The 57,441-nt window shown below is 44.8% G+C and carries 60 protein-coding genes and 1 pseudogene (1 of these 61 only partly in view); 48 read left to right on the top strand and 13 right to left on the bottom strand.

Annotation, left to right across the window (positions count from 1 at the left end):
- From nirJ2 to BLR65_RS02495, 4 genes are all read left to right on the top strand, one after another.
- Positions 1-35 carry the 3' end of a putative heme d1 biosynthesis radical SAM protein NirJ2 gene (gene nirJ2, locus BLR65_RS02515; RefSeq protein WP_093792163.1) on the top strand. Its footprint begins 949 nt before the window's first position, so only the last 35 of its 984 coding nucleotides appear in the window; its start codon lies beyond the left edge, outside the window; its stop codon occupies positions 33-35.
- A gap of 125 nt (positions 36-160) precedes the next feature.
- Positions 161-634: a cytochrome c3 family protein gene (locus BLR65_RS02510; protein WP_093792161.1), complete on the top strand. Its 474-nt coding sequence runs from the start codon at positions 161-163 to the stop codon at positions 632-634.
- Entirely contained in the window at positions 627-1,916 is a 1,290-nt protein-coding gene (locus BLR65_RS02505) for an ammonia-forming cytochrome c nitrite reductase subunit c552 (protein WP_093792159.1), read from the top strand. Before BLR65_RS02510 ends, BLR65_RS02505 begins: the two co-directional genes overlap by 8 nt.
- A 496-nt stretch (positions 1,917-2,412) precedes the next feature.
- The gene (locus BLR65_RS02495) at positions 2,413-3,180 is read left to right on the top strand and encodes a GNAT family N-acetyltransferase (protein WP_093792155.1); all 768 of its coding nucleotides are present in this window, start codon (positions 2,413-2,415) and stop codon (positions 3,178-3,180) included.
- A gap of 79 nt (positions 3,181-3,259) precedes the next feature.
- On the opposite strand, the gene BLR65_RS02490 is transcribed toward BLR65_RS02495, so the two are convergent.
- Positions 3,260-4,207 carry a DMT family transporter gene (locus BLR65_RS02490; protein ID WP_093792153.1) on the bottom strand — a complete coding sequence of 316 codons (948 nt, stop codon included), beginning with the start codon at positions 4,205-4,207 and terminating at the stop codon, positions 3,260-3,262.
- A gap of 120 nt (positions 4,208-4,327) precedes the next feature.
- Here BLR65_RS02490 and pdxR point away from each other — a divergent pair, with 120 nt between their 5' ends.
- On the top strand, positions 4,328-5,713 hold the full coding sequence (gene pdxR, locus BLR65_RS02485; protein WP_093792151.1) for a MocR-like pyridoxine biosynthesis transcription factor PdxR: 1,386 nt from the start codon (positions 4,328-4,330) through the stop codon (positions 5,711-5,713).
- Between the two features lie 55 nt (positions 5,714-5,768).
- On the opposite strand, the gene BLR65_RS02480 is transcribed toward pdxR, so the two are convergent.
- Entirely contained in the window at positions 5,769-6,245 is a 477-nt protein-coding gene (locus BLR65_RS02480) for a GlcG/HbpS family heme-binding protein (protein ID WP_093792149.1), read from the bottom strand.
- Positions 6,246-6,788: 543 nt separating this feature from the next.
- Here BLR65_RS02480 and BLR65_RS02470 point away from each other — a divergent pair.
- From BLR65_RS02470 to BLR65_RS30350, 4 genes are all read left to right on the top strand, one after another.
- Positions 6,789-6,980, top strand: a complete 192-nt coding sequence (locus tag BLR65_RS02470; RefSeq protein ID WP_093792145.1) for a hypothetical protein — start codon at positions 6,789-6,791, stop codon at positions 6,978-6,980.
- Between the two features lie 118 nt (positions 6,981-7,098).
- Positions 7,099-7,542 (top strand): hypothetical protein, encoded by a 444-nt coding sequence (locus BLR65_RS02465; protein ID WP_143122474.1) that lies wholly within the window; start codon positions 7,099-7,101, stop codon positions 7,540-7,542.
- A gap of 292 nt (positions 7,543-7,834) precedes the next feature.
- Positions 7,835-8,776 carry a methyl-accepting chemotaxis protein gene (locus tag BLR65_RS28895; protein ID WP_281241482.1) on the top strand — a complete coding sequence of 314 codons (942 nt, stop codon included), beginning with the start codon at positions 7,835-7,837 and terminating at the stop codon, positions 8,774-8,776.
- Positions 8,773-9,129: a methyl-accepting chemotaxis protein gene (locus BLR65_RS30350; RefSeq protein ID WP_211285110.1), complete on the top strand. Its 357-nt coding sequence runs from the start codon at positions 8,773-8,775 to the stop codon at positions 9,127-9,129. Before BLR65_RS28895 ends, BLR65_RS30350 begins: the two co-directional genes overlap by 4 nt.
- On the opposite strand, the gene BLR65_RS02450 is transcribed toward BLR65_RS30350, so the two are convergent.
- A complete protein-coding gene (locus tag BLR65_RS02450; RefSeq protein ID WP_093792141.1) occupies positions 9,114-9,755 on the bottom strand; it encodes a DUF3786 domain-containing protein in 642 nt (213 codons plus the stop codon). The two genes, BLR65_RS30350 and BLR65_RS02450, sit on opposite strands and share 16 nt — an antisense overlap.
- A gap of 390 nt (positions 9,756-10,145) precedes the next feature.
- On the opposite strand from BLR65_RS02450, the gene BLR65_RS02445 reads away from it, so the two are divergent.
- Positions 10,146-10,424, top strand: coding sequence for a hypothetical protein (locus BLR65_RS02445; protein WP_093792139.1), 279 nt, complete (start codon positions 10,146-10,148; stop codon positions 10,422-10,424).
- Here the strand turns inward: BLR65_RS02445 and BLR65_RS02440 are convergent.
- From BLR65_RS02440 to BLR65_RS02430, 3 genes are all read right to left on the bottom strand, one after another.
- The gene (locus BLR65_RS02440) at positions 10,414-10,653 is read right to left on the bottom strand and encodes a hypothetical protein (protein ID WP_093792137.1); all 240 of its coding nucleotides are present in this window, start codon (positions 10,651-10,653) and stop codon (positions 10,414-10,416) included. The genes BLR65_RS02445 and BLR65_RS02440 overlap by 11 nt on opposite strands.
- A gap of 175 nt (positions 10,654-10,828) precedes the next feature.
- Positions 10,829-11,347, bottom strand: a complete 519-nt coding sequence (locus tag BLR65_RS02435) for an outer membrane protein (protein WP_093792135.1) — start codon at positions 11,345-11,347, stop codon at positions 10,829-10,831.
- A 662-nt stretch (positions 11,348-12,009) separates the two neighbouring features.
- Entirely contained in the window at positions 12,010-12,294 is a 285-nt protein-coding gene (locus BLR65_RS02430) for an SH3 domain-containing protein (RefSeq protein ID WP_093792133.1), read from the bottom strand.
- A gap of 177 nt (positions 12,295-12,471) precedes the next feature.
- Between BLR65_RS02430 and BLR65_RS02425 the strand changes: the two genes are divergently transcribed.
- The 4 genes from BLR65_RS02425 (at position 12,472) to BLR65_RS02410 (ending at position 14,389) form a co-directional block, all read left to right on the top strand.
- Positions 12,472-12,945 (top strand): hypothetical protein, encoded by a 474-nt coding sequence (locus tag BLR65_RS02425; RefSeq protein ID WP_093792131.1) that lies wholly within the window; start codon positions 12,472-12,474, stop codon positions 12,943-12,945.
- Positions 12,946-13,207: 262 nt separating this feature from the next.
- Positions 13,208-13,498: a hypothetical protein gene (locus BLR65_RS02420; protein WP_093792129.1), complete on the top strand. Its 291-nt coding sequence runs from the start codon at positions 13,208-13,210 to the stop codon at positions 13,496-13,498.
- A 56-nt stretch (positions 13,499-13,554) separates the two neighbouring features.
- Complete coding sequence (locus tag BLR65_RS02415; RefSeq protein ID WP_245692327.1) at positions 13,555-14,133, top strand: ECF transporter S component; 579 nt, start codon at positions 13,555-13,557, stop codon at positions 14,131-14,133.
- Between the two features lie 16 nt (positions 14,134-14,149).
- Positions 14,150-14,389, top strand: coding sequence for a DUF1653 domain-containing protein (locus BLR65_RS02410; RefSeq protein ID WP_093792125.1), 240 nt, complete (start codon positions 14,150-14,152; stop codon positions 14,387-14,389).
- A gap of 79 nt (positions 14,390-14,468) precedes the next feature.
- Here the strand turns inward: BLR65_RS02410 and BLR65_RS02405 are convergent, their stop codons facing one another.
- Both BLR65_RS02405 and BLR65_RS02400 read right to left on the bottom strand, forming a co-directional pair.
- Entirely contained in the window at positions 14,469-15,083 is a 615-nt protein-coding gene (locus BLR65_RS02405) for a guanylate kinase (RefSeq protein WP_093792123.1), read from the bottom strand.
- Between the two features lie 69 nt (positions 15,084-15,152).
- The gene (locus BLR65_RS02400; protein WP_093792121.1) at positions 15,153-15,341 is read right to left on the bottom strand and encodes a YjfB family protein; all 189 of its coding nucleotides are present in this window, start codon (positions 15,339-15,341) and stop codon (positions 15,153-15,155) included.
- A 540-nt stretch (positions 15,342-15,881) separates the two neighbouring features.
- On the opposite strand from BLR65_RS02400, the gene BLR65_RS02395 reads away from it, so the two are divergent.
- Positions 15,882-16,643, top strand: a complete 762-nt coding sequence (locus BLR65_RS02395; protein ID WP_093792119.1) for a tRNA threonylcarbamoyladenosine dehydratase — start codon at positions 15,882-15,884, stop codon at positions 16,641-16,643.
- 83 nt (positions 16,644-16,726) lie between these two features.
- Here BLR65_RS02395 and BLR65_RS02390 read toward each other — a convergent pair whose 3' ends face one another.
- Positions 16,727-16,918 (bottom strand): hypothetical protein, encoded by a 192-nt coding sequence (locus tag BLR65_RS02390; protein ID WP_093792117.1) that lies wholly within the window; start codon positions 16,916-16,918, stop codon positions 16,727-16,729.
- A gap of 555 nt (positions 16,919-17,473) precedes the next feature.
- Here BLR65_RS02390 and nifH point away from each other — a divergent pair.
- The 11 genes from nifH to BLR65_RS02335 are packed head-to-tail and all read left to right on the top strand — an operon-like array spanning position 17,474 to position 28,651.
- Positions 17,474-18,301, top strand: a complete 828-nt coding sequence (gene nifH / locus BLR65_RS02385; RefSeq protein ID WP_093792115.1) for a nitrogenase iron protein — start codon at positions 17,474-17,476, stop codon at positions 18,299-18,301.
- Positions 18,302-18,333: 32 nt separating this feature from the next.
- Positions 18,334-18,660 (top strand): P-II family nitrogen regulator, encoded by a 327-nt coding sequence (locus tag BLR65_RS02380; RefSeq protein ID WP_093792113.1) that lies wholly within the window; start codon positions 18,334-18,336, stop codon positions 18,658-18,660.
- A gap of 13 nt (positions 18,661-18,673) precedes the next feature.
- Positions 18,674-19,081: a P-II family nitrogen regulator gene (locus BLR65_RS02375; protein WP_093792111.1), complete on the top strand. Its 408-nt coding sequence runs from the start codon at positions 18,674-18,676 to the stop codon at positions 19,079-19,081.
- A 33-nt stretch (positions 19,082-19,114) separates the two neighbouring features.
- Positions 19,115-20,728: a nitrogenase molybdenum-iron protein alpha chain gene (gene nifD / locus BLR65_RS02370; protein WP_093792109.1), complete on the top strand. Its 1,614-nt coding sequence runs from the start codon at positions 19,115-19,117 to the stop codon at positions 20,726-20,728.
- Between the two features lies 1 nt (position 20,729).
- The gene (gene nifK / locus BLR65_RS02365) at positions 20,730-22,118 is read left to right on the top strand and encodes a nitrogenase molybdenum-iron protein subunit beta (RefSeq protein ID WP_093792107.1); all 1,389 of its coding nucleotides are present in this window, start codon (positions 20,730-20,732) and stop codon (positions 22,116-22,118) included.
- Between the two features lie 22 nt (positions 22,119-22,140).
- Positions 22,141-23,496, top strand: a complete 1,356-nt coding sequence (gene nifE, locus BLR65_RS02360; RefSeq protein ID WP_093792105.1) for a nitrogenase iron-molybdenum cofactor biosynthesis protein NifE — start codon at positions 22,141-22,143, stop codon at positions 23,494-23,496.
- Between the two features lies 1 nt (position 23,497).
- A complete protein-coding gene (locus tag BLR65_RS02355) occupies positions 23,498-24,826 on the top strand; it encodes a nitrogenase component 1 (RefSeq protein ID WP_093792103.1) in 1,329 nt (442 codons plus the stop codon).
- A 30-nt stretch (positions 24,827-24,856) separates the two neighbouring features.
- Positions 24,857-26,104 carry a nitrogenase cofactor biosynthesis protein NifB gene (gene nifB, locus BLR65_RS02350; protein ID WP_093792101.1) on the top strand — a complete coding sequence of 416 codons (1,248 nt, stop codon included), beginning with the start codon at positions 24,857-24,859 and terminating at the stop codon, positions 26,102-26,104.
- Positions 26,105-26,122: 18 nt separating this feature from the next.
- Positions 26,123-26,740 carry a Fe-only nitrogenase accessory AnfO family protein gene (locus BLR65_RS02345; protein ID WP_093792099.1) on the top strand — a complete coding sequence of 206 codons (618 nt, stop codon included), beginning with the start codon at positions 26,123-26,125 and terminating at the stop codon, positions 26,738-26,740.
- A 5-nt stretch (positions 26,741-26,745) separates the two neighbouring features.
- Positions 26,746-27,789: a homocitrate synthase/isopropylmalate synthase family protein gene (locus tag BLR65_RS02340; protein ID WP_093792097.1), complete on the top strand. Its 1,044-nt coding sequence runs from the start codon at positions 26,746-26,748 to the stop codon at positions 27,787-27,789.
- Positions 27,790-27,802: 13 nt separating this feature from the next.
- Entirely contained in the window at positions 27,803-28,651 is an 849-nt protein-coding gene (locus tag BLR65_RS02335; protein WP_093792491.1) for a beta/alpha barrel domain-containing protein, read from the top strand.
- Here the strand turns inward: BLR65_RS02335 and BLR65_RS29405 are convergent.
- Both BLR65_RS29405 and BLR65_RS29400 read right to left on the bottom strand, forming a co-directional pair.
- Positions 28,648-28,809 (bottom strand): hypothetical protein, encoded by a 162-nt coding sequence (locus tag BLR65_RS29405; protein ID WP_169716817.1) that lies wholly within the window; start codon positions 28,807-28,809, stop codon positions 28,648-28,650. The genes BLR65_RS02335 and BLR65_RS29405 overlap by 4 nt on opposite strands.
- A 21-nt stretch (positions 28,810-28,830) precedes the next feature.
- Positions 28,831-29,001, bottom strand: a complete 171-nt coding sequence (locus BLR65_RS29400) for a hypothetical protein (protein WP_169716818.1) — start codon at positions 28,999-29,001, stop codon at positions 28,831-28,833.
- 576 nt (positions 29,002-29,577) lie between these two features.
- On the opposite strand from BLR65_RS29400, the gene BLR65_RS02330 reads away from it, so the two are divergent.
- The 18 genes from BLR65_RS02330 to BLR65_RS02250 all read left to right on the top strand — a co-directional run bounded on the left by BLR65_RS02330 (position 29,578) and on the right by BLR65_RS02250 (position 50,653).
- Positions 29,578-30,924, top strand: coding sequence for an S-layer homology domain-containing protein (locus BLR65_RS02330; RefSeq protein ID WP_093792095.1), 1,347 nt, complete (start codon positions 29,578-29,580; stop codon positions 30,922-30,924).
- A 235-nt stretch (positions 30,925-31,159) separates the two neighbouring features.
- Entirely contained in the window at positions 31,160-32,404 is a 1,245-nt protein-coding gene (locus BLR65_RS02325) for an MFS transporter (protein WP_093792093.1), read from the top strand.
- A 36-nt stretch (positions 32,405-32,440) separates the two neighbouring features.
- Positions 32,441-33,268, top strand: a complete 828-nt coding sequence (locus BLR65_RS31290; RefSeq protein ID WP_093792091.1) for a methyl-accepting chemotaxis protein — start codon at positions 32,441-32,443, stop codon at positions 33,266-33,268.
- A 486-nt stretch (positions 33,269-33,754) separates the two neighbouring features.
- On the top strand, positions 33,755-36,451 hold the full coding sequence (locus tag BLR65_RS02315) for a molybdopterin-containing oxidoreductase family protein (protein ID WP_093792089.1): 2,697 nt from the start codon (positions 33,755-33,757) through the stop codon (positions 36,449-36,451).
- Positions 36,452-36,453: 2 nt separating this feature from the next.
- The gene (locus BLR65_RS02310; protein ID WP_093792087.1) at positions 36,454-37,029 is read left to right on the top strand and encodes a 4Fe-4S dicluster domain-containing protein; all 576 of its coding nucleotides are present in this window, start codon (positions 36,454-36,456) and stop codon (positions 37,027-37,029) included.
- A gap of 4 nt (positions 37,030-37,033) precedes the next feature.
- Positions 37,034-37,927, top strand: a complete 894-nt coding sequence (locus tag BLR65_RS02305; protein ID WP_169716819.1) for a DmsC/YnfH family molybdoenzyme membrane anchor subunit — start codon at positions 37,034-37,036, stop codon at positions 37,925-37,927.
- A gap of 170 nt (positions 37,928-38,097) precedes the next feature.
- A complete protein-coding gene (locus BLR65_RS02300; RefSeq protein WP_211285111.1) occupies positions 38,098-38,784 on the top strand; it encodes a TorD/DmsD family molecular chaperone in 687 nt (228 codons plus the stop codon).
- Positions 38,785-39,378 (top strand): 4Fe-4S dicluster domain-containing protein, encoded by a 594-nt coding sequence (locus tag BLR65_RS02295; RefSeq protein WP_093792083.1) that lies wholly within the window; start codon positions 38,785-38,787, stop codon positions 39,376-39,378. It begins immediately after the preceding gene.
- The gene (locus BLR65_RS02290; RefSeq protein ID WP_093792081.1) at positions 39,375-40,259 is read left to right on the top strand and encodes a 4Fe-4S binding protein; all 885 of its coding nucleotides are present in this window, start codon (positions 39,375-39,377) and stop codon (positions 40,257-40,259) included. The genes BLR65_RS02295 and BLR65_RS02290 overlap by 4 nt, the downstream gene beginning before the upstream one ends.
- Positions 40,260-40,267: 8 nt before the next feature.
- Positions 40,268-41,434, top strand: a complete 1,167-nt coding sequence (locus BLR65_RS02285) for a 4Fe-4S binding protein (protein WP_093792079.1) — start codon at positions 40,268-40,270, stop codon at positions 41,432-41,434.
- 34 nt (positions 41,435-41,468) lie between these two features.
- Positions 41,469-41,669 carry a Sec-independent protein translocase subunit TatA/TatB gene (locus tag BLR65_RS02280; RefSeq protein WP_093792077.1) on the top strand — a complete coding sequence of 67 codons (201 nt, stop codon included), beginning with the start codon at positions 41,469-41,471 and terminating at the stop codon, positions 41,667-41,669.
- Positions 41,669-41,800, top strand: coding sequence for a hypothetical protein (locus BLR65_RS31285; RefSeq protein WP_281241477.1), 132 nt, complete (start codon positions 41,669-41,671; stop codon positions 41,798-41,800). Before BLR65_RS02280 ends, BLR65_RS31285 begins: the two co-directional genes overlap by 1 nt.
- A gap of 516 nt (positions 41,801-42,316) precedes the next feature.
- Positions 42,317-42,502 (top strand): hypothetical protein, encoded by a 186-nt coding sequence (locus BLR65_RS02275; protein WP_143122471.1) that lies wholly within the window; start codon positions 42,317-42,319, stop codon positions 42,500-42,502.
- The gene (locus tag BLR65_RS02270) at positions 42,502-45,081 is read left to right on the top strand and encodes a molybdopterin-dependent oxidoreductase (RefSeq protein WP_093792073.1); all 2,580 of its coding nucleotides are present in this window, start codon (positions 42,502-42,504) and stop codon (positions 45,079-45,081) included. The genes BLR65_RS02275 and BLR65_RS02270 overlap by 1 nt, the downstream gene beginning before the upstream one ends.
- 12 nt (positions 45,082-45,093) lie before the next feature.
- On the top strand, positions 45,094-45,894 hold the full coding sequence (locus BLR65_RS02265; RefSeq protein WP_093792072.1) for a 4Fe-4S dicluster domain-containing protein: 801 nt from the start codon (positions 45,094-45,096) through the stop codon (positions 45,892-45,894).
- 53 nt (positions 45,895-45,947) lie between these two features.
- Positions 45,948-47,969: an oxidoreductase gene (locus tag BLR65_RS02260; protein ID WP_093792070.1), complete on the top strand. Its 2,022-nt coding sequence runs from the start codon at positions 45,948-45,950 to the stop codon at positions 47,967-47,969.
- Positions 47,970-48,009: 40 nt separating this feature from the next.
- Positions 48,010-49,122, top strand: a complete 1,113-nt coding sequence (locus tag BLR65_RS02255) for a uroporphyrinogen decarboxylase family protein (protein WP_093792068.1) — start codon at positions 48,010-48,012, stop codon at positions 49,120-49,122.
- Between the two features lie 295 nt (positions 49,123-49,417).
- A complete protein-coding gene (locus tag BLR65_RS02250) occupies positions 49,418-50,653 on the top strand; it encodes an MFS transporter (RefSeq protein WP_093792066.1) in 1,236 nt (411 codons plus the stop codon).
- A gap of 113 nt (positions 50,654-50,766) precedes the next feature.
- On the opposite strand, the gene BLR65_RS02245 is transcribed toward BLR65_RS02250, so the two are convergent.
- Positions 50,767-52,812 (bottom strand): sigma-54 interaction domain-containing protein, encoded by a 2,046-nt coding sequence (locus BLR65_RS02245; protein ID WP_093792064.1) that lies wholly within the window; start codon positions 52,810-52,812, stop codon positions 50,767-50,769.
- 247 nt (positions 52,813-53,059) lie between these two features.
- Here BLR65_RS02245 and BLR65_RS02240 point away from each other — a divergent pair, with 247 nt between their 5' ends.
- From BLR65_RS02240 to BLR65_RS02220, 4 genes are all read left to right on the top strand, one after another.
- Complete coding sequence (locus BLR65_RS02240) at positions 53,060-53,647, top strand: GNAT family N-acetyltransferase (RefSeq protein ID WP_093792062.1); 588 nt, start codon at positions 53,060-53,062, stop codon at positions 53,645-53,647.
- A gap of 1,046 nt (positions 53,648-54,693) precedes the next feature.
- Positions 54,694-55,023 carry a hypothetical protein gene (locus BLR65_RS02230; RefSeq protein ID WP_093792060.1) on the top strand — a complete coding sequence of 110 codons (330 nt, stop codon included), beginning with the start codon at positions 54,694-54,696 and terminating at the stop codon, positions 55,021-55,023.
- A 726-nt stretch (positions 55,024-55,749) separates the two neighbouring features.
- Positions 55,750-56,298 carry a hypothetical protein gene (locus tag BLR65_RS02225; RefSeq protein WP_093792058.1) on the top strand — a complete coding sequence of 183 codons (549 nt, stop codon included), beginning with the start codon at positions 55,750-55,752 and terminating at the stop codon, positions 56,296-56,298.
- Positions 56,299-56,359: 61 nt separating this feature from the next.
- On the top strand, positions 56,360-57,001 hold the full coding sequence (locus BLR65_RS02220; protein WP_093792056.1) for a lactate utilization protein: 642 nt from the start codon (positions 56,360-56,362) through the stop codon (positions 56,999-57,001).
- A 201-nt stretch (positions 57,002-57,202) separates the two neighbouring features.
- On the opposite strand, the pseudogene BLR65_RS30345 reads toward BLR65_RS02220, so the two are convergent.
- Positions 57,203-57,441 (bottom strand): annotated as a pseudogene (locus BLR65_RS30345) (IS1634 family transposase); the annotation flags it as partial.

The raw sequence follows: 57,441 nt of genomic DNA, 5'->3' as shown, positions 1-57,441 counted from the left end.
TAGCAGAGGAGCCGTGGTGCAGCTGTGGGCGATGACGCTTAGAAATTAAGAAAAAGTTAGTATGCGCTATTTTGAATAAGCGCTGCGACACTGTCATGGGGTCAATGTCCTTCTGCCGGGACTTATCATTATGACCAAAAAGAGGAGAGGAGGGATATTGTTGGATACCAGTCAGTACTTGAACCGTAACGCGCTAAAGCTGATGGCTATTGGTTGCGCTGTCACAGTGGCGGGGATTTTGTTTGGAGTTTTTGGTTATGCTTATGCCGAAACCCCCCAGTTTTGTGGAAGCTGCCATTCCATGGAACAGGCGTATACGTCCTGGCAGGCGTCAAACCACAAACAGATTGAATGCGCTGAATGTCATCTGCCGAATGACAATATCGTGGTAAAATTGGCCGCTAAGACCCAGACCGGCATGAATGATGTTTATCATGAAGTACTGAGAGATTATCCGGCAACAATCCAGGTATCAACAAAGGGAAAAAGCTATATAGCAGATAACTGCCTGCGCTGTCACCAGTCTACGGTTGAAAAAACCGGCATGGGGGCCGGTGGGCAGGATTGCACCCAGTGCCATCGCGGTTTGGTCCATGGCATGAACAAAAGCAAAGGAGGGATAAAGGTTGAATAAATCACAGAAATTGTTGATTGCTTTGCTAGGTGTGCTGCTAATTTTCTTTGGCTTTGTTATCACCAGGATTGGCATTGCCAAGCCCGCATCTACCGTCAAAATAGCAAAAATTCCGGCAGGGGAATATGATCCGGCGGTATGGGGGAAATATTATCCATTGCAGTATGAAAGTTATATGAAAAACTCCATTATGGAGCCATCGCCGACAGGCTATGGCGGTAGTATGAAAGTCCAGAAATCCGATATGATGCCAGAAATTAAAACTAATTTTAAAGGTAATCCTTTTAGTGTGGACTATACCGAGGATCGAGGACATGTCTACGCTATGGAGGATATTAAAGAAACCAAACGGATTGGACCCAAATCGCCGGGAGCCTGCATAACCTGTAAGACTCCTTACCTGGAAAAATTTTATCAGGAATCAGGCTGGGGCTATGCCAAGATGCCTTTTGCGCAACTGGCGGATCAGGTGCCGTCCCACGGCTCGATTAGCTGCGCCAATTGCCATGATCCTGAAACCATGAATTTACGGGTTATCAACCCGGCATTCATCGAGGCAATGGAGCGCAAAGGCATTAATGTAACCAAGGCGAGCCGCCAGGACATGAGAAGCTATGTCTGCGGCCAATGCCATGCCGAATACTTTTTTGAGCCTAACACAATTCGCGTAGTATTCCCCTGGGATAAAGGCATGAAGGCTGGTGATATGTACGCCTATTATGCCGATAAACCTGGTGGGTTTGTTCAGGACTGGCAGCATCCCGATTCCAAAGCGGCGATGCTGAAAGCACAGCATCCCGATTTCGAAACCTGGTCAACCGGCACACACGGCAAAGCCGGCGTAGCCTGTGCCGACTGCCATATGCCTTATATGCGCCAGGACGGCCAGAAATACAGTTCGCACGTAATGACCAGCCCACTCAAAAACCTGGATGCGGCGTGCGGCACTTGCCATACGCAAGGCAGCGACTGGCTGATGGATCAAGTCAAGACCACGCAGGACTATACCTTTGAGGTCTTGCATACTGCCGGTCAAAATGTGACCCGCGCCCATGAGGCTATCAAAAAAGCTTCCGAGGTACCTAATGCCAATCAGGAAGAACTGGCGAATGCCAGGGAACTGGTGCGCAAAGCACAATGGTACTGGGATTTTGTCGCCGCTGAAAACAGCATGGGCTTCCATAATCCTGACCAAAGTCTCAATACGGCCGCTCAAGCTAATGAGATGGCGCGTCAGGCAATTGACGCCGCCAACCGGGCTGCCGCAATCAATAGTCTATAGTTTTATCTGGAAGCTAAGTCTACTTTACTGTATTAGCCAAAACGCCGGTCTCGTTATCGAGGCCGGCGTTTTGAGCAATTTATAGGAAATCCAATAAAGAGTTTCATCTGCCAAGGTACTATATATTCCGCATTTAAGAAGTTTGCAGGCACAGGCGGGTGATGTATTGACAACGCTCCACCACTGACGTTTGACTTCCGCTTTTGCCAACACACCACCCGCCTGCAAAATTCTTTAGCACGTTGTATATAGTAACTTACTAACACCCTGCCGGTAAATCTTTATTGGTTGCAAATTGCCCCAAAATGTAATTTCCGTTATGATAGCACATAGATTAAATGCTATAGAAAAATGCGATATAATATTTGTGTTGAAAGACGGGAAAGTAGTTGAGCAGGGGACTCATAAGGAATTGTTAACTAAAAATAACGTATATGCGGCTCTTTATAATAGGAGCTTAAATTATTAACGATAGATTTGAATAGGAGATGATCATTTGACCAAAGAGTTTTTTTGCTATTACAATAAATATTTAGGAGTTAATACCTCAAATGGATATCATAAAATTTATGCGTGCGATCAAAGAAACAAACCTTTAGCTAGATATTTTTTTCAACATCTTATTATTGTTAACAGAAAAAAATTGATTTTTTCAATAGCGCCTCATTTGTATAAAGAATTTAAAGCGTATATTGATACAGAAAAATACCAAAGGATAAATGAAGGACTTATAAAGAAAATAGATGATTTTTTCAAAGATAAATTTGCTAATTATAGCATTAGAAAAATGGCCAGATTAGCAGTAGATAATGACTTGAAATTTTTGCAATCTAATCAAGTTAGACAATTAACAAAGGATGATAAAAATATCTTTTTGAATTCAGGGAATAAAGCTAACAGTAAAACCTATAAAGAGAACAAATGGAATATAATAGAAGAACTTGTACATAAAGGACGAGTTTTTGTATATATTTATGAAAATAGAATATTGTCCTGGGCAGAGATATCAAATATTGATTTTAGTGGCGGTAATATTGTTGTTAATACTGTACCGGAATATAGAAATCTAGGATATGGTAAATTGGTAGTTTCGGAAGCTGCAAGATGGTGTTTCCAAAATAATGTATTGCCTATTTATTGGGTTGATCTATTGAATAATAATTCATTAAGATTGGCTAACCGTATAGGTTTTAAAAAAATGGCGGAAGAATTGGTGGTTTCAACAACAAGCTTTCCGGTTGAAACATCTTCTAATTTGCCTTGAACATGACCAGCTTTTCCAAAAAACTTAGGAACCATTCAATTTCCTTTGAGACAGCCCCTTGATCTACACCGTTTATTTGCTAATTAGCTTGTAGATGGTTGCACGTTTGTTTGCTATTGGCCGGGTTCAGGCCGGTCAGTATCATGCCGGACACAATCATAAATCCGCCCAGCCATTGCTGCCAGCCGGGCTCTTCCTGCAGTATCAGGATAGACAAAAGTAAGGCAGTGAACGGCATCATGCCGGAAAAGGCTGCTGCCAGTGAAGCATCACAGCGGTTGATGCCGGCATACCAAAGAATAAAAGCCAACGCAGTGACGAACAGACCGTACCAGATTAAGGCCAACCAGCCGGTGATTCCCAGTGTCTGTAATGCGGCAGCAGGCCGTTCATATAATGCGGGACCAAGACAGAGCAATAAAGCAATCAAGACGACAAGCGTAGTTTGGTCGATAGGATTTAGTTCCGCCGCTTGCCGTAAGGAGGCTTTGATAGTGCCCATGCGGGATATTACATTGAAGAATGACTCGCATACGGCTGCGCACAGTACCAGGACATTGCCAATAAAATGTTCTCCAGAGAAGCGGAGGGTGGAAGAAAATAATCCTTGGATGAGCAATATGCCTGTAACCGTGCTGACCAGGCCGCAAAAACGCAGTTTGTCGATCGGTTCTTTTAACAGTAATCGGGCAAGCACTACCGTAACTGCCGGGGTTGTACCGGTTAGTATCCCTGCTTCGCCGGCACTGGTTCGCAGCAGGCCTTGCAATAAAAACATCCTGAATAAAAAGATGCCAAATAAGGCTTGCATCATTAGGCGCAGCCAGTCGCCCTTGGACATTCTCCGAAAGGTTATGGCAAGTGTCCGGCCACAGACAGGCAGTAATCCCAGCAAGGCAAAAAACAAACTGGCTGCTGCTATTGTAAAGGTTCCCAATGTTGTTGTGACTAACCGGCCGGCCACTACGGACGTACCGGCCAAGGCAAAGGCTCCCATTAAGAATATATGGCCTCCATACTGGTTCATGGTCCTCAGCTCCAAAATAAATTTTCAGTATTTGTAACTATGATATAATGGTAACAAATACGGTGGCCCGGTAGTAGAACCAGTTTCTTGTTATTTTTATTGGGCCAATTGGAGGCTTTTATGCTGGGAATAGAACTACAGCGCCAGGGAGAGGTTTCTTTGTCCCGCCAGATTTATCAATGCTTACGTAAACAAATGACTGAAGGGCATCTCCGGTCAGGTGAAGTATTGCCATCAACCCGTGAACTGGCAAAACAGCTAGCCGTTTCCCGCAATACTGTTTATGAAGCCTATGAAATGTTAGCGGCCGAGGGCTATACTGTGAGCCGGCAGGGTTCGGCAACCCGGGTAGCTGACGGGCTGTATCTCGGTAATCTGCCGGCAGCCGGACACTCCGTGGAAAAAATGCGTTCTGTCAATGAATATACAGCTAACTTCCGGACAGGCCAACCGGATTTACGGCGGTTTCCCAGACATTTGTGGCTGCGATTGCTGCGTAAATCGGCGGAAGATGCCCTGTACGAGCAATGGGGTTATACGGGACCTGACGGCTTAAAGGCACTGCGTGAGGAAATTGCGGCATGGCTGTTTAGAAGCCGGGGGATCACCGTCTGTCCGCAGGATATCTTCATTACCGCCGGAGCTACGCAGGCGCTGCATCTACTGGCAGAGTTACTGTACGGCCGCGGGCGGGAGATACTGGTTGAAGATCCCTGCCATAGCGGTATGCTGCGGGTTTTTCAGGGAAAAGGATTCAGAATTCGGCCGGTTATGGTTGACAGGCAGGGGCTTCAGACCAAGGGTCTTACTGAAGGGAATGGCTTATGCGCAGCCTATGTAACCCCTTCCCACCAGTTTCCCCTTGGGGGGATTCTTCCCGCCAGCCGCCGGGTGGAATTACTACGGTATGCGCTAAACAATGATATGTACATAATTGAAGATGACTATGACAGCGAATTTCGTTATATTGGTCCAACGATTGCTCCGCTCTATTCCATGGCTCCGGAACGGGTTATCTATGTGGGCACCTTCAGCAAAATTCTATTTCCCGCGCTGCGCATTGGCTATGTAATTCTGCCACGGCAGTTACATCTTCGCTGGCGGTATCTGCGGACATACGCGGATGTTCAAAATCCCCTGTTTGAACAAGCTGCTCTTGCTGAATTCCTGCGTACCCGCAGACTTGACCGGCATGTGCGGCAAATGCGGCAACTCTATGGGCAGCGCCGGCAGGCGCTGCTTCAATCCTTAAAAGAACTTGTAAATAAAAGCTGGTACGTGTGGGGAGACGCGGCAGGCCTGCATCTTGTATTAGAGTTTCCTGGCATGAACTTTGATCAGAACTTTGTAAGGCACTGTAAAAAACAGGGGATTTATATTACCCCGGTTGATGTTCACAGTATTCAAAAAGGAGCCCATTTGAACAAGTTATTGCTTGGGTATGGGCATTTGGCGGAAGCTGAAATAAAAAAAGGAATCTTGCTGTTGAATGAGCAGTTAAAATAAATGGCCTGAGCACAAAAAGCTCAGGCCGGTATTTCCTACATGTTTTTTCAGTTTTTTACCAAGCGGCCAGCCCTGCCGTTACAACAGAAACATCCTGTTCCACTGAACCGCCGCTGACACCAATTCCGCCGACTATCTGACCATTTTCCATAATCGGCAGACCGCCGCCAAAAATTACAATTCGTCCTTTATCAGTCGTATTAATTCCAAACAACATCTGGCCAGGTTGAGTTAAAGTAGCAAGCTTTTCAGTAGACATTTTGAGAGCCACTGCAGTATAGGCTTTGCCGTGAGAAATATCAATACTGGCTAACAGTGCTCCGTCCATGCGATGCTGAGCAACCATATTTCCGCCTTCGTCAACAACGGTAATGACCATCGGACAACCGATTTTCAGTGCCTTTTGCTCAGCGGCGGAAATCATCTTTTTGGCTTTTTCCAAGTTTACGACGGGAGCAGCTTGTGCGGCTGAGGCAAATCCCATAACCATAACCATACAGAATACGAGCATACAGATGACTTTTCTTTTCATTTTTACTGAAACACTCCCCTTCTTAGTTATTGTTCGCAGCTGATGTAATAGTTGACCTCCTTTGCCAGTACTATCCCGGATAGCCGGGATGCAAAAAAATCAAGGGTTCCCTTGGTCTTTTAAATAAAAAGACTGATTTTTCAGGAAATTACAAAGACGGCGCAGCATAAAATGGACTTTATGCCCGTTGAAAAAATTATACGTTAATTTTTGTCGAATATAGTAACATAAAAACGAAGGGAGTTCGACATAATTTTGCAAATAATGTATGGTAGTACCATTCGCGCTTAACAGAAAAAGTCCTTCCGCAAAATTAACAATTTTAAAAAAATTATTAATACTCATTAATAATAAGGCTCAAAAACTGAAAAATTAACATTTTTTCCTTGTTGCACTATTTTATTTACTATCTTGCGAAAAAAGATAGTATCGTTTTAAAAAGCAATATTTACAATATTAAAAATATTTATTCCTAAAGGAATTTGTAATCTTTTGGCGAATAAGCTAAAAATATACAACTCAATTTTGAACGGTGGAACCTTTGTGAACATATTTCGGGAAGAAGATGAGATAAAAACCTCGCAGCGGCGCCTAGACGAGCTGCGTTACCAACATCATTTATTTCCTTTAAAAGTAAAATCAATAGTAACCAGGGCAAATATCAGGCTTATGGATGCGGTTGGCTGCCCTATTGGGAAACTGAATTTTTTCAGGAAATCGGCTATCCCCCTGTAATACAGCGGAGAGAGTCAGAGGCACGGCCACTTATTCGAAATATTATCCGAAAATACTTTTATGGGGAATTTGAACAACAATATCGGCAGACGATTCTTTATTTGGATTATAAATTTATTTGGATGGCCAGTATCGATTGTTTATTATCACCATTTTTGAAAAACCGACTTTCGGTAAGCTTGATACCGAAGGTCAAAGCATAGTGGAGCAACAGGCAGGCTTGCTGGCAAAAAAACTCCGCTATCTTACCGGCAGAGGACCGGAGAGAACAAAAGCGATACTGATGAGGCCGGGTTTTATGGTTTATTTGATACAAGGCTTGCTATCAAGAGGTGACAGGTTATTTGCGGCAAAAAGCCTGTCTAATGCCAAATGCGTTGAGAGAATTGCCGAACATAATCTGCATGAAGCCTTTACCTCAATTTATTTGGCTGACGGTGTGACTACCAACAATATAAATATCATTGACATAGAGAATAATAGCAGTATTTCCTTTGTTTTTTCGTCAGGAGAATTTGCCGTAAACGGCGATACCTTGATGTCTTCAAAAGTTTGTGGTTAAGTTAATCCGGGTCAATTAGCCTGTTTTCAGCAAGCAACACTCAATGTTATTAAAAACTAAAAATTTAATAGGCTCGCACAATGATCCAATGTTCTGAAACTAACAGGTCAGAAAAAGGTCGACAGCCCCAAGGGGCTAGTCGGCCTTTTTTTCATTATCCGGGGGTATAACTGAAAGGAGGGATGGGGGATGCGAAAGGGCTGCACATGCCAAACATAAAAAGCTGCCAGTGTTACCCAGAGGTCATGACAAATAATAAACAGGAGGATATTGAAATGAAGTTCTTAATAACATCAAAATAAGTTTCAAACTCGGAATTTTGGTATTGATTGCGTTATTATCCTTGGGTATCATCAGTTATAGTGACTATCATTATTTGCTGAAAGCCAACGAGGATATGACCGGAATGTATACGGATATGCTTCTGCCAATTGCGGCACTAAATGAGAATAGAAGCTACGTTAAAGCAATTCAGGCTGATTTATTGGAACTGGTTATTACCGCTGACGATAAGCGAAACCGGGAACTTAAGGCCGATATAGACAACCTTGCGGAAAAATTTAATGCCAACTTGTCTGAGTATGAAAAAACAAAACTGGATTCATTTGAGGTTGAAAATTTAAACAAGCTTAAGACGTTGCTGCAAGCTTATAGACAAGACAGGGGTGGGTTGATTCAACTGGCAATGCAGAACCGAAAAACAGAGGCATATGAGGTATATAGGCAGCAAGTCGTTCCCCAACTGGACGCCTTTAATCAGCAGCTATTGGCACTGGCGGAGTATAATACCAAAAGGGCGGATCAGATAAACAATCAGAATGACGTGGATTTTGAGCATGCAAAAAGATGGATGCTCGGAATACAGTTGGTAGCGTGCTTACTGTTAATGCTGACCGGTTTTTATATCTCCAGGCTGATCATCAACCCGATAAATGTACTGTTAGCTTTTAGCCGGGAGCTGTCTACGGGGGACTTTCGGGATAAACCGCGTAGCTTTGCCAGTAGAGACGAATTCGGTCAATTGGCGGATTCTTTAGCCGATATGCGCAGCAGTGTTCGCGGCATGATGAAACAGGTGAGTGAATCGGCCGAACAAGTGGCGGCTGCTTCGGAGGAACTGACGGCCAGTGCTGATCAGTCGGCCCAGGCCGCCGGTCAAATTGCGGGTTCGATTACCGACGTGGCAAAAGGCTCCGAAGAACAGTTGAATTCTGTTAATGAACCTCTGCGGTGATTGAGCAGAGGTCCGCCAGTATCCAGCAAGTTGCCGCCAATACCAATGAGATATCGGGACAATCCATTCAGGCGGCCAGCAAAGCGCAGGAAGGCAATAAGTCGGTGGATCAGGCAGTGGCGCAAATGACGCAAATCGAACAAACTGTCACCAAATCGGCTGAGGTAGTTGCGAAATTAAGGGAACGCTCCAAGGAGATCGGGCAGATCGTGGATGCTATTGCGGGTATTGCCAGCCAGACAAACCTGTTGGCTTTGAATGCCGCCATTGAGGCGGCGCGCGCGCGAACAGGGACGTGGCTTTGCTGTTGTGGCCGAGGAAGTGCTAAGTTGTTTAATCAGGCCTGGATGTAAGATGCTTTTTGCGGGACAGCCAGGCGGACAAGCCGTTTGGCAAGATATCCTCCCAACCCGATTACACTTTCAATATGCAAAAGGTAGGTGATAGACGGATCAAATAATAAGGTGGCATTGGCGGCAATCTCTTCATCGCCTTCCCAGATAATCACACATAACGGTATTTTGGGAAAAACTTGGAATATAGCGGAGGCATCACCAAAGGTTGCTGCTTGTCCGCCCAGGATGGGGGCGCACTTGTGCAACAGCTGCGGTTGCTGGCCAAACGCAGTAATTAAATCATGGATTGCTGTTTTATGGAATGCGGGATAAAATAGGCTGCCGCCATGAGGGATTTCTTTAAGGCTTACCCATTTGTTTGTCACTTCTGCCTTGCTCTGAAAGAAAGACAGGTAATGAAGCAGCAAAATTGCCGCTTCAATCTCAGGCGTTTTTCCATCCGCTTGGCATGCAATCGTTTCTTGCTTTAGATCTAACAGGTAGTTTTGGTTAAGGAAGGGGACGATGAATTGCTGGGTATCAGGTAAATAAGTAACTGCCATCTGGGCAGCGATTTGCACAGGATCTTTTTGTTTGACGTCTTGCCAGCCTTTGTTATAAGCGATTCGATAGTTTGTGTCCATTTGAATCACTCCTCGTATAATAAATTTGCGAGTTATTAAAAAATCTTTAACATGCTGTATATAGATCTGATTATATCATTTGCTAAAGTTTTCTAAAAGAATTCTAAAAATAAATAGTTATACTTAGCTTAACGAGTTAAAAAACTACGGAAGACGTGCGGGCCTCCCCCTCGGACAATAAATTCCGCACGTCTCCGTTAACATATACATATATAGTGCTGTTGAAAACAGCCCGTTGCCGAAATCGGTCACGGGTATTTTTTTTTATTGGGCATAACGGATATAGAAGCCGGGAGCAGAGTCTGATGGCTTAAGTAAACTAAATTCCAATAAATTAGTGTTACACTAAATTTAGTACGTTATATATAGTGATTTGGGAGGAGAAGCTTAATGAATTTAAAGGCAAAGCAAATCGAACTTGCGCAGTCAGTTCCGGCAATTATTGGGCTTTTACCGTCAAAACGACAGGAGCTTGTGTCAACCGTGGGCAGGGAAATGGCGGCTATCGCCGTTAACGCCGGCTTAACGATACGTGAGCAGCAGGCAGCCATCGCTGTAGCGGATTTGTATTTGCAATTTTGCCAGGAGGATGCTAATAACCAGAAGTGGAGTAACCTTAGGGACGATGCATATACGCGGGATGAATTGCGTGACAATGTCAATGGCTAGGGTTATATTTGATTTTTGCGGCAGAGCCTAATTCTTTCTCCAAGGAAGCTATCCGAGTATGTAAATCAGCAAGTTCCCGCTTAAATTTTTCTTTAGATTCTTCCTGTTCGTGATCTTTCTTTTTATCACATCTTTGCTGAAATAGAGCGGCGAACAGAGTGAGAAAGTTGCCGAGCAAGTTGAGCAGTATGATGAAAATAAGCATATCGTCAAGATCTTCATATTTCATATTCATCCCCCGGCTCTTGTTTTGTTGATATACTATATTCGCGAGTTGCGAAAGAGTTACCGGACAGGTGATACTATAAATAAAAAACTACCAGCAAAGTCGGTAAGAGACTTTTTCTGGTAGTTTTATTATGATCGGTTATTGAGTCTTTAAGCCTAGATTATTTTTAACAAGCTTAGAACTTATAGCTTGCGCCGAAGCCTATTCCGTCGTCGGTGGGGCCATCATCATAATTAGTGGATTTATAGCCAAGATGAAGTGCTAATTGGTTATCCAGTTTGTAATTGAGGCCTGTTTGCCACTCTGTAAAGACACTGCTTGTTGTCACCCCAGCATAGCCATCCAGTTTAGGAGCTAAGTTGGCGACGCCGCCGATACCGTAAAACATTTTGCTGCCATCGAAACTATAGTCACGGTTGCCAACAATGAGGCGGATATTCGGATCCAGCTTGTATTGAGCATAAATATCTGTGGAATGGAAGCCATCGTAGGAATTTCTTTCTGCCCCAAGAATAAATTTATTGCTTACAGCACTTTCCAGGTAGAAACTATCGTCGTCCATATCGTGGGACAAGTTATAGTGGTTGTAACCAATCGAAGTTTGACCTTGCTGTAAGTCAGTTATAGGAGCAGCAAAGCTGACACTTGTAGCCAACATAGTTCCTGCAAGCATAGTTAGTATTTTCTTTTTCATAGAGAATCCTCCCTTAAGATCATATTGGGTTATATAAAAAAAAGTATACACCCACATACCGGAAGCAGTCCAGTACGGCCAATGAAAGAAATAAGGATTATGCTTTCGGTTTACCCAAAGAATACCATTAAAATGTGACAAAAGTATGACAGGAGATGGAATTTGCCTATAAATATGGAAATTAAACTATACAAGGCTATTGGTGATTACCAAATTTCGGTATAAAGAGTAGGATTTTGTCGATATAGGCGATAAATACTAAAAAATTAGGACTTTTGTCCGTGGAATTATTTTACATAGTGTGTTATCCTTTTATTAGGAAACTAAAACATGGGAGGCTGTGGAAAATGATTGATTATTTATTTTCGTTGTGCGCCTTGGGTGTTTTAGGTCTATGCTTTAGCGGTATTGTAATGGTAGTGTATAATAATTTATTTAGGACTGACCGATGGTAACACATCGATGGGTAATAAAAAGAAAAAAGCGGTTCTAACTTTGACCGGCCAGTCTGTTCAAAGTTAGAGCCGCTTTTTAGTTGTGTCATGGTTACGGGGCCAATCCTGGCCCTTTAGCTATCAATAGCAAGCATTTTCTCCTATTGGCTCTGCTATCATCGAAGTTTCCTTGTTGTGCCGCAGCATTTAGACAGGACTCTGCCGCTTCTAATAGCGGTGATCTTTTGGACTTAACTGGTAACTTTTTATCCAGCCATGATGCCCTTTGTGTTCTACTCTCCAGAATTCGCCGTCTTCAGATTTATCAAGTACTTTAACAATATCGCCAATTTTTAAAACCTCAACAACGGTAGCGGAAGGGGTTGGCTCAGAAAACATGTTTACTTTGTCAACATTAGTGTATGCCGAAAAAACGGCTTGCACAGGCAAGGCTATACATAGGACCAGGATAAGCAGCAAGATCAATTTGGTTATAACAGGGTATTTTTTCAAGACGATTCCTCCTATAAAAATAAATTTGAGATTAAAAGCCGAATAAGGTATGTATAATACTACCCGCCGGTAAACTCGTGTATATAGATTCACCAAGTTGAACCTTAAGTCCTAGCGGATTGTCACAATTTTGTCATAGGTCGTGGATAAAATTACTACAAAAGGAGGGATGAGACAGTGAAGAAAATAGTACTTTTAGTTCTTGCGGTTTTTGTATTGGCAATGGGTTCCAGCGTTAGCGCCAAGCAGCACCATGATTGGTCAAAGAACCATTTCAACAACGGCAGATGGCAAAGAGTACAATATGTACCGGCGCGGACAATGCCGTTTGCTTGGCACGAACACAGAGATCGAATAGGACGAGCCAATCCTGGTTTGGAACGGATCTATGACCGCCGGCTGAGTGAGCGTTTTCCCGGATTACATGCTTATAAATGGCAGGATCATGGCAGGAAATTTTACTATCAGGGAAGACGCATCCATGATGCTATTTTGTTCTATGATGATTCAGATGAACTCGTCAGCGTTGGCTTTATGCGCAATGGAAGCTTCGTTCTCCTTCGTGACGATGATCGAGGTTATGAGACGAAAGATGAATTTTTTACTTCCTGGTTAAAGGTTCTATTAATCCATGAAATCGTAAATGGCTAATAATATTGCCCTATAGTTAAAAGCTGTAGGGCAGTCTTTTTTTGTCAAATAAGCCGCAATTTAGCGTTTCATCCACAGCCTGATGTCGCCCAGGAGGCTTTTGTCGTTTTCACCCAGCTGGGCGGTATGGTAGGTTATATTTCTAAGGCAATAGAAAAAACTATGTAGGAATTTTAGCAATTCATTGCGAACTATATAATAAATTGTATTGGTGATTGAAGATATTCTGATACTTATGGATTTAAAAGGGAGAGAAACTAGCATGATGGATATGATTGATGATTATCGTTATTTGCTGGCCCTTCATTTGCAGGATATCAGCAAACGTTATGGGGTGCTTTATTATGATGTGCTTAGGGGCAAGCTGCCGGCTGAGGCCCAGGAGGTTTATTCGGAAGGATTAGCTCAGGTATTTGAATATATGAACCTGCGGCACGGCTTGGAAATGGAAGATATTATGGCCGTACATGAGACCGTTATGGAAACAGTGTTGGCCGGTTTTGTTGGTGAGGCTTTGCATATTACGGCTGATCAATCACAATTGCTGCATTAATCGAAAGTTTGCTTTTTCGGTGTTAGCGGTTTTTCTAATGGAGGGGTAGTAAGTTCGTGCATAGTAAGATGGCTTACATGACAAGAGTCGCTATTTTGGCAAGTGCGGCTACAATTTTAATGTTAATGGACTTTCCCGTGCTTTTTATGCCGACTTTTTTGAAATTGGATTTTAGTGACATACCGGCTATTATTGGTGCTTTTGCCATAGGACCGCTGGCCGGGTGTTTGATCGTGCTGGTAAAAAATATTTTACATGTAAGCAGCACCCAAACCGCGGGAATCGGCGAGATCGCCAATTTTTTGGTTGGCACAGGGTTTGTGGTTCCGGCGGCTTTTATTTATCGTTATAAGAAAAATCGCAGCGGGGCCGTTATAGCCCTTGCTGCCGGAACAGTCATTATGACGTTGGTGGCGGCGGCTGTCGATTATTGGGTTCTTCTCCCGTTATATCAATCAGCATTGCACTTTCCCCCTGAGGCTATTATTAACATGGGACGGGCAGTCAATCCGCTGATTGTTGACCTCAAAACATTTATCGTCTTTGCTATCGTGCCGTTTAATCTGCTTAAAGGTATAATGGTAGCGGTAATTACTTTATTAGTTTATAAAAAGCTGTCTCCCATCCTGCATTAACGAAAGGAGGGTACTCATGCCTGAAGAGAGAAAATTACAAGTAAAACCAGGAATATACCGTCATTATAAAGGAAATTTGTATCAGGTTATCGGTGAGGCTTGCCATAGTGAAACCATGGAACCCTTGATTGTCTACCGGGCGCTGTACGGTAAATACGGGTTATGGGTTAGGCCCAAGACCATGTTTTGCGAGACGGTGGAAGTGGCTGGCAAGCAGGTACCCCGTTTTGCCCTGGAAGTTGAGGTAAATGACTGAGCGTGGCAATCGCGAAAATCAAATAAATAAGACTTGGCTTGTGCCAAGTCTTATTTATATCCCGCAAGTCCGGTCTGGCCTATACGCTTTTATCCTGGGACTTAGCTTCAGATGGGGTTAAAACCCCATCTGAAGCTAAGTCTACTTTATCTGGCAGGGTAACTTTGCCGATAATCGCCAGTACCTGCCGGACTGCGACCGCCAACGCTCCCGTATTCTTTACAACATAATTGGCCGTATTCCATTGGTTGAACTCGCCGGTACGGTTGGCATATTCAATACGACGGTTAATTAGTGTATTATCATCCCCCCGGTTTATCATCCGGGCAATGACAGTGTCATAATCAACCATGATAAAGATCGATTCAAGCCGGTTAGCCAATAATTTTTTAAGTTGGGTGAGCCCGTTTGTTTCGGTAGCTACCATGCTTACCGGACACCGTTTGACTTTGTCCAATACTTCCGTTTTGCTTAGGCCGTAGAGATTTCCCGAGTATTCTACGCGCTCGATAAGTTCGTATTTTTGGAACTCATCCTTACTAACAAAGTAATAATGAACACCATGTTTTTCGTCAGGTCTTGGCTTACGGGTCGTATGGCTAACCATTTCAGGAATGGCATAATGTGCAAGTTCCTGTAAAATATTGGTTTTACCCGAAGCCGGTGGGCCAATAAGCGCATATACCTTATTCATAAGAACCTCCTTGTTCTAAACCGATGGTTTGCTAAAAAAGCTTCTGAGTTGTGCTCAGAAGCTTTTTATTTATACGGAAATATCAATATTATTACCCAAATTAGGCGGGGAAACAGCGGGCGACGCTGTATTCATAAGCTGAAGCAGACCATTGCTTTGTTCTGTCGTCGTATCCATAGCTTTTTTTAATACAAGTATATCAGCCTGGGTACTAATATTCATTTGTGAGGACATTGTGGCAAGTGCGGCAATATCCATTCTTGTTCGCCTCCTGCGCTTATCTAGAGGATGAGCATACCATTTACGGAATGTTTCGTCAATCAACAGCCGGATCAACTTCCTGGGTAACTAGTAAAGGACAATGCATTATGGTTTTACCGCGTAAGCGGGATGCTGTTTAACAGTTACTTATTATTTATATCGTAGAAATAGGCGAAAAAATTAAGCAATATTTCTATAAATTTGCAGGCAAGGTGCGAGTAAATGGTAAAAACGCTCATTAGTATAGCGGCTTATCCGTAAAAATCCACAAGAAAATATTTAACACCGGTCTAATTTTCTTTTAACATCATATACTGTTTATTGTGGTATTAAATTAGGAGGTGGCAGAATGCTGGTGCATGTTCAATGTGGGGCTACAATGGAAGTCGATCAGGAGGGCAACCATGTTTGCCCGAAGTGTGGTAAAACCATTAAACCTCGTATTTCCCGCAAGTAAGTGGTAAGGTTATTGACCAGTCTGGGGAATTTTGTTACACTAATAAAATGCCAAACTAATGCTATAAAGGGTGACAATAGATGCTGCATGAATTTTCCCGGACAGAATTATTAATTGGCACAGAGGGCCTAGAAAAACTAGCGCAAAGCAAGGTCGCGGTTTTTGGTATCGGCGGTGTGGGCACATTTGTTGTGGAAGGCCTGGTGCGCTCAGGTGTAGGTAAGTTTGTGCTGGTTGATGATGATTGTATTTGCCTGACTAATATTAACCGGCAACTGCATGCAACCAGAAAGACAATCGGTAAGCCAAAAGTAGCGGTTATGCGTGAACGTATTCTTGAGATAAACCCTAAGGCAGAAGTTACTGTTTTTCAGGAATTCTATCTGCCGGATACGGCGGAAAGGCTGCTGGCCGACGACTATAGTTATATTGTTGATGCCATTGACACGGTTACCGGCAAGCTTGATCTCATTGTCAGGGCAAAAGCCAAAAACATTCCAGTTATTTCTTCGATGGGAGCCGGCAATAAGCTGGACCCAACCCGGTTTGAAGTGGCGGATATTTATCAGACCTCGGTGTGTCCGTTGGCCAAGGTCATGCGTCAGGAACTAAGAAAGAGAGGGATTCCCTCTTTAAAGGTAGTTTATTCGAAAGAACCCCCGCTTACGCCTAAGGAGACAGAGAGTTCCAGCTGTAGTCTGGGCTGCATTTGTCCGCAAGGGACAACACGTAAATGCACGACGCGGCGGCAAATACCCGGCAGCATTTCGTTTGTACCTTCAGTGGCAGGGCTTATTATTGCGGGAGAAGTTGTTAAAGATATCGTGTTTGACAAGTTATAGCAAAACAAAGAAGCTTAATGGGCACGATGACCCATTAAGCTTCTTTACGCTTTAGCGGTTTAACTTAAGGCTGTTATAACCCGTTATTTGCTGGCTCGCTTTTGGTTGTATACTTCCCAAGCACTCATAACCTTTTGCCGGGAATATTCCAGGCGCTTGGCTGTTACCTTACTGTCATTTCTTTCACATTCTGTGGAAAGATCGTACAGAGTGTTATTGAGAGAAGATACAATGGCGGCCAGCAACTCATGCACTTCATCATTGGCAGATGTCATAAGGTAAAGCCTCCATTCTTGAATATTGCAATCTGCCGTGTAAGGTAGATTGCAGTTCATTAAAATTATAGCCGGATGTTAGTGGAAATGCAATGGAAATTACAGAACGGCATGAATTGTAGAAAACTTAATTTTCAAAAATTATTTGGAGCTATTGCAGGTGGGTTTTATCTGTGGTATAGTGTGTATACAAGATAATAGTTATCAGCGATGAGGCTATGGATCAGAGTATTCTGTCCATGGTTTTTTGTGTTTCTGGGCACAGTTTTAACCCAATATAATAGATTTCTTTAAGCAATGAGGCTTACCACAGTAACCTACTGGGGTAGGCTTTGTCTTTTTTTTAGGGTAAGGGGGGTGGTTGTCTTCCAAACAAAATAAAGGCCTCACGTGTATTGGTCGTACCCGTGAAGCCGCAGCAAATCGCAAAATCCCAAGCGGGTGGCAAGGGTTTATTTGATATGCTACGTCCATTATATTCTACATGCTAACATTTTTCAACCGATAAACCCGCCAAGCCGGAATTCTCATTAAAAAATAGGGAGGAAGTTTACAATGAGACAGGTTGCTATTTATGGTAAAGGCGGAATTGGTAAATCGACTACTACGCAAAACACGGTTGCGGCATTAGCCGAAGCCGGCAAAAAAATTATGGTGGTTGGCTGTGACCCAAAAGCTGACTCGACGCGATTGCTTTTAAACGGCCTTTGTCAAAAGACGGTGCTTGACACACTGCGTGACGAAGGCGATGATATTGATCTTGAAGATATTTTAAAAACAGGTTTCAAAAGCACCCGCTGTGTGGAATCCGGTGGACCGGAGCCCGGGGTGGGCTGCGCAGGCCGGGGGATTATTACCTCCATAAATATGCTGGAATCGCTGGGCGCTTATACGGACGAACTTGATTATGTGTTCTACGACGTACTTGGCGACGTTGTTTGCGGCGGCTTTGCCATGCCGATCAGGGAAGGCAAAGCCGAAGAAATCTATATTGTCGCCTCAGGCGAATTGATGGCTTTATATGCCGCCAATAACATTTCCAAAGGCATTCAAAAATACGCTTCTTCCGGCAAGGTTCGATTGGGCGGCATTATTTGCAACAGCCGGAAAGTAGACAATGAATTACCCCTATTGCAAGCATTTGCCGAAGAACTTGGATCGCAACTTATTCATTTTGTACCGCGCGACAACCTGGTACAGCGGGCAGAGATTAATAAAAAGACAGTGATTGATTTTGACCCGGCAGCCAATCAGGCCAATGAATATCGAGCCTTGGCTAAAGCCATTGACGAAAATAAGATGTTTGTTATTCCCAAACCCATGACCCAGGACCGTTTGGAAGAACTCATGATGCAGCACGGTTTCCTTGATGCCATTGCCTAAACGAAACGACGAAAAAAGAAGGAGTGAATGTTGTGATATTGATCAGAGCCATTATTAGACCGGAGAAAAAAGATGAAGTGCTGGCCGAACTGTCACAAGCCGGATTTAACGCCGTTACCGTCGTTGATGTTGTGGGGCGCGGCAAACAAAAGGGGATCAAAATCGGCGGAGTTGTTTATGATGAAATACCCAAAACGCTGCTGTTAATGGCGGTGCGGGCCGAATATAAACAAGAAATTATCAAAGTGATTATGGATGCGGCGAAAACAGGAGAAAAAGGCGCCTATGGCGACGGTAAAATTTTTGTAACGCCGGTTTCTGAGGTATACACAGTATCGAGCGGCATGAAGGAACTATAAAGGAGGCTGTACCATGCAAGAGATTCTAGCCATTGTGCGCATGAATAAAACAAGCGCTACCAAGAAAGCATTGGTAGAAGCCGGAGTAGCCGGTTTTACAGCCTTCAAAGTCATGGGGCGGGGCAGGCTGGTTGATGATCCGGCTGTTGTAGCTGAGCGCAAAGCGGCAATGATGGCTATGGCCGGTGCCGATGAACCGGATGCGGAAATGCTGATTGACGGCTTTTTGGATGGGCACCGGCTGTTCCCGCGGCGCTTATTTACCATATTGGCTCATGATGAAGATGTGCCCAGGATCGTGGAGGCCATCATGCAGGCTAACCGTACCGAACATAAGGTGGGAGACGGAAAGATTATTGTCATGCCCATGCTGGATGCTATTCGGGTTCGTACCGGCGAAGCCGGTGAAGACGCAGTATAAGCTGTTAGTAAGGAAGTAAAGGGGGTAAGCAGCATGGCTGTTACTGAAAAGGAGCTACAGGAGATTCTGGAGCAATATCCGTCTAAAGTCCAGAAAAACCGCAAAAAACACATCCTGATTAAAGACGGAGTGGAAGACGCGCAGGTAATTGAGGCCAATACCCGCACGATTCCCGGTATTATTACCAACCGCGGCTGTGCCTACGCCGGTTGCAAGGGCGTTGTGCTTGGCCCGCTTAAGGATATGGTTCATATTACCCACGGACCCATCGGCTGTGGCTTTTATACCTGGGGAGCTCGCCGCAATAAAGCGAAATCCGACGATCCCACCCAGAATTTTATGAACTATTGCGTATCAACCGATATGCAGGAAAGCGATATTGTATTTGGCGGCGAAAAGAAACTGGCCAAGGTCATTGACGAGGTAGTAGCGATCTTCCATCCCCATGCCATTACGGTTTCGGCCACCTGCCCGGTAGGCTTGATCGGTGACGATATTGCCGCTGTCGCCAAGGCTGCCGAGAGCCGCCACGGACTGCCTGTGCTCGCCTTCAGTTGTGAAGGGTACAAAGGAGTCAGTCAGTCAGCCGGTCACCATATTGCCAACAATATTTTAATGGATCGGGTTATTGGCGCTAGTAGTGCGGAAACGGCTCCCGGCAAGTATCCGATCAATATTCTGGGAGAGTACAACATTGGCGGTGACAGTTGGGAAGTTGAGCGGGTCTTAAAAGAAATCGGCTACACGATTGTATCTGTTATGACCGGCGACGGCTCCTATGAAGAACTCAAAAACGCCCACACGGCAGAACTTAATTTGGTTCAATGCCACCGCTCGATCAATTATATTGCGGAAATGCTGGAAACCAAGTATGGCACACCGTGGTTAAAAGTGAACTTTATCGGTATTCAAGGGATGATCGAGTCACTGAGAAATATGGCGACCTATTTTGGTGATGAGGAGCTCATTGCTAAAACGGAGGAAGTAATTGCCCGTGAGGTGGCGCGGATCGAACCGCTTATCGAACCCTACAGGAAAATCTGCCAGGGCAAGACGGCATTCTGCTTTGTCGGCGGATCCCGCGGCCATCATTATCAAGGATTGTTTGCCGAAATCGGCATTGAGACAGTGTTAGCCGGCTATGAATTTGCCCACAGGGACGATTATGAAGGACGTCAGGTTATTCCAACCATCAAAACAGATGCCGATTCCAAGAATATTCCCGAACTGCATGTAAGTCCGGATGAGCGGCGTTTCCGGCTGAAGGTATCGCCGGAAAAAATGGAAGAACTCAAGCAAAAGATTCCCTTAAGCTACTATGCAGGCATGAATGTGACCATGAAAGACGGCAGTATTATTGTGGATGATCTCAATCACTTTGAAACCGAGGAATTTATCAAGCTTCTCAAACCTGATATTTTTGCATCAGGCATCAAGGATAAATATGTAATCCAGAAGATGGGTATTCCGGCCAAACAGCTGCATTCTTATGACTACAGCGGCCCTTATGCCGGTTTTAACGGGGCAGTGAACTTTGCCCGCGACGTAAGCATGGGATTCGCATCACCTACCTGGAACTTTATTGTTCCCCCATGGAAGGATGAACCCTTGCTGACCGGTACTGTAAATGAGGAAGGAGTGGCCTAACATGCTGGATTGTACACCAAAAGAATACAAAGAACGTAATAGCGGCGGCGTTATTAACCCGGCTAAAACCTGCCAGCCCATTGGGGCCATGTACGCCGCTCTCGGCATTCATCGCTGTTTGCCGCACAGTCATGGTTCTCAGGGTTGCTGCTCTTTTCACCGTATGCATTTGTCCCGGCATTTCCGGGAACCGGCCATGGCTTCCACATCAAGTTTTACCGAGGGAGCCTCGGTATTCGGCGGTGGTGCCAATCTGAAAACCGCCATCAAAAATGTTTTTACCATTTATAAGCCGGATGTTATGGCTGTGCATACCACCTGCCTCACCGAGACCATCGGTGATGATATTCCCAGTCTTATTAAAGCAGCGGAGATTCCGGAAGGCAAAGTGGTGATTCACGCCAACACTCCCAGCTACCAGGGATCTCACGTTACCGGTTTTTCCAATATGACCAAAGGCATGGTCAATTATTTGGCCGAAGCGACTACGCCGCTAAAAAAGGAGCAGGTCAACCTCATTCCCGGGTTTGTTAATCCAGGCGATATGCGGGAAATAAAACGAATGGCCAGGGTAATGGGCGTTACTTCGATCATGTTTCCTGACACTTCAGGCGTGCTGGACTCGCCTATGACAGGCAAGTTTACCATGTATCCCAAGGGAGGAGCTACCGTAGCGCAGATCAAAGACAGCGGTAATTCCAAACTAACCCTGGCGCTTGGACGTTTTGCCTCCAGCGATGCTGCCGAGCTATTGTCCAAGAAATGCCAAGTACCGGCCACCGTCCTGAAAACACCGATTGGAATTAAGGCTACCGATGCGCTGCTTATGGCCCTGCGCCGGGCGTTTTCCCAAGAGGTTCCCTACGAATTGGAAGAGGAACGGGGGCAGTTGGTCGATATTATGACCGATACTCACTTTCATTTCCACGGTAAACAGGTTGGAATTTTTGGCGACCCGGATATTGTGACTGGTATGACGGAATTTGTTTTGAGTCTGGGAATGAAACCTGTTCACATCCTGACAGGAACACCGGGCGGCGCCGTTGGTTCAGGGCTTGGCAGCTTTGAAGAGGATATTAAGGCTATGCTGGAGCCGGCAGGTGTGACAGCCAATGTCAAGGCAGGCGGTGATCTGTTTACCTTCCATCAATGGATCAAAAATGAGCCGGTTGATTTGATTATCGGCAATACCTACGGCAAATTTATCGCCCGGGCGGAAGATATTCCGCTGGTGCGGGTTGGTTTCCCGATATTGGATCGTAGTGTTCATTCCTATTTGCCGATTGTTGGCTATCGCGGCGCTATGCGGCTTATCGAGAAGATAAGCGGCGCGCTCTTAGACCGGGCGGACCGCGATGCCGCCGATGAGGATTTTGAATTAGTCATGTAGTTGCTTGCAGGAGGTGAGAAAAATGAGCGAGACAGCTGCGGCCATCTCGGAGAGAGAACAATTTATTGCAACCAAGGGAAGACGGAAAAACACACTCAAATGTGATGCGGACAGCATTGCCGGTTGTGTGAGTCAGCGAGCCTGCGTTTATTGCGGCGCCAGGGTGGTGCTGAATCCGGTTACTGATGCCATTCATCTGGTTCACGGACCGGTTGGCTGTGCCAACTATACCTGGGATATTCGCGGCAGTCTGTCCAGCGGCTCCGAACTTTACCGGAACAGTTTTACAACCGATTTACGGGAGCAGGACATTATCTTTGGCGGTGAAAAGAAACTGTCCCGGACCATTGATGAACTTGTGGCCAAATACCAGGCCAAACTGGTATTTGTCTACTCCACCTGCATTGTCGGCGTAATTGGCGATGATTTGAAGGCTGTCTGCAAAGCGGCGGCCGAGCGCCATGGCATTGAAGTGATTCCTGTTGAGTCCAGCGGTTTTATCGGCAATAAATCAGCCGGTTACCGGGCGGCCTGTGAGGCATTATTACAGCTCATCGAACCGGTTGACCGGCGCGAAGCCGCTGCCAGTAAGACGATTAACTATTTAGGTGATTTTAACTTAGCGGGCGAGGCCTGGATTATCGAGGATTATCTTGCCCAGATGGGGATAAGCATCAATACGGTATTTACCGGCGATTCGACAAGCGGCACCATAAAGGCCGCAGCTAAGGCTTCGCTCAATATTGTCCAATGTGCCGGTTCGATGTATTATCTGGCAGGCAAGCTGCAGGAACTGTACGGTATCCCCTACCAACAGGTATCCTTTTTGGGACTTGCTGATACGGCGCAATCACTGCGTAATATTGCCGATGTCCTGGGCGGCGGTGAACTCAGGGCCAAGGCAGAGGTGCTGATTCGCCGGGAAACTGACCGGGTGGCCCCCATTATTGAGCAATATCGCGAGAAACTAGCAGGCAAAAAAGCAGCCGTCTATGTGGGCGGCGGTTTTAAGGCCATCTCCTTGATTAAACAGTTCCGGGAACTTGGCATTGAAGTGGTCATGATCGGAACACAGACCGGGCGGCAGGAAGAATATGACACGATTAATGAGTTGGTGAACGACGGTACGGTTATATTGGACGATGCCAATCCGGCAGAACTGGAACGGTTTATGACCGGTCAGGGGGCGCATTTGCTAGTTGGCGGGGTCAAGGAACGGCCATTGGCCTACAAGTTGGGGCTTGCCTTTGTTGACCACAATCATAACCGCAAACATCCTCTCAGTGGTTTTGACGGTGCCGTCAATTTTGCCCAGGAAGTATACTCCACGGTTTGTTCACCGGTATGGCAATATACCGCTCAACAAGGAGGTGGCTGATATGGAAAATCCTTGTCATATGTGTATGCCGATGGGGGGAATTATGGCGCTCAAGGGAATTGAACAAACCATGGTTATTGTCCATGGCTCTCAGGGGTGCAGTACCTACATGCGGCGGCACATTGCCGAACATTTTAATGAACCTGTTGATGTCGGTTCCTCTTCGCTTAATGAAAAAGGAACCGTATATGGGGGCGAGGCTAACTTAAGGAAAGCCCTTGATAATATTTTTAAGGTTTACCAGCCTGGCCTGATTGGCGTGATTACCACCTGCCTGGCTGAAACCATCGGCGAGGATATTGACAGAATCGTAACCGATTACCGGCAGGAACGAAAGCTGACCACGCCTATCGTTACTGCCAGTACTCCGGGTTATGGCGGCAGTCACAACGACGGCTACTGGCTTACCGTCAGGCGGCTGGTGGAGACGCTGGCAACAAACACCGAGCACCACAACAAGGTAAATGTCATCATTCCTAATAGCAGCCCGGCTGATATCCGGGAATTGAAACGGTTATTCGCCGCCATGCAGCTAGCGTATACCATCTGCCCGGATATATCCGAAACCCTTGACCGTCCTTATCTTACGACTTACAGTAAAATTCCCGCGGGCGGCACGCCGATTGAGGATATTCGCCGTATGGCCGGCGCGCCGGCTACCATCGAACTGGGCGTTACGTTAGATAGCCATGTGTCGCCGGGACAATATCTGCAGGAGAACTTTGGCGTACCGCTTTTTTCCCTACCTATTCCCATCGGCATTCAAAATACGGATACCTTTATGAAGGCACTCGAAACCATTAGCGGCAGAAAGCGGCCGCCAGCTATCGAGGCAGAGCGGGGCCGCCTCCTTGATGGCATGATTGATTCCCATAAATATAATTTTGCCGGACGCAGCGCTATCTTTGGCGATCCCGAACTTGTCTTTGCCGTGACGCAGCTCTGCTTGGAAAATGGGATTCGGCCGGTAGTCGTGACCGGTGATAAAAGCGGCAATGTGGCGCGCCTGTTGCCTAAGAATGAGATATCAGCCGCAACAGTTGTATTGCCGGATCCTAACTTTGATTTAGTGCAGCAGTATGCTAAAAAAGGCGGGGTTAATTTGGCCATCGGCCATTCGGACGGACGTTTTCTTACCGAACGGGATCATATTCCGCTCGTGCGGTTGGGCTTTCCCATTCATGACCGGATAGGCGGACAGCGGCTGTTGTCGGTTGGGTATACCGGCACTATGAATCTGCTGGACCGGATTACCAATACATTACTGGCCGAAAAGTATACACACTATCGCCAGACCATGTACCAAAAATACTATCGTAAATCATCGTAGACTTACTTTAAGAGAGGAGGTGGCCGCTCTATGGCGAGCGTGCTTACCGATAAACATCCCTGCTTTTCCAGTCAAGCCCAGCATCAATATGCCCGCATGCATTTGCCGGTAGCGCCACGATGCAATATTAGCTGCAATTATTGCAGCCGGAAATTTGATTGTGCAAATGAAAGCCGTCCCGGGGTCACAAGTGCAGTGTTATCCCCTGTAGAGGCACTTAACAAATTTGAACAGGTGAAAGCTGCCATTCCCAATCTTAGTGTGGTGGGAATAGCCGGACCGGGGGATGCTTTGGCTGACTGGAATGAAACCAGGGAGACAATCGAACTCATTAAAAAGGTCGATTCCGGTATGCTGTTTTGTTTATCCACCAATGGTTTGCTGCTGCCTGAATACGCTCCGGAAATTGTCAAACTGGGAGTGAAGCATGTCACGGTAACCGTTAACTGTACCGAGCCGGTTGTCGGAGCACAGATTTACGGAACGATTAATTACCAGGGCAACCGCTATGTGGGGGCTGAGGGAACCGAAATCCTTGTGAATAATCAACAGGAAGGCATTATGTATCTGGCCGGGCATGGCGTTACAGTTAAAGTAAATATTGTTATGATTAAGATGGTAAATGACTGGCACATACCGGCTGTGGTCAAAAAAGTTAAACAACTGGGGGCAGCGCTGACAAATATTATGCCGTTTATTCCTGCACAGGGCAGTGTTTTTTCGGGTTTGCCACAAACCGCTATGCGGGATGTCACCGCGATGCGGGCAGCTTGTAACAGTGAATTAAAACAAATGACGCATTGCCGCCAGTGCCGGGCAGATGCGATTGGCCTATTGAGTCAGGATCGAAACAGTGAGTTTAAAAACTGCGCAGTTAAGCCGGCTGAACCGGCTGAGGCTAAACCAGTGCCGTTTGGCGGTCATTATAAGGTGGCGGTTACCAGCAAGTTTGACAAACTGGTTGATTTGCATTTTGGCCAGGCCGAGGAATTTCATATTTACCGGGTAAATAAAAGACGGTATGAGCGAATTGAAACGCGCCGACTGGAGAAATATTGTAACGGCGATGTGGATTGTATAAGTGAAGACAAGCGCCGCGAAGCCATTCTGGCGGCATTAAGTGATTGCGATGCAGTATTAACAATGAGAATCGGTTATCAGGCGCAAAAACGTTTGTTAAAGCGTGGCATCATGTCGGTGGAATATTGTTATACCGTAGAAAGTGGACTTTTTTATACGGTTGAGCAGCTTGAGTTAAAAGCGGCAGCGGCCGTATAAAAAGCAAAGGAGGAAAATATGGCACGCGATATAGCGGTATTTATTGGGGATAACGGGACAACGACTTACCCGGAAGAACCGGGGCAAGTAGTAATTTATCGCCGTCAGCAGGGGAAATGGCGGCAGGTCAGTGCTATGCCCTTTCAACTTGAACGTGCAAGCGGTATAACGGTGGTGCGGCGACAAGTGACCGGGCTCATTCAATGGCTGGGGCACTGTCACATATTTGTGGCTCTGTCAGTTTCCGGCTTACTATATAAGGAACTGGAACAGGCTGATTTTAGTATTTGGGAGTTTAGCGGCCGCCCAACCGATTTTTTGGAATACATTTTAGTTCAGGAAGAAATGGCGTCCCGGCGTAATGAACCCAATACCCAGGCAGCTCCGGCCGTTATTGAGACCGGTCCGGGATGTTTTCAGGTCTCGTTGAAAGATATTCAGCAAAGCAGCGGTGGCTTGACATCAAAACAGGTGTTGCAGCCACTGTTGGCTGGCAATTATTATCTCGTAGAAGTACTATGCAGTCATATTCCGCCATGGCTGGAGGCCGAGTGTATAAGCGGCCGCCTTGACTACAAAACAGAGCGTACGACCAATGGCATCAAATTAATTATCAGAAAACAACGCTGTGGGTGATTTTTATGAACAGACCTATCTGGTTGGATCTGACTTTGGATATAGCTATCAGCCGGCAAGTTTCGGGCCAAAAGTTGGCGGAGATTGCCGGTGCTCTAACGGCTCTGGGCATTCGCCGGGTTGTTGTTGATTGTAACGCGCACCAGCGGTGTGCGGAGCCTGACGGGTTGAAAAACCATATTCAGCGGTATGGGCTCATTGATTTGGCAGAAGACCTGCTTCTCAATGCGGAACAGGACAATTTGAAAAAAGTGATTTTGGTATGCGCCTTTCCCGCACAGGCGAACATGGTTGAAATAGAGACCGCTATTCGGGAAACCGACAAATACGCTGATCAGGTTACTTTAGTACTGGAAGGGGTGGAGGGCATGTCGCCGGCCGAGTTAGCCGGCATGTTACCTGTTATCAAAGGCTGGCCTGTGCAGGCGGTTATTTACAGAGATAAACAGGGCAGGGAGAATCCCTTTAGCTTATTTGACAAAATAAGCAGGCTGAAAAACGGTTTGGTCTGCCCTGTGGGTATTTGGGCCGGCAATGCCTTTGGCTTGGCAACTGCCAATACCCTGGCGGCAATGAAAGCCGGTGCTACCTGGATAATGACAGCCGTAGGGGGAATGGGCGGCTACGCTCCCTGGGAAGAAGTGCTGATGGCCGCGCGGCAGTTTTTGGGAATCGATAGCAAATTGCCGGATAAACTGGCACTTGGCTGTCAGCAACTGCTTGGTCTGCTGGCTTGGACGGTACCTGCCAATAAAGCTATTATTGGCCCGGCTATTTTCGCCCATGAATCAGGCCTGCATGTTGACGGTGTTACCAAAGATCCGGAAATCTATGAACCTTTTGTCCCCGAAATGGTGGGACTGACGCGGCAGCTTGTTGTCGGCAAACACTCGGGAACCGCGGCACTTAAAACTAAATTTGCGGCCTGGGGAATTTGTCTAAAGGAGGAGGAAAGCAAGCGCTTGCTGGCCGGCGTACGGTCAATGGCGGTGCGCAAGAGGACAGCTATCAGCGATGCCGAGCTTAAAAATTTATACCTTTCAGGCTGAAAGGAGCCGGTTTATGCAAGAATTCAAACAAGATTTTCTTATTGACACCACCTTGCGGGATGGGGAACAGGCGGCTGGAATCGTATTTTCGGCTATGGAAAAGCTGGCTATTGCTTTAGCGCTTGATAAGGCCGGTGTAACCTGGATAGAAGCCGGTACACCGGTTATGGGACAGGAAGAGGCGGAAGCCATGCGGCTCATTCTTGACGCCGATCTCAAGGCAACCGCATTTTCCTGGAACCGGGCCTGTCACCAAGATATCGCGGCTTCGCTTGCCTGTGGTTTTGAGTTCTTGCATATATCGGTTCCGGTTTCCGACCTGCATATTTATCGCAAGCTAAAGCAAAGCCGCAAATGGGTATTTGACCAGCTTACCCGCGCTGTATATGTAGCGCGCAATCATGGCTGCCGTATTTCCGTGGGGGCTGAAGACGCTTCACGGGCCCGGCCGGAGCAATTTCTGGAACTTGCCGAATTGAGTGAACGACTGGGGGCTGAGCGTATCCGGTACGCGGATACGGTTGGCCTGTTGGATCCTTTTAGTACCCGGCAGTTAATGCGGGAGCTGAGTGCCGACTGTTCGCTGCCAATCGAATTTCATGCTCATAATGATTTTGGTCTGGCTACAGCCAATACACTGTCAGCTTTAGGGAACGGCGCCGCATTCGCCAGTGTGACAGCCGCCGGTATTGGGGAGCGCGCAGGCAATGCTGCCTTGGAAGAGGTGGTAGGCGTTCTGGAAGCAATTGGGTCCGTCCCGGCAGCTGTCAATCTTGCAGCAATTAGAAAAATAGGCTGCCAGGTGGCAGCCATCAATGAACGCAGGGGCTTTTGGTTATCCGAAAATAATGATAGAGTTTAAAATAGTTGATGAGCCTGTTCGCGGCTATTTTGCCGTGCGCGGGCTTTTGCTATGTTCTCCTGGATGTCGGGACTGGTGCGGGCGCCCGCTATGATGGTAACGGAAGACAGGTTTTTACTGAAGCCCTTACCGTGAGCGTATTTTATTTTAGTTTTCACGGCAAACCTCCTATGATAAATCTAATTTTTTAAGCGCTGGTAAAATTCGTAATACTTTTTGAATACCGGATCGTCAGCTATATCGCTATCAAGTTTGAGTTCAAGCGCGGTTTTAGGACAAAACTCCGAGGAAAATTCACAGGAACTGCTTTCAACGCAACTTTCGCATCCCTTGAGCTTGCGGTGCAGCATAAGAATCGCCTCCCGGTCGGTTATTCAGTGAGAAAAAATTCAACACTACCTATAGTTTTTGAAAATCACCACAGATTATGTATTTGGTTTTTTCCAATCCAGCTACAATGCTGGGTTTATTTTTTGTCGTCCGCAAGTTGAAGTTCTCAATAGTTGTTAATTTATTGACCAAGCAGAGATAGGCAAGAAATTTACTGTTGGTGATTAAAAAGAAAGCGTCTGATTCTCTGAACAATTCTAAAATATAGAAAAATTCTCTTATGTAGACAATAAATGACCTCAAAGGAGTTAGTTTCAGTATTAAAATTTTACTGACAGTTAAATTGCTTAATTACAGATGCATTCCTGATTGTCCTGAAAGCAGTAACATTTTGGATTGTTTGTCAACTGTTTAATAGTTTATAAAACCATAATCAACGAAGAAAATAAAAAATTATCAGCTACGTTGGCGTGCTTTTTGCATATATAATATGCGACATCCAAGGAGGTGCATAAAACTACTGCCAAATAAATTGCAAATAGTTTTAATCTTTAGGTATCACTCCCGATCAAAATATTTAGAGGATGGTGGATTAAATGAAAAAAAGCATAGTAATTTTGGCTTCATTAACTGCTTTTTGCCTTACCAATATATCCGTATCGGCAGCCGGTCCTTTCTCTGACGTACCAGCAAACCACTGGTCATACGGAGCAGTTAGCAAGCTCGCACAGGATGGTATTGTTAGCGGTTACGGTAACAACGCCTTCCACGGTGATCAGCTTTTAACCCGGTATGAAATGGCTCAAGTCGTTGCTAGGGCTATGGAGAAAAGCGATAAAGCAAGCGCGGAAGATAAGGATATTATTAATAAATTATCTCAAGAATATTCTAAAGAATTGACGAATCTAGGTGTTCGCGTAAGTGAATTAGAAAAGAAAAGTGATAAACTTACATACTGGGGATTTCTACATTTGTCAGACCAGGTCTGGAACAATTCAGGTGTTTTTAAAGGGGTTGCTAACCCTGGTGACACTCCCCATCCTAATGAAGGGCACTATCCTGCCATTGGCTATGATCTGTATCTTAACTACAAAGTCAATGATAAATGGAGCTTTAATGTTGAAACTGAAGCAGTTAGAGATACTAGAACAGGTGGATACTGGACAAGTTTCGATACGGATGGCGGTGTAGCCGCAAGCCAACGCGATGATATGATGTATGCTGAGGGAACAGTGGGTACGACTAAAATAAAAGCCGGTAAATTTGATTATTCCCCCGCTTATGCGCTGGTTATCTGCCAAGGGCGTAAAGCTCTTAACGGTGTTGAATTTACTGTTGGTGATAAGGTTAAAACATCATTGGCTTATGGTTATTTGCGGCAAAACTGGACAGGTAACCCTCTTAATACTTATCTGGTTTCCGAGAGTAAAGACAATCATTATGCTTCCTTATCAATTGATGTGCCGCTAACCAGTGATAGCAATTTCAAAGCCGCTTATCATAGCGTAAAAAACGACGGGACAGACAAATCTCTGATCTCTGATAACATAAATATTTGGGAAGTTGGCGCCGATAAAATGCTGACAAAAGATTTGGATTTTTTTGCAACCTATGCAAGGTCTAATGCAGACACAAATAACGAGGCTTATATTATCGGCTTAACTAAGGGTCATGCTATCCCCAGTATCGCTAAATCCTTCCAAATAACTGCCAGATACCTTTATGCGGAAGGTTATTCCACAATTGCTCCTGACAACTACTGGATTGGAGCTTACCATTCTCAAAGTGTTGGTTATCATGGATTAAAGGGTCCGGAACTAACGGCAATGTATATGTTTGACAAAAATATTGGCATGACAGCTTGGGCCAGCAATCTTTCTACTACAGACGGCGCTCCGGGTAAACTGAGAACGGTTAAAGCTGAGTTTGACTTCTTTTTTTAATAATCAGTATTATACATTTCATAGACATTGCTCAAGAATCTGTTCAAGCTATATCAGGTGCAAGCTTACGTGCTTGCACCTGATATAGCTTGCTTGAATTCTCTGACAGATAGTTAAGTTGATAAATTTAAATTAAATTAATGAATCATTCTTTTATCCCACATATGTCTCAGATATATTTACGGTGAAAGCAAAGGTTTCTACGGAAAAAGCTTTCTGAAAAGAGGAAAACAAAATGAAAACCAATCGTACTCTACTTAAGCTAGCAATTATATGTATTGCTATGCAGGATTCCGGTTTCGGCGCAACAACACCTGCTTTAGCAAGTATCATGCAGGCATTCCCCAATATAGCTCCTAGTATAGTCATGATGGTTGCTACTATACCGCCAATGGTGTTAGCAGTGATTCCTCCAATTTATGCTAAGTTATGTGAGTCGATTAGAAAACGTACACTTTTGTACATTGCTGCCACATTTTTTATCATTGGGGGTGTCGGACCCGCGTTTTTCAATTCAAACATATATTTAATTTTAGCATTTCGCTTCGTGCTGGGTATCGGTAATGGTATTGTCCTTCCAATGTCCGCTGATTTAGTAGTAGACTTTTTTGAAGGTCAAGAGCGCAATACTATGCAGGGTTACGTATCGGCTGTTACCGGCATTAGCGGCGTAGTATTTTCCTTACTCGGTGGCTATCTGGCAGCTATTCGCTGGCAATATTGCTTTTTTTCCTATTTAATTGCCATATTGTTTTTCATTATTCCTTTTCTTTTTCTACCTGAACCTGACAGGAACGGTAAATTAGCTGCTCAGAACAATCGTGGTGAGAATAAATTACCTTTAGGCGTATATATTGTGGCGCTTATTTTTGGTTTCTACTTTTTTTTCTTATACTCTATCTTTACCAACACTGCTGTTGTTCTTTTGGGCGAGCACCTAGCGGAACCAAGTGCGATCGGACTGGGGATGGCTCTATTAACGGGTGGTACTTGCGTAGCCTCGATTACCTTTGGCGCACTATTTAAAGTCCTGAGATTCAATTTATTTCCTCTCTCGTATCTAATTTCAATTGTTGGGTTTTACATTTGCTACACAAGCCATACCTTCGAGATATATAGTTTGGGGCTGATTATTATTGGCATAAGCCTGGGTATGAATATACCGGTGACCATAACGAAAGCTACTAGTCTGGTTTCCTATGCGGCCGGAACGAAAGTTATCGGTCTGATCTTTTTTACTCAGGGATTGTTCGCATTTGCTCAACCAATCATTTACGGCATAGCTTTAGAAATATTCAAACAACCGCCGGGAAGATTTCCTTTTTTAATAAGTACGGCAGGCATGGCGGTGTGCGCTGTTATTGCCTATCTGGTTGATAGAGAAACAGTCGCCAGACAAAATTTTTATCAACCAAGAGAGATGTCGAAAGCATCTATTCCCAAATGCTTACAAAATGAACGGAATTCGTCGACATTTTGAATCTTCTTAAGAGTACTGGTAACGGGGGAGACTAAAATGAACAAATTAGAAGCGTTGGTCATGTGTATTGACATTGTTGCAATGGCGTGCAATCCAGGCACAGGGATACTAATAGTGGATAAAGACAGGCAGGTTTTGGCTATTAGACCGGCGGATATAAAGGAAAAGCACGGGGTGCCACCGGCAGTCGGATCAGAAATTCCGGCTGATTCATCTATTGGAAAATGCATAAAAACCAAAGAATTAGCGTCTTCTTTTCTTTCAAAAGAGTTTTTTGGTGTTAGAGTTAGAACCTGTGATATTCCTATTATTGATAATGATGGCCGCTTACTGGGAGTAATGGATCTTATAGAGCCGCTCGAAAAGCAAGAAAAATTATTGACTGTTGCGGCAACCATCGCAGCTACCGCCCAGGAGATTGCAGCAACTACGGAAGAATTGGGCGCCAATGCATCTTGCCTGGCTCAAGAAATGGATCAGGCAAGAGTCGGTGGAGATGGTGTTCTTACTAAAATTATTAAAACTGACGATATTCTGAAGTTTGTCAGTGATATTGCTGCTAATTCCAATCTACTCGGACTTAATGCGGCAATTGAAGCGGCCCGGGCGGGTGAACATGGTCGAGGCTTTGCCGTTGTTGCCGAGGAAATGCGTAAAATGGCCTCAAATAGTGCCAGCTATGTAAACGAGATTAAAACGATCTTAACGGATATTCGTAATGATACTACCGGAGTTGTTGATATCATTAATCATATATTCGAACTTAGTAAACGCCAGGCAGATGCAACTGAGCAAATTGCCTCTACTATGCAGTCATTGGCCTCAACTGCCGGCGAAGTAGAGCACATAGCTGAAAAGGTATAAGAAAAAATATCTGTGAGAGAAAATTAAAGTCCTTGATCACTATGGGGTTGTAGCTCTGTAGTGATCTTTTTTATTTTTCTAGAATGTAGAAAAGTTCTCTAACGTAGACAAAGTAAGAAATTTAATTGGTTGTTTTTTGTGTAGATATACTGAGAAATAGCCAAAAAAAGCCTATGTAGCGATTATGTATTGGTGTGGCATGAATTTTGCATATATTTTTAGGCGTAACGAAGTAGTTGAATAAGTGAATAAAATATTGACCCTAAGCATATTGGCACATAGTTGCAAAAATATATAAACCAGCCGAACGAAATGTTTATATTGCAAACAACTGCCAAAAACGGATGTCATGTTGGATGTCAGTAAGGTTTCACATTATTCACTTTAACATGAAACCGAATTCATCAAATTAGAAAAGAGGTGAGTAATCAGCATATGTGCAAGAAAAATTGCCTGTTTAATTATCAATGGTAGAGGAGAGAAAAGATGAAAGGACCAGTACTTAATAGAAGGCAGTTTCTAAAAGCGACTGCTATAACCGGTATTGCGGCAGCACTTGGCAGTTTGCGTAATACTGGGTTTGCGCAAGTTAAATCTGCGGAGGGTGTAACGCCAACTGATACAAAGATTGTCAAGACAAACTGCAGAGCGTGTATTTCCAATTGTGGAGTTCTTGCGCATGTCAGGAATGGCCGTGTAGTTAAGCTTGAAGGCAATCCCGAGTACCCCATGAGTAAGGGAGCAATGTGCGCCAAAGGACTTTCCGGCATACAGGCTCTATATCATCCGAATCGCAATAAATATCCGATGATTCGAGTTGGTAAGCGCGGTGAAAACAAATGGAAGCGCATCTCATGGAATGAGGCGATTGATACGATCGCCAAGAAACTCATGGAGACTCGGGAAAAGTATGGAGCGGAAACTGTCTTTTGCTCCACAGGCGGTGGCGGCAACCCGGCATTTCCGAGTATTTCCAGGTTCTGCAACGTATTCGGTACGCCTAACTGGTTTGAACCAGGTTGTGCACAATGCTATCTTCCAAGGACCGTAGCATTTGGGTTGATGTATGGTGCTTATGGCTTAGGTGGTGCAAGCCAGGGCAGCGATACCAGTATTGCTGATTCCAATTGTCTTGAGATGTACTTTCCTGATGATACTCCTATGAAATCCCTGGTACTTTGGGGGACAGCCCCCGCCTACAGCACGCCTCCGGGAGGAGGCAGAGCCGTTGCCGAACTGCGGGCAAGGGGCATAAAAACAGTTGTCATCGATCCACGCTTAACACCAGATGCCGCCAAAGCGGACGTTTGGCTGCCAATCAGGCCAGGTACGGATGTAGCGCTCATGCTTGCCTGGATCAAATACATTCTCGACAAGAAACTCTATGACGCGGAATTTGTCATGAAATGGACGAATCTTCCGTATCTTGTAGACCTCAAAACAAAGATGCTGCTGCGTGCCAGTGAAAGTCATACTCCGGCAACACCGGACACCTTTATGGTATGGGATGTAAACACGAATTCGGCACAACCTGTGGCCTATCCTTGGAACGACAGTCTCGCACCGGCTCTCGAAGGCACCTTCACTGTAAATGGGGTGGAATGCAAGACTGCTTTCCAGCTTCTTAAGGAAAGGGCCGAGCCTTTTACCCTTGAGAAGGCGGCCGAGATCTGTTGGCTTGATGCAAATAAAATCGAAGAAGCTATCAATATCTATGCCAATAATACACCTGGCGGCCTCAGTCTCGGCGTAGCAACTGACCAGAATCCCAACTCCGCCCAAGCGGCCATGGGTGGGGCGCTGCTCAATCTGATCATGGGCAATGTGGAGAAGCCTGGTGCGCTGCTTCAAAGGTTCATATACAGTCCGATAAGTCCGGATCCTTCAGATCTTCGCATGTTCCTGCCTGAGGAACAACTGAAAAAACGTCTGGGAAGTATGGAACACAAGGGCCTTCTCCAGTGGTGGGCCGCTCAACCTTCGGCAGTCCTTGACGCAATTCTTACCGGTAACCCTTACAAGCCACGAGTATGGATCGAACGGTCAGGTAACAAGTTCGTCACACTTGGCAATAGTTCTTCCTGGTTGAAAGCAATTGAGCAACTGGACTTCATTGTTCATATGTATATGTACCCCACGTCGTTCTCAGCGTATGCCGATATTTTGCTTCCAGCCACCGAGTGGTTGGAAACAGATCTTGCCGTCCTGTCGGCCAACATGCTGTTTGCCAGAAAGGCGGTTACGCATCTTTGGGAAACGATGAACGAGACCCTGTTCTGGTCCAAACTCGCTAAGCGGTGTGGCGAGCTTGGTCACGAAAATTGCCAAAAAGCGTTCGATCCTAAAGCGACAGCACCGGAGAGTCCGTATTGGGATACAATGGAAGAGTGTCTGAATGGAACTGTGGCGCCGCTAAAGATGACATGGCGTGAGTTTGCCGAGAAGGCGCCGATCGAATTCGCCCCCTACGACAAATGGAAACGTTATTACGTTTATAAGCAGATTGACTCACACACCGGTAAGCCGACGGGTTTTAACACACCATCCAAGAAATGTGAAGCTTATGCGGAAGGCTTTATCACCCTTGGGAAGACTGGGAAGCCGTACAGCCCGTATCCCTTACCGCCAGCCTCAAAGGATTACGATCCGCTGCCGTATTACCTGGAACCTCACGAAAGTCCGCTTGAAGGCAGTGAACTGGCCAAAGAATTTCCGCTTGTCATGACTAATGGTAGAATTCCGTTCTTCCATCATGGGACTTTGAGAAACATCCCCTGGTTAAGAGAAATTTATCCTGTACCTGAAATCTGGATTCACCCGCAGGCTGCAGCTAAATACGGTGTTTCTCAAGGTGATTGGGTGAATGTGGAATCGCAGCGCGGCAAAATCAAGGCAAAAGCCTGGGTGACAGAGGGAATTAATCCGGGAGTCGTCTATATGGAGCGTTTTTGGAATCCCGAAACACTAGATAATGATACGCATGGCTGGCGGGAAATGAATGTCAATGTTTTATCGAAAAATGATGCGCCGTTCAATGATGTATTCGGCACCTACACCCTGCGGGGCTATCTCGTAAAGATATCCAGGACTGATGGTCCACCGCAAGGGGTTTGGCTTAAACCGGAGGAGTTCAAAAAATGGTTGCCTGAACCATCCGATCCCACCAAGGAGGTTGAGGTGTAATTATGTCACAAAGAACTATGGTAGTTGACTTAGACCGCTGTATCGGCTGCAAATCCTGTGAGGTGGCGTGCAAGCAGGAAAACGGCGTGATCCTTGGTTGTACGTGGAATAAAGTTCTGACAGTAGGGCCGACAGGTACGTATCCAAACGTAGAAATGTATTTTTTGCCGGCGATGTGTCAGGAATGTAAGGATGCTCCGTGCGTTAAAGCCTGTCCAACCGGGGCGTCCTATAAGAATGAGGATGGAGTTGTCCTCATCGATAAAGAAAAGTGTATCGGCTGCCGGTATTGTATGATGGCTTGCCCGTATGGAGTTCGCACCTTCAACGAAGAGACGAAGGTTGTTGAAAAATGCACACTGTGTACTCAGTTACAGGCCATTGGCGAGCAGCCGGCTTGTGTTAAAAATTGTCCGGGTAAGTGCCGGTTTGTGGGCGACATCGACGATCCCAACAGTGATGTTTCCCAAGTCATCCAAAAAGCCGGCAGCGAAAATGTGCATGTCCTGCCGGATGTGGGCAATCATCCGTCTGCCCGGTATATACTGCATAGTAAAACGGCTACCTGGAAGGAGTGATCACATGAGTATTCAATGGCCATTAGTGTTCTTTACATTGTTTATTGGACTTGGTTGCGGGACATTTGTTGGCTCTGTTATTCTGACCGAATGGTACGGCAGGGCAAAGCAAATTAGAACAATCAGTGCGGGCATTGCGATTGTGTCCATAGGCGTCGGCGGCATGTCAAGTATCCTGCATTTAGGCCATCCGGAGCGGATGTTTGGTGCTCTGGGGCATCCAACCTCCGGAATCTTCATGGAGTCAACGATGAGCTTCCTGTTAGGTCTGGCCATTATCGTTTATATTTTGGCACTCAGGAGAAACGCTTCTGATGTGACTTGCAAAATTATCGGAACCGTTGGTGCGGTACTGGCGGTCGGACTTACTTTTGTTAATGGCGATGCCTATGTGATGGCGGCCATACCCGCCTGGAACACGTGGATTCTGCCGACACTTTATTTGACCTCGGCAGCTGTTATGGGCTGCTTTTGTATCGGCGTGCTAGTTGTGCGTACAGTAAACTACAGCCTGACGACGACAACCGTGACAACGGCGGAATCGGCAGCAACAACGGAAACAGCAGCAACGACAAGCATGATACGATGTGCGACATGGATCGTACTTGCCATGCAAGCGGTGATGCTTGTTGCGTATTTGATACACATAGCCATAGCCCCTTATCCCGATGTGACCCGATCGGTCGCGAGGGTTTTGGCAGGCAATCTGGCACTCCTCTTCTGGGGCGGATTAGTGCTGCTTGGGTTACTGGTTCCTGCAGCGTTGATGACGAAGTTTTATACAAAAAATAGTGAGGGGTTCTCGCTCAAACTTGGTTTGGCGTCTGTTCTGGCAGCTGGTGTTGCCTTTCGAGCCTTGATGTTCTTACTCGGCAGCAGTGTTAAGCAATTTTTTTAGCCTAGCGGAATTTATAACTCATAAGAACGACTATACCCATAAAGGACATAGGCGGCTTTTACCGGCGTCCTAAGGACTTGGCACAAGCCAAGTCCTTTCTTAAAATGATAAAAGTTGGGGAGAGATTTTGAATCTCTTCCCAACTGTAATGAAAACAGTGAGGGAAAAAAGTGGAAAAAATAGTAGAGTACTTAGCGATTATGGAAAACCGGGAAAATTTGTACCGCTTTTTGGGGCGGCTCTACAAGATTGAAGTCGACCAAACATTGTTGGACCAGATGGAAGGCATGTGTTTTCCAGCCGGGGATGGCGAAGACGAACTTGCCGAAGGCTACCGGATGCTTGAGGTGTATTGTACGCATCTTGGAAGTGATCCTTTGACCGATCTGGCCGTAGACTACGCAAGAGTATTTCTTGGCGCGGGAATAGCCGGTAATGAAGCGGCCTATCCGTATGAGTCGGTTTATACAAGCCCGAAGAGACTGATCATGCAAGATGCGCGTGATCAAGTGGTGGCCGCCTACCGCGCAAAAGGCTTGGCCAAGCTGGAAACACTTGATTTTCCGGAAGATCATATCGCCCTCGAACTTGAATTCATGGCGCACCTATGCCATGAGACACAACAAGCTTTAGTTAAGCGGGACTGGCTGGCAGTCTCGGTCTGCCTTAAGGAACAGATGGGCTTTCTTGTACAACATTTGCTAAACTGGGTTCCTGCGTTTTGTGCCGACACCAAGGAGTATGCCGAGACCGAATTTTATCAAGCTGTTGCGAAAATTACCAATGGGTATTTGCATTTGGAGCGTAGCATCCTGGAAGAACTAATCGAGGGAACCGCCGTGGAGGTTGGTGCATAAATGGCCTCGCGGCGCACCTTTTTAAAAATAACCGGAGGAGCGTTGGCCTTACTTCTCGGGCTTGGAGAAGTATCAAAGATCTTGCCGCATAAGCCTCTGCTTCGTCCTCCTGGGGGACAGGATGAGACATCATTTATCTCGAGATGTCTTAGATGTGACCGTTGTAGAAGTGTCTGCCCAACTTCTGTAATTGGTCTGGCGAATTTATCGGATAGCATCATGGATGCGCGTACGCCGGTGATGAAGTTTCATCTTGGGTATTGCAACTTTTGCCATAAATGTGTTGAGGTCTGCCCCACTCAGGCGTTGAAACCTTTTGACAGTAAAATTGTGAGAATTGGCTTGGCAACAGTGAAGAAAGACATTTGCATGGCATGGGATTTCGGCGGTTGTACGGTGTGCCTGAACGCCTGTCCTTATCACGCGATCGCGCTTGACGGACAGGGGCGCCCGCTGGTTGATCCCCATAAGTGCAACGGTTGTGGCATTTGCGAGAAAGTGTGTCCCGCGCTGGTGATGAGGTCATACATTGGTGGCAATGTTCGTGGTATCGTCGTTACACCCATTGCGGCAGGAAGGGATGGAGGCCTATGAATAGGAATAGAACAAGGACGCTTAGATTGACAACAATGGCGGTCATAGTGATCACGATCGTGATTGGTGCGGTCAAAAATGCCGGTACAGGGTCACTTTCTGCTTTCGGAGTGGACAATATTTCTATGATTTGTCCTTTGGGCTACTTGGAAACAGCACTTGCCGGCCGGGATGTAATGCCGCGCCTGCTTATTCCTTTTTTCGTGATCGCCGGACTGACCGTTCTACTGGGGCGTGTCTTTTGCGGCTGGATCTGTCCTATTCCACTAGTGCGCAAATTATTAGTCAACAAAATTGATGAAGTCAAAAAGACCACTACGAATAGTAGCTCCCATGATGGTCCAACACAGCCTGTTCTTAAGGAAGATGAGGCAGTAAAGACGGCATGTTCTCAAGAAAATTCTGATGCTAAGAAAAATTCTTCATCAGGGCTCATTGTTCTTGGTGTAACTTTGGGGTCTTCCGCCATTTGCGGTTTTCCCGTATTCTGTTTGATTTGTCCGATTGGACTTGTCTTTGCGACTTTATTTGCTTTGATCCGCCTTGTTCATTTCAACGAGCCGACAATGGATCTCATTGTATTTCCCGCGATAGTTGTTATTGAACTTGTGCTCTTAAAAGAATGGTGTAGCAAATTATGTCCCGTCGGCGCTTTGCTTAGCTTCTTTAGCCGGTTCAACCGCAGTCTTGTGCCTACCGTGGACCGTTCCCTCTGTCTGGAAGAAAGTCAAGATACCCGATGTCAGCGATGCCGCAGTGCTTGTTGCTTTGATGTTGATCTTAAGGACGGTCGTGGAACAGGAGGTATCAGCGACTGCACCAAGTGTAGAGAATGCGCAGATAACTGTCCGGTTCAGGCGATTCGATTTCCTTGGAGGTGAATGCCTGCATGTTGTCTAAACTCGAACAATTTACAAAGGCTTGCGCCAAGCTTGACAAGCGGGGGATCGTCATACAGGAAAAGCGGTGCCTACGCAGACAACATCTGCATAGCTCTTGCCAACGCTGTTTCTCCGTCTGCCCCAATGGGGCCATTGCGTGCTCAGAGAGCATTACCTTACTCGCCGAAAAATGCACCGGCTGCGGTGCTTGCACTGCGGTTTGCCCCAGCGGCGCCCTCGCTGCTAAGCTGCCTTCTCACCAAGAGTTACGGTCACTTGTCGCCTTGCATGTGGAACATTCGGGAGCGGTCGCTTTCGCTTGTGAGTCTTATCTCAAACTTCATCCTTCCGAACGTCAGCGCGCCATCGCCGTACAATGTATCGCACGGTGTGATGAAGCCATTCTTGTCGGTGCGGTTCTACGGGGCGCAACCAACGTGTCCATCCTCAATGCCTCCTGTGCAGGTTGCTCGCAAAACAAGCTTTGCGGTCTGGTTCAGACAATGGCTGACACGGCAAGCCGGTTGCTGGAATGTTGGCAGTATCCTAACGTGATTGTGCTTGCCGAGAAGGTTCCGGCGAAAATCAAACCACTGCCTATTACGGAAGGCGAGACGAATGGGATGTCACGCCGTGTCTTTCTCACCGCTTTTAAGAGAAGAAGTACGAACCTGTTTACCCAGGTGCTTTCGGAATTTATCGCCGATGCTGCTGACAAACAGATGGAAAGCAGTAGCGTACTGCAAAATCCGCTGGAAGAGTCCAAGTATTTGCCGGATAAGTGGTCTTCGCTTGTTAACTCTCTAAGACAAATTAAAAACTCGGCGAACCCTGCAAATTTTTCAAGCAGCCTTTGGGGAGATATCAACATTACTGATCGCTGCAATGGTTGTGGAGCCTGTGTAAACGCTTGTCCGACTGAAGCTATGTTTATTCGCAAGCAGGATGGCTGCTGGAGCATTTCCTTGGATATATCGCGGTGCACACAGTGTGGTTTATGCCAAGATGTTTGCTGTTGTGAAAGTATCGAAATCATTACAAACGTTGCCCTAGAAACAATGCTTGCCCCAACACCGCACGTACTCATTGTCAAGAAACAAAAAGATATTGATAGCTTGCTCGAGCCGCCAGAACAGCGTATGGCACGTTTGTTGGGATGCGGGGTCAAGAATTGAGGTTTTTGTTAAAACAAGAAAGGTAGGATGAAATATGCTCAATTTCAATTTGCCGGAATTAGGTGTCATCTTAGTCATTGCCCTAATTGTATTCGGGCCGGGTAAATTGCCTGAGGCTGGTAAGGCATTAGGCAAAGGCCTGCGTGAGTTAAGACAGGCAGTATCAGGTGAGTCATCTAATGTCATCAATGTTGAGGGTAAGTCAACAGAAAGCAAACCGGGAGAGACACAATAGTGAAGTTGGTAACACGGCTGAGAGCAAATGTTATGCTTGACCGCTTGCAGGAGTTAAGGCGGCGGTTAATTATTTGTTTAGCAACTGTGTTTGTCACAAGTACTGATTGTTATATCACTATGGAGTTATAGCTCTGTAGTGATTTTTTCTTATTTTATAGCTGTTTATTGCGGTTTTTATGGTTTCCTTCAATGCCGATTAGTTGAGCTTTATTATTTTTTTACTTATTCTTCTTAGCACATCGTCAGTTTCAAACAGGCAAAACTATTTCAAAAAAAGAGGATTGTCTGGTGAAGTATTCTAGAATGTAGAAAAGTTCTCTGACGTAGACAAGTAAGAGATTCAATCGGTTGTATTTCAATGTAGATATGTTGAGAAATAGCAAAGAAGACGCCTGTTTAGTAATTATCTATTGGATTGGCACGAATTTTGCAAATACTTATAGATGCAGCGAAGCAGATGAATAAAGTATTGACATTAAGCATACTGGTACATATTTGCAAAGATTAAACCAGTCGATTGAAAATGTTTATGTTGCAAATAAAATGCCAAAAATAGGATGTCATGTTGGATGTCAGTAATGTTTCACATGGTTCAAACTGCAGGCTTCAATAACAAGAGTGTCCGCGATGGGGAGGTGAATGCAAATGCCTAAAAAAGAGTTTGTTTTGCCATATCAGCAAACGAAGGACACAGCTGTAAAAGCTCCTAAAAAATGCCCTAAATGCGGGGCATTATGTGCAGGAACTATGAAAGTGTGCACAAAATGTAAAACCGATTTAACGGAAAATGCTTCAGCAGATGAGAAAAGCACTGAAGGGGAGGGAATTTAATGACAAATAAGGATGTAAAAACTGTATATAAAGGAACCGGTCTATGCTCCTTTGGCGTTGGCGCTAACCTTGCCGAGGTTGATGTAAAGGACGGCAAGATTTTGCGTACTCGCCCTGCGCGATACGACAAAAAGTATGATATGGAACAATTTCGGCCGTGGACAATCAAAGCCCGTGGCCGTGAGTTTAGCGCCAGCAATAAGTCGCTGATTTCGCCTTTCGCTATTGGCTATAAGAAAAGAATTACTTCTCCTAATCGTATCCTCTACCCCTTAAAAAGGGAAGACTGGGATCCTAACGGTGAGAGAAACCCTCAGAATCGTGGTAAAAGTAAATTTGTGCGCATTAGTTGGGATGAGGCTACAGATATTATTGCTGCCGAAATAAACCGAGTTAAAGAAAAATATGGTTTGGAATCTGTTCTTTTGCAATGCGACGGCCATGGCGAAACAAAAGTTGTCCATGCCGCGCATGGCTGTAATACCCGTCTTTTTGATGTTCTTGGCGGCTATACCATGCAGGCCCGTCAACCTGATAGCTGGGAAGGATGGTACTGGGGGGCCAAACATGTCTGGGGTCAGGACCCTGTCGGCCAGGCAGATATGGGCAACCTACTGTTAGATATTGCCGAAAATACCGATATGTTAGTGTTCTGGGGCTGCGACATGGAAACGACACCTTGGGGCTGGGGCGGGCAACTGCCCAGTAATTACTGTAACTGGCTTACCGAGATTGGCGTGAAGCAGGTATATATTTGTCCTGACGTCAATTATGGTTGTGCCGCCCATAATGACAAGTGGATCCCCGTATACCCGAACACGGATGCAGCGCTCCACCTTGCTATTATGTATACCTGGCTTACGGAAGACACCTGGGATAAGGAGTATATGAAGACTCATTCTGTTGGCTTTGAATATCTGAAAAAGTATATTTTGGGTGAAGATGATGACAAGACTCCCAAGACACCGAAATGGGCGGAACCAATTTGTGGTGTTCCCTCCCGTACCATCAAAGCTTTAGCGCGCAAATGGGCAAAACAAACAGCTTCCATTGCACACTGCAATGGCGGATCGCTTGTTCGTTCAACTTATTCCCACGAACCTGCTCGCCTGGAAGTTTGCCTGATGGCTATGCAGGGATTAGGAGCTCCTGGACGCAACATCGTTAAGTTTATCGAATGGAATTTCTATGGTATGGATTCTCAGCAACCGGCACCACGTTCCGAAGTCATTCCCAGCCTTGACGCTGCCTATCGCGGCTACAACTTTGTTCAACCTGCTTCTTTTATTCCTAAGACCTTAATCCCTAAGGCAATTCTCGGTGAGTATACTGCCGAAAATCCGCTCAAGTGGCATGGATTTACATTAGCCGGCTGGCCTCGCTGGGATCAATTTATCGAATATCAGTATCCGATTCCCGGCGCGCAAGAATTACATATGATCTGGTCAGATACGCCCTGTTGGACGACTTGTTGGAATGGTGGTAACTCAATGATTGACGCACTTCACAGCGATAAGATTGAAACCATAATTGTACAGCATCCGTGGCTGGAAAACGATTGCCTTTATGCTGATCTTATATTGCCGGTCAACACTAAATACGAAGAAAATGATATTGGCGTGGATAGTGTTAACGGTAACTATTGTACTCTCTATTATGAAGAACAGGCGGTCAGGCCCTTAGGCGAATCTAAGAGCGATTGGGAGGCGGTTGGCGAAGTCGCCAAAAAACTGGGTGTTTACGATGCTTATGTAGAAGGTAAAACGGAAGAAGAGTGGATTCGTTTTGGTTTCGAAAATTCTCATTTTCAGGATCTAATTAGCTTTGAAGAGTTTAAGGAAAAGGGCTATTATTTATCGCCAACTGCTGAAGGCTGGGAAAATGATTCTCGCGGTTTTGAAAATTTTTATAAAAATCCGGAAGAAAATGCACTTAATACGCCGACAGGAAAACTGGAGATTTATTCTGAAGAATTGGCGGCTAATTTTCCTGATGACGTGGAACGCGGTCCTTATCCGAAATTCATACCCTTTGGTGAAAGTCATCAGGAAAGTCGTCTTCACCCTCGCAGCGAAAAATATCCATACCTGATTGTTTCTAATCATCCAAGATGGCGCGTTCATGCCAACATGGACGATATCTCGTGGTTCCGTGAAATCGAAACCTGCAAGATGCTTGGACCAGATGGCTATCAGTATGAACCTGTTTGGATTAATCCCAAGGATGCCCAAAAATTAGGTATTGTGCATGGTGATATTGTGAAGGTTTACAATGATCGTGGTTGGACTCTGGGGGGGGCTTATGTTAGTGAACGGATCATGCCTGGTGTTGTTCTGCAGGACCATGGATCAAGACTTGATCCCATTGAAGATGGTGTCAGTGACAGGGCTGGTGCTAACAATTTGATTTGTCCCACTGCCACGACTTCCCGAAATGCTGCCGGTGAAGTGACAAGCGGCTTTCTTGTGGGCATTGAAAAAACAGACGTATTTGAACTGGCAAAAAAATATCCCGAAGCCTTCAATCGTAAATACGACAAAGGTATCGGCGTCAGCATCGAAAACCGTGTCAAACTATGAGGAGGAAAACAGATGAAAGTGTTTGTTGTTGATGTCGCAAAATGCAACGGTTGCTACGGCTGCCAGCTTGCCTGCAAGGACGAACACGTGGACAACGACTGGATGCCCTACGCTAAACCACAACCTGATACGGGACATTTCTGGATGAAGTTAATTGAAAAAACTCACGGCCAAGTGCCAAAAGTCAATTTAGAGTATACTCCCTATTCTTGTATGCATTGTGCCGATCCTGCCTGTGTCAAAAAGAGTGACGCGTTTTATCAGAGAGAAGACGGGCTTGTAATTTTAGATCCCGTAAAAGCCGAGGGGAAAAAAGAACTCGTAGAAGCTTGTCCCTACGGTGTTGTCTATTGGAACGAATTTTTGAATATTGCTCAAAAATGTACAGGTTGTGCCCACCTTGTAGATGAAGGTCAACTGCCACATTGTGTAGATTTATGCGCTACCGGCGCGCTACGTTTCGGAGAAGAAGAGGAATTTGCGGGAGATATTGCAAAAGCGGAGGTCATGAGACCGGAGCTTGGTACGCGGCCACGCACGTATTACCTAAATTTGCCTAAGCTATTCATCGCGGGCGAAGTATGGGATCAAGCCAGCGATGAGATCATTGAAGGAGCGAAGTTGACACTCACCAATACAAGTGGAGTCAAAATGGAAGCAGAAAGTGACGACTTTGGTGATTTTTGGTTTCGCAAGCTGAATCCTGGTACCTATACATTAAAGGTTGAGGCTGCAGGGTATCAGACAGTAGTGAAAAATACCATAGAATTGCAGGATAGTTTAAACATTGGCGATATCCCTATGCAAAAGTAAAATTTGGTATCTTCAAGATATGATATTCACAGACTCTATAATAAGGCGGCGCTATGATGAACGAATTAAAATACAAGCATCTTTACGAGCCCATTCAATTAGGCAAAGTGTTGTTCCGTAACAGGATTTTTGCATCCCCGCAAGACTACCCCGGATTAACTGACGACAGATTCCTTACAGAAGAAGCAACCTATTTTTATGAAAGAAAAGCCGTGGGTGGTTTTGCTTCCGTTTGTGTCGGTGACATGATGGTTGACTATAAAACAGGGCGCAGCCATCTGTTTCAGATGCGAGGTAACGATATTTTAGGCAAAGCCAATCTTACCCGTACCAGTACTGCTATCAAGCGCCACGGGGCTGTAGCGGCGATAGAGCTTGTCCATGCCGGTCAAAACGCGAATCTTGATCTTATGCCTGATAATAACGGATTCGTTTATGGCCTAGTTGATGGCATGCGTCCGGATGGTGTTGAAATCCAGGCGATGAATGACGAACAAATTGAAGACTTGATTATGGCGTATTCTGATGCAGCCGCATTCGCCCGGCAGTGCGGTTTTGGTATGATCACCCTTCACGGTGGTCATGGCTGGCAGATAGCCCAGTTTATTTCGCCGCGTGATAATAAACGCAGAGATAAATGGGGCGGATCAATTGAAAATCGTATGCGGTTTCCCTTAACTGTAATCGAAGCTATTCGCAAAAGAATCGGCAATACTGTGCCCATCGAGTTTCGGATGAGTGGTACCGAATGTCTGCCTGACGGGTATGAAATTGATGAAGGCGTCAAAATTGCGCAGGCTTTGGATAGCAAGGTTGATCTTATCCATGTTTCTGTCGGGCATCATGAGATTGATGCCGCCGCAATGGTTACACATCCGCCAATGTTCTTGCCTGACGGCTGCAATGTGAAATATGCCGCAGAAATAAAAAAATATATAAAAACTCCTGTTGCCACAGTCGGTGCACTGACAAATCCTGAAATGATGGAAGAAATTATTGCATCCGGCCAAGCTGACATAGTTGCTCTGGGCCGGCAGAGCCTAGCCGACCCCGATCTGCCGATTAAAGCACGTATCGGTCTTGAAACCGAAATTAATCCCTGTCTGCGCTGCTTTAACTGCTTTTCCAACAGTACGGTTGGCGGTGTTTTCTATTGTGCCGTCAATCCGGAAATCGGCCGTGAACAGGCCAGCATGACGGAAATGCCGCCACGCCATAAAAAGACAGTCCTTGTTGCCGGCGGCGGTGTTGGTGGAATGCAAGCAGCACTTACTGCTGCCAAGCGCGGACATAAAGTGATTCTTTGCGAAAAAACAGACAAATTGGGCGGAGCATTGTTATGTGAAGAAAAAGTACCTTTTAAATCGAATCTCGCCATTTATCTAAAACATCAGGTTGCAAAGGTAGCTCGCGCTCCGATTGAAGTTCATCTAAACACAGAGGTTACCCCGGAGGTTGCCCGCTCTTTCCAGCCGGATGTGATTATTGCAGCTTTGGGAGCCCGGCCGATGGTTCCTTCCATAAAGGGAATTGCTGGAGAGAATGTTGCCGGGGCAGAAGAAGTTTATTATCATCCGGAAATTGCCGGTAACAACGCTGTTATTATGGGTGGTGGGCTTGTTGGCCTTGAGCTTGGTATATTTCTTGCCCAGACAGGGCATAGAATCACAATTGTGGAAATGGCCACTGGCACAATTGCTACTCCACCTGCGGCCAACGGCACGTCCGGCCGCATGAGCGGTATTATGGACATGAGTCTCGGACATCCACTTGTTCATGGGGTTGCATTGATGGAGCAATTGAAAAAACTGCCTAATATGCTGATTTATGTTTCTACTAAAGCAGTTGAAATCACGGCTACAGGTTTGATCATTGAAGATTCTGACGGGATTAGAACCATTACGGCAGATACCGTAATTTATGCCATTGGGCAAAAGCCGCTAAGGGAAGAGGCCGACGCTTTGGCGGGCTGCGCTCCAGAATTTTATCAACTGGGTGACTGTGTGACACCAAAAAATATTTATGAAGCAACATCTGTTGCCTATCAGATTGCAACCGATATCGGCAGGTTTTAGCTTTAAGAAAAATTTAATGTTACAAAGGAGTTGTTCTATAATGAAACCAGCCCAAGATTTGCTTAACGAGCACATAAACAGGCTTTCTACAGCCGTAGCACTCGAGAAACCGGACAGAGTACCTGTTGTACTAGGAATTGATGCATTTTGTGCGCAACATATGGGAGTAACGATAGCTGATCTAGTCAATGATTTAGACAGATCCAACGAACTTATGCTGCAATCCATGCAGGATTTAGGCGATGTAGATGGGACTATGCTTACTGTTATTACAGCTCATGTTGTAGGCCCGGCCTTCCTGTGCAACGTGAAATTACCCGGACGTGAGCTGGGGGTTAATGATTTATGGCAGGTTGACGAAGTTGCGGCAATGACGCTTGAGGACTATGATACGATTATCAATAAAGGCTGGAATTATTTCTTTAATAATTTTTTACAAAACCGGATTCCTAAAGCATGGGGAGACTTTCAACATTTTTTTAAGTCCGATTTCAAAAAATTCGAAATGAAATTTGTCAATGCCGGGATATTGCCATTTTGTTCGGCTACAGCCACACCACCTTATGACTATTTCTGTTTCGGCCGCGGTTTGACCAATTTTACTAAAGACATTTTTAGACATAAAGACAAAGTAATAGCAGCTGCGGATGCCGCCATGGTTGATATTTTGCAGAATTTACGGCAGCAAATTCGTGCAGCGAAGCCGTTTTCTGTCTTTGTTGGTGCTCCTCGCAGTGCCGGTGAACTTGTCTCTCCGAAAATGTGGAATACGTTTGTTTGGCCATATCTAAAAAGGATCGTTGAGACTGTTGTTGAGGAAGGTTCGATTGCTTATCTTCATCTTGACGGAAATTGGGAGCGTGACTTGGCAAAATTCCGCGAGCTGCCAAAAGCTAAATGTATTTGGGGATCGGATCATGCTACAGATATTTTCAAAGTGAAAGAAGTACTAGGCGATCATATGTGTGTATTTGGTGATGTGCCAGCAGCTCTACTTACACTTGGTACACCTGATGAAGTGTATAATTACAGCACCAAATTAATTAATGAAATCGGCCCCGCCGGCTTCATTCTGGCTCAGGCTTGTTATATGCCTGCTAACGCTAAAGTAGAAAACGTTAAAGCCTTGGTTGCAGCCGCTAATGGAAAATAAGAGAGGTTCTACCGGAAATATTCAGAATGCTAAATTCACTTATGCTTCCAAACCCAAAAGGATATTTTCTTTAATAACTTCAGTGGATAGAAAAAATTTATTATATTGTCGGAGGAGAAAAAATGTGTTTTAGACCACCAAAAGTAGAAAAACCAATTAAATGTGAAGCTTGCGGAACAGTAAATTTGCCTAAATCGGTGAAATGCAAAAAGTGTGGGACTGAATTAAAGAAAAATAATGTTTGTTATTAATAGTTAGCTTTCTGAGAAGAAAACTGAAAAGGAGGAAAACTTCCATGAATAAAGCATGGATGATGGCAATTATTGCGATTCTAACCGGTGTAGTATTTGCAATGGTTCTGTTCAAGGTACCGCCAACCATGGTGGTGATTATGAAAGACTTGAATGTAGGGTTGACAGTAACAGGGTTATTAATGTCAATGGTTGCTATTTCTAGTATTGTTTTGGCTTTGCCAGGGGGAGCCATTATGCAAAAAATCGGACCTAAAAAACTAGGCCTGATTACAATTGTTTTGGCTTTGTTCGGCAATATAATTGGAGCATTTGCTCCGAATGTTACGGTGTTACTTATCAGCAGGCTTATTGAAGGCTTAGGATTCGGGTTGATACCACTGGTTGTGCCAGCAATTATCGCTGCATGGTTTCCCGCGGAAAAGCGCGGGTTACCAATGGCTATATGGACTCTCTGGGTCTCGATTGGTATGTTAATTGTATTTAATGCAACAAATTTTATCGTTCCCGGGTATGGCTGGAGAGGTGTATGGTGGTTTGTCACAATTTTGTTAATTGTGTCTGGATTCTTATTTGCTACAGTTATTAAATTGCCGGAAGTGGCCGGGAGAAGGGGTTCAACTAATATTTCTGACAGTTCCGCAGAAAAGGTTTCTCTTCTAGAAGGGTTTAAAGCACCAGCGGCATGGATGCTGGCTATTATCTTTGTGGTATTCTCTTTTGGAAACGGGGCTTTTACGGGGTTCTATCCCACTTTCTTAGTTCAAAAGTTTGGTATTGACATGGCAACGGCAAACTCTTATACCAGTATTGCAACTACAGGCATGATGGTTGGTGGGATAATCATTGGATTTCTTTTAAACCAAGTGCCGAATAAATTCCATAGCATTGTGATGATTGTTTGTATGGCAATTACAGGTTTCTTTTTCTATGTTCAATTTAAAATTACTTCGCTTGAATATATTGTACCTTTAATGTTCATAATCGGAATGGCATCTCAATTGATTCCGCCTGTTGTATTTACAATGGCGCCGGAAGCATCTGCTCGAATGGAAACTATAGCAGCGACTATGGGGATTATTTCATTGGGGTCAAACCTCGGCGGTATGTTTAGTACATTTGTTGTTGGCATTTTCGTAGAACGGTCAGGCGGGGACTGGGGTGCAGCGCTTACTCCCTTGGCAGTAGCTGTCATGATCGGCCTACTTGCTACAATTATATTGCATTTTCTTACTAAGAAAAAATATGAAAGGGAAACCAGCCACAATCTTAGTATGTGATATTAATTGTGGGATAAGAACTTTAGAGTTTAAAAGCAAGAACAGTAGCTTTACCATAAAAAACGAGTTCATTTAAATGGACTCGTTTTTTATGCAATAGTATTCCTATATTTTTAATAAGGAATATCATATTGTTTAAGCTTTTTATACATAGTTGACTTACCCAATCCCAGGAGCTTCGCGGCATCTGCAATATTATTATTCACGTGATTCATAGTATTTCTTATTGTCGCGATTTCCAGTTCTTGCAGCGTCATAAAAGGGCTATTCGTAAAAACATGGCTGTTCATTGAAATATCAAAATTATTCCCCAAATTTATTATATCCTCAGGTAAATCGAACACCTTTATGATTCCATTCTGAGCTACACTAACTGCATAAACCATTGCGTTTTCAAGCTGACGAATATTCCCCGGCCACTGATATTCCAGCAATTGATTTTGAACCTCATTACTTAAATCTGGAACAGAGCAGCCAATTTTTCTGCTGATATTATTAATAAAATATTGGGCAAGGTCAATAATATCTTCTTTTCTTTTCCGTAACGGTGGTATTTCGAGTTTGAAAACTGCTAACCGATAATAAAGGTCCTGCCTAAAAGTTTTATCCGCAACCATAGAATGCAAATTTTTATTACTGGCGGCGATTACCCGAAAATCGACAGGAATATATTTTTTTCCGCCTATCCGTCGCACTTTTTTTTCTTCCAAGACGCGTAATAGGACAGGCTGAATTTCCAGAGGCATATCGCCAATTTCGTCTAAAAAAAGAGTCCCTCCGTGCGCTAGTTCAATCAGGCCAGGACGGCCTTTTTTTTCTGCTCCGGTGAAGGTACCGCCTTCATAACCAAATAATTCACTTTCTATAAGGTCTCTGGGCATTGCTGAACAATTGATTGAAATAAAAGGACCTTCCGGTCGAAAAGTGCTATGAATGGATTGGGCAAACAGTTCTTTGCCTGTTCCGCTTTCACCTTGAATTAATACGCTGGCATTTAGTTTAGCAAATTGTCTGGCTTTTTTGATTGTTGTAAGTAATAACGGGTTTTTTCCTTTGATACTATCGAATGAATAAGTTGCTTGTGCCCCTCGCCAATCATTCACTAACTTTTTGATATTTTCCATGTGCGCAAGGTGAATGACAGCCCCGTTTACATTTTCCTCATTTTCACCTAATATCGGGTTAACAGACATTAAGTATTGTTTTTCCATTGTTTTATTGGTTACTGTTATTTCATGGTTATTTATAGTTTTCGCACTCTCTAAGGCCTGGGTGATAAGCTGAGTTTCTTTAAAATATTGCTTAAAATTACTACGAAGTACTTCGTCGCTGGCAGTATCCAAAATTCTGCATCCCTCTTCATTGATATGAGAAATTAAGCCATCCTTGTCAAGGGTAATTAAACCGCCATCAATAACAGATACTGTGGCTTTAAGAATTCCATTACTCATTTCTAATTGATCATTTGCTTTTGCAAGCATTAAATGCTTTTCAATTGCAACTGCCATAGACGATATCCAGCCTAGAGAATGTGTTTGCATATTATGTATGTTTTTATTTGCATATATCTGATAAATAGTTAATGTGCCGATTAAATCACCATTTTCAAAAATCGGGGTAGAAGAGACAAGATTGTCATCTAAGTGTACACAATAATTGTACGGTCCGATAAATTGCACTGGCCGGCGAAGCATGCAGCATAATCCATGAGCTGTAGTTCCTATTACATTTTCATTAAGTAGTGACCCAAATGGTGGTATCGGAAGAATGTCATTGTCATTTCCTTCTATATATAGGTTGGTACCATTTTCATCGGTCAGCATCATCCTATAATCCGAAGCGGACAATAGGCTGAGGTATTTTTTTATTAGCGGAATAGTTGCCTGCATAAGTAATTTTTTGTTTTTGGCTATACGATTTAAGCCTTCAGGAGAATTTTTTTGTGCGGTGAGTTTTTTATAAGGATCGAGTCCGTATTGTTTTGATCTTATCCAAGATTCAGCTACTTCCAAAGGAATATATGGTGAGTTTCTCGGGTCTATGTTTTGTTCAAAAAATTCTTTTTTGCATTCCCGTACTTTTTGCCAGATATTCAAATCTGTTATAATACTTGGATTTATTGTAAAATTATTTTGGTTTAAAGGTTCTGTTATTTTCATATAATTCACCTTTATTGTGCAATGTTGATGCATTATTTTGTTTCAACTATTAAATTATTCTAGATATTCTGGCAATGTCCTGCGTGTAACGCCACTTCGTACTCTTGGTTTGTAAATAAATAAAATTTGTTATCTTTATCTGGAAATTAATGAATATATTGGTGCTTTAGCAGTATTATAAAAACAGGAGGGGCGATTTTCAGTTCAGCACCCATGCCCCAATTATTCTTGTTAAAGGTGGTTTACCATGGATATTGAATACCGTGAAGCTCAAAAAAAGGATTGTCCAATCATGGCTGAGTATATCTATAGTGCCTCTGACGGATTACTGGATTATTTGTTTGAAGGCATTATTCCAGGAATGACAGTTACCCAGCTTTTAACCCATGGCCTTGAGGATGAAACCAGGTATAATTCTTACAAAGGTGCTCTTGTTGCAGAATATAATCATAATATTATCGGTATGATACAGTTATACCCTTCGGTATACCATCGAATAGATGATGAAATGAGATCATTCATCCCTGGAGAAAGATTGAAGAAACTTATAGAATTTTATAATTCAGGAATTGAAAACAGTCTTTTAATCAATGCTATGTTCGTTCATAAAGAATTCCGTTGTAGAGGTATCGGTACTGCACTTATATCCTTAGCCAAATCCAAAGCTGAATCCCTGGGCTTCCGTAAACTTAGCCTATTTGTTTTAGCAGACAATATAACCGCACAAAAAGTTTATCATTCTAACGGCTTTCAGATGATAAGAGAAATCGGATTTAAAGACGAGGCAAAAATTAATCATGAAGGTGGGTTTTACTCAATGGCTTGTGATATTTAACCAATGTGGAAATGGTGCGTATAATTCGGGTGCGTCATTCAACAGTTTTAGAATTAGGAAGTGGGAAAAGCAGATTTGTAGCGTTGGCTAACAGAATCGATACCAGAGCCCGCTCCGCTACCGCATCTTCCGTAAGCCGTCCTCGGGCCTCATTTGGAAGGCGACACAGTTTTACAACAAAGCCAGAAACAAGAATTTTCTTTTTTACCCTTGGAAAAATATGTTATACTAAGTATACAGGCTGCTCGGGGGACGGTTAGCCCCTTCCTGATAAGGGAAGGGGGTGGTACGATGACTGTTTACGAAGCATTGACATTTGCTGTCGCATTTGCCACGCTCATGGTATTGGTCACGACCAAAAAGAAATAGCCGCCCCTCCCCAAGGTGTGCGGCTATTTCTCAATAGTTTGTAACATATGGGCTAACCGTTTCCCGGTTAGACAGCCTGTAGGGCTGGCGTGTTAGAGCACGTCAGTCCTTTTCTTATATTATACCCATAGGAATAAAAATATGCAACCGGTCAGGGAAAAATCCCGCCTGCGCGGCTTACGTTTACTTGCAATTCGCTGGAAATGAGCTATAATTAGAAATAGGTGGAAATTAAAAAGTCGCCGTGACCCGGAAGTGCAGTAACACTCCCGCGGCACGCGCAGGTGAAAACAGCACCTACACGTAACAGTCAAGCTGTCCACGACGACATTTCTATTATACAACGCCGCCCGTTTGAACACAAGCGAGGCGCAGTGTGTAACGGAGATGCCGGAGCAAGGCAAGAGCAGACTGTGCGACTTCATGCAGCAGATGATGAGCCTATCCTTAATAAACCATCAACGGAAAGGCAAGCGTTCGCTTACATATTTCTTGACTGCTTTTCTGTTGAAGCCGGTTATGTTCCGGCTTATTGGTATTGGGGATTTAGCAGACGACGAAGCAAAGCGCATGTGTAGGGTTATAAACCTCGCATGCGCTTTTTAATTTCCCCCTATAAAAAAAGCTGGCGGCAGCGCTAACGTGTATGCCGCAGCCTAAGTATAGGGGGCTTTGTTGTGTTAAACCATATTTTAAACCAAGCGCTTGAGCAGTACGTCTTTGACAGAGCGGATAATATCCTCAGTATAGCCGGTGTTGCTGATGCCAAATACAGGAAAGCAGAGAGAGAGGTCGAGTCTGTACTATCACAGCTTATGGAAATTGCCCGTGAACTGGAAGCACAGCAGCCGGAATTGCTTTGTCTGGTTATGGAGTATGAGGCAGCCGCTAACTTTAAATCCGGACTAGCGGCTGAAATTGTTTATCGGGAAGGTATTCGGGATAGCTGCAGCGTACGTCAAGAATTCGCTGCTTTTATGCAACCAGACGGCCCAGTTATGTTTTAGGGAACCCACCTCTTGCCTCCCTCGCGTCGAACAAACGGGAGGGAGAACCGGCCAAACCCGCACCGCCGTATTCCGTGCGAATGGGCCTGCCGGCAGCAAGGGAGCCGCGAACTGCGCGGCGGAAGAAAATAAAAATGCCGCCCTTGTTTTGAGAAGGCGGCATGGTGATCTGATAAAAGCCAGCGACAAATTTTTTTCTGTTCGCTCTGGGAAAATATGCTATAATTAACGTAACAGGTTGTTGAGGAGCGGTTAGCCATTCCCTTTGTAGAAAGGGGGTGGTATGATGATTTCAATGTTTGAGGCAATGTATCTCATGATTGCATTTACAACACTCGTTGTTTTGATCATAAAGCAGAAATAACCGCCCCAGGCTAAGGATTGCGGTTATTCTTGAAATAACTAATCGAGGCCAACCGTTTCCGGTTAGACAATCTGCAAGGCTGGCGTGCTAACGACACGTCAGTCCTTTTCTTATATTATACCCATAGTCTGAAAAATATGCAACAGCCAACGACCTTTTCCGGAAAACGCATGGGTAGCCACAAACAGCCGCGTCCGGCGGACCATAAAAGTTTCTTGGTTCAGAAAAAATCGATTCTGAGTTTCGGACTATCGCTTCCGGAAGCGATAGCTGCAAATCCGCAAAAATACTGGATTTATTATCTATGCGGATAATGGTATAATAAAAACAGGGACTTTTGTGGAAAAGCGGTGGAGCAAGCCATGCAGACAAGTCAGGTTGGACAACCATACATACCGGGTCAGGTCAATTTGGAGGAAAAGACGGTTTATCGATTCGACAATGACGGTCATAGCCTTCTGCTCTGTAAAGCAGGGGTTAACGCTCGGGAAATCAAGGATATGCAAGACGGTATGGCAGAGTTAGCTCTCTATATTGATGGCCCTATTCTTTTTTTGCTGTTTAAGTTTGGAGCCGGCAAGTGGAACGATGCCCCTTATTCCTGGCATACTGTACCACTGGGAGTTCGCGTTTATCCGGAAGAGATTGACGATGCAAGCACACTAACAATTGTTCTTGTCGAGGCTGCCGACGGTTTGGTGAAAGTGGCGCGAAGAGTCAACCTGACTTCAGAATTTGCCAACAAACTGAATGAGGCCATAACCGTCCAGGCCAACGGCAGCTTTAACGGCTTATCCTATGCCAAACATATCAATCTGGTGTATAATCAGTATGCTGCCGAGGACATGGTCAAAATGGCGTGTGCACATATGGTGCTACATCCCGGCAGCAAGGAAATCACCAGTCCTTAAAAGTGTAGTTGGGCAAGTGCCCTTGATTTCCTAATACAGAGTAGTTGGGAGGAAAACGATAATGAGTGAATTTAAAACATGGCATAATCAAACAATCGGTGCCAAGGTCGTTGAAGCCTTGCAGAAAAATAATTTTACCGCAAGCTATGTCAATACCCGGAAAGAGGCATTAGACAAACTGGCTTCCCTTATTCCCGGCGATGCTACGGTAGGTATTGGCGGTTCCTGGACAATTAAAGAAATTGGCATTGACACTCTTCTGGAGGAGCGCGGAAATACAGTATTTAATCATAATAAACCGGGTCTGTCGCCGGAAGAATCGCTTGCCTTGCGTCACAAACAAATGTCTTGTGATGTGTTCTTAACAAGCACCAATGCGCTTACCCTAAAAGGCGAACTTGTCAATGTCGACGGCTCAGGCAACCGGGTAGCGGCCATGATATTTGGGCCCAAGAAAGTCATTGTGGTGACCGGTGTCAATAAAATTGTTACCGACATTGATACCGCCATGGACCGGATAGAACTGTTCGCTGCACCCATTAATAATAAACGTCTCAACCGGCCTAATCCGTGCACGGCGACAGGTGAATGTATGGACTGCCAGGGACCAACCAGAATTTGCAATGTCACGACCGTTATGCATAAAAAACCGGCTGGTGCCGATGTAGAAGTAATTATTATTGGTGAGGAATTGGGCTTCTAACTGATACAATTATTGCAGCTGACACCTTGCAGATCTAAGCAGCGCTGCAGGGTGTTTTTGATTAAAAAAACGCTTGCCTTCTTTTACCGGGCTATGCTATGATCCTGTCTTTGACAGTTGAAGACTAAAAAAAGCTTGAGAAACCTTGATTTACAAGGTTTCTCAAGCTTTTTGTGTTTTTGAAAAAGTGAGTAATTTTTTTTATTTTTTTGTCATGTTTAAAATTTTTTTCATCTGTGTTTTTTTTATGATCTGATAGTCTGTTCGAAACCCATAAGTTTCATGTAGCACATCTGTAAAATCAGTTCTTGTGTAGGTTGGTATATAACCTTCGCCCTCAATCTCATAGAAATTCATTTCCTTCAGGCCGTTGATTATTTCTTGACACGTAAACCGATTGTCTAGTTTCTTTTCCAATAACCGATAAAGAACAAGTGATA

The sequence above is a fragment of the Sporomusa acidovorans genome, from assembly GCF_900101845.1.
GTDB classification, from domain to species: domain Bacteria; phylum Bacillota; class Negativicutes; order Sporomusales; family Sporomusaceae; genus Sporomusa; species Sporomusa acidovorans.
Note: the sequence above shows the minus strand (reverse complement) of the source record. Positions and strands in the feature narration are given on the sequence as shown.

Excerpts from the sequence above, each read along its gene's own strand:
- pdxR (WP_093792151.1), top strand. The coding sequence starts at position 4,328 with ATGCTGGGAATAGAACTACAGCGCCAGGGAGAGGTTTCTTTGTCCCGC.
- BLR65_RS02265 (WP_093792072.1), top strand. The coding sequence starts at position 45,094 with ATGAAAGTGTTTGTTGTTGATGTCGCAAAATGCAACGGTTGCTACGGC.
- nifH (WP_093792115.1), top strand. The coding sequence starts at position 17,474 with ATGAGACAGGTTGCTATTTATGGTAAAGGCGGAATTGGTAAATCGACT.
- BLR65_RS02420 (WP_093792129.1), top strand. The coding sequence starts at position 13,208 with ATGATGGATATGATTGATGATTATCGTTATTTGCTGGCCCTTCATTTG.
- nifK (WP_093792107.1), top strand. The coding sequence starts at position 20,730 with ATGCTGGATTGTACACCAAAAGAATACAAAGAACGTAATAGCGGCGGC.
- BLR65_RS02410 (WP_093792125.1), top strand. The coding sequence starts at position 14,150 with ATGCCTGAAGAGAGAAAATTACAAGTAAAACCAGGAATATACCGTCAT.
- BLR65_RS02275 (WP_143122471.1), top strand. The coding sequence starts at position 42,317 with ATGCCTAAAAAAGAGTTTGTTTTGCCATATCAGCAAACGAAGGACACA.
- BLR65_RS02405 (WP_093792123.1), bottom strand. The coding sequence starts at position 15,083 with ATGAATAAGGTATATGCGCTTATTGGCCCACCGGCTTCGGGTAAAACC.
- nifD (WP_093792109.1), top strand. The coding sequence starts at position 19,115 with ATGGCTGTTACTGAAAAGGAGCTACAGGAGATTCTGGAGCAATATCCG.
- BLR65_RS02255 (WP_093792068.1), top strand. The coding sequence starts at position 48,010 with ATGAAACCAGCCCAAGATTTGCTTAACGAGCACATAAACAGGCTTTCT.
- BLR65_RS02245 (WP_093792064.1), bottom strand. The coding sequence starts at position 52,812 with ATGAAAATAACAGAACCTTTAAACCAAAATAATTTTACAATAAATCCA.
- BLR65_RS02445 (WP_093792139.1), top strand. The coding sequence starts at position 10,146 with ATGAATTTAAAGGCAAAGCAAATCGAACTTGCGCAGTCAGTTCCGGCA.
- BLR65_RS02315 (WP_093792089.1), top strand. The coding sequence starts at position 33,755 with ATGAAAGGACCAGTACTTAATAGAAGGCAGTTTCTAAAAGCGACTGCT.
- BLR65_RS02260 (WP_093792070.1), top strand. The coding sequence starts at position 45,948 with ATGATGAACGAATTAAAATACAAGCATCTTTACGAGCCCATTCAATTA.
- BLR65_RS02250 (WP_093792066.1), top strand. The coding sequence starts at position 49,418 with ATGAATAAAGCATGGATGATGGCAATTATTGCGATTCTAACCGGTGTA.
- BLR65_RS02285 (WP_093792079.1), top strand. The coding sequence starts at position 40,268 with ATGTTGTCTAAACTCGAACAATTTACAAAGGCTTGCGCCAAGCTTGAC.
- BLR65_RS02395 (WP_093792119.1), top strand. The coding sequence starts at position 15,882 with ATGCTGCATGAATTTTCCCGGACAGAATTATTAATTGGCACAGAGGGC.
- BLR65_RS02290 (WP_093792081.1), top strand. The coding sequence starts at position 39,375 with ATGAATAGGAATAGAACAAGGACGCTTAGATTGACAACAATGGCGGTC.
- nifE (WP_093792105.1), top strand. The coding sequence starts at position 22,141 with ATGAGCGAGACAGCTGCGGCCATCTCGGAGAGAGAACAATTTATTGCA.
- BLR65_RS31290 (WP_093792091.1), top strand. The coding sequence starts at position 32,441 with ATGAACAAATTAGAAGCGTTGGTCATGTGTATTGACATTGTTGCAATG.
- BLR65_RS02355 (WP_093792103.1), top strand. The coding sequence starts at position 23,498 with ATGGAAAATCCTTGTCATATGTGTATGCCGATGGGGGGAATTATGGCG.
- BLR65_RS02390 (WP_093792117.1), bottom strand. The coding sequence starts at position 16,918 with ATGACATCTGCCAATGATGAAGTGCATGAGTTGCTGGCCGCCATTGTA.
- BLR65_RS02310 (WP_093792087.1), top strand. The coding sequence starts at position 36,454 with ATGTCACAAAGAACTATGGTAGTTGACTTAGACCGCTGTATCGGCTGC.
- BLR65_RS02270 (WP_093792073.1), top strand. The coding sequence starts at position 42,502 with ATGACAAATAAGGATGTAAAAACTGTATATAAAGGAACCGGTCTATGC.
- BLR65_RS02340 (WP_093792097.1), top strand. The coding sequence starts at position 26,746 with ATGAACAGACCTATCTGGTTGGATCTGACTTTGGATATAGCTATCAGC.
- nifB (WP_093792101.1), top strand. The coding sequence starts at position 24,857 with ATGGCGAGCGTGCTTACCGATAAACATCCCTGCTTTTCCAGTCAAGCC.
- BLR65_RS02435 (WP_093792135.1), bottom strand. The coding sequence starts at position 11,347 with ATGAAAAAGAAAATACTAACTATGCTTGCAGGAACTATGTTGGCTACA.
- BLR65_RS02400 (WP_093792121.1), bottom strand. The coding sequence starts at position 15,341 with ATGGATATTGCCGCACTTGCCACAATGTCCTCACAAATGAATATTAGT.
- BLR65_RS02295 (WP_093792083.1), top strand. The coding sequence starts at position 38,785 with ATGGCCTCGCGGCGCACCTTTTTAAAAATAACCGGAGGAGCGTTGGCC.
- BLR65_RS02490 (WP_093792153.1), bottom strand. The coding sequence starts at position 4,207 with ATGAACCAGTATGGAGGCCATATATTCTTAATGGGAGCCTTTGCCTTG.
- BLR65_RS02225 (WP_093792058.1), top strand. The coding sequence starts at position 55,750 with ATGCAGACAAGTCAGGTTGGACAACCATACATACCGGGTCAGGTCAAT.
- BLR65_RS02220 (WP_093792056.1), top strand. The coding sequence starts at position 56,360 with ATGAGTGAATTTAAAACATGGCATAATCAAACAATCGGTGCCAAGGTC.
- BLR65_RS02335 (WP_093792491.1), top strand. The coding sequence starts at position 27,803 with ATGCAAGAATTCAAACAAGATTTTCTTATTGACACCACCTTGCGGGAT.
- BLR65_RS02330 (WP_093792095.1), top strand. The coding sequence starts at position 29,578 with ATGAAAAAAAGCATAGTAATTTTGGCTTCATTAACTGCTTTTTGCCTT.
- BLR65_RS02345 (WP_093792099.1), top strand. The coding sequence starts at position 26,123 with ATGGCACGCGATATAGCGGTATTTATTGGGGATAACGGGACAACGACT.
- BLR65_RS29400 (WP_169716818.1), bottom strand. The coding sequence starts at position 29,001 with ATGCTGCACCGCAAGCTCAAGGGATGCGAAAGTTGCGTTGAAAGCAGT.
- BLR65_RS02240 (WP_093792062.1), top strand. The coding sequence starts at position 53,060 with ATGGATATTGAATACCGTGAAGCTCAAAAAAAGGATTGTCCAATCATG.
- BLR65_RS02280 (WP_093792077.1), top strand. The coding sequence starts at position 41,469 with ATGCTCAATTTCAATTTGCCGGAATTAGGTGTCATCTTAGTCATTGCC.
- BLR65_RS02375 (WP_093792111.1), top strand. The coding sequence starts at position 18,674 with ATGCAAGAGATTCTAGCCATTGTGCGCATGAATAAAACAAGCGCTACC.
- BLR65_RS02325 (WP_093792093.1), top strand. The coding sequence starts at position 31,160 with ATGAAAACCAATCGTACTCTACTTAAGCTAGCAATTATATGTATTGCT.
- BLR65_RS02305 (WP_169716819.1), top strand. The coding sequence starts at position 37,034 with ATGAGTATTCAATGGCCATTAGTGTTCTTTACATTGTTTATTGGACTT.
- BLR65_RS02480 (WP_093792149.1), bottom strand. The coding sequence starts at position 6,245 with ATGAAAAGAAAAGTCATCTGTATGCTCGTATTCTGTATGGTTATGGTT.
- BLR65_RS02440 (WP_093792137.1), bottom strand. The coding sequence starts at position 10,653 with ATGAAATATGAAGATCTTGACGATATGCTTATTTTCATCATACTGCTC.
- BLR65_RS02450 (WP_093792141.1), bottom strand. The coding sequence starts at position 9,755 with ATGGACACAAACTATCGAATCGCTTATAACAAAGGCTGGCAAGACGTC.